Annotated in this window: 57 protein-coding genes (2 of these 57 cut by a window edge); 45 read left to right on the top strand and 12 right to left on the bottom strand. The window is 55.6% G+C overall.

Annotated elements, in window-relative coordinates:
* From dedD to hisP, 9 genes are all read left to right on the top strand, one after another.
* Positions 1–378 carry the 3' portion of a cell division protein DedD gene (gene dedD, locus FQK12_RS26310; RefSeq protein WP_014230271.1) on the top strand. It extends 309 nt beyond the left edge of the window, so only the last 378 of its 687 coding nucleotides appear in the window; the start codon falls outside the window, past its left edge; its stop codon occupies positions 376–378.
* Positions 379–577: 199 nt separating this feature from the next.
* A complete protein-coding gene (gene cvpA, locus FQK12_RS26305) occupies positions 578–1,066 on the top strand; it encodes a colicin V production protein (RefSeq protein ID WP_004104143.1) in 489 nt (162 codons plus the stop codon).
* Positions 1,067–1,099: 33 nt separating this feature from the next.
* Positions 1,100–2,617 carry an amidophosphoribosyltransferase gene (purF, locus tag FQK12_RS26300; protein ID WP_004123211.1) on the top strand — a complete coding sequence of 506 codons (1,518 nt, stop codon included), beginning with the start codon at positions 1,100–1,102 and terminating at the stop codon, positions 2,615–2,617.
* 136 nt (positions 2,618–2,753) lie between these two features.
* Positions 2,754–3,323 carry a UbiX family flavin prenyltransferase gene (locus FQK12_RS26295; protein WP_004852887.1) on the top strand — a complete coding sequence of 190 codons (570 nt, stop codon included), beginning with the start codon at positions 2,754–2,756 and terminating at the stop codon, positions 3,321–3,323.
* Between the two features lie 291 nt (positions 3,324–3,614).
* Positions 3,615–4,397, top strand: a complete 783-nt coding sequence (argT, locus tag FQK12_RS26290) for a lysine/arginine/ornithine ABC transporter substrate-binding protein ArgT (RefSeq protein ID WP_014230270.1) — start codon at positions 3,615–3,617, stop codon at positions 4,395–4,397.
* 257 nt (positions 4,398–4,654) lie between these two features.
* Positions 4,655–5,437, top strand: coding sequence for a histidine ABC transporter substrate-binding protein HisJ (gene hisJ, locus FQK12_RS26285; protein ID WP_004123203.1), 783 nt, complete (start codon positions 4,655–4,657; stop codon positions 5,435–5,437).
* A 66-nt stretch (positions 5,438–5,503) separates the two neighbouring features.
* Positions 5,504–6,190: a histidine ABC transporter permease HisQ gene (locus FQK12_RS26280; RefSeq protein ID WP_014230269.1), complete on the top strand. Its 687-nt coding sequence runs from the start codon at positions 5,504–5,506 to the stop codon at positions 6,188–6,190.
* Positions 6,187–6,903: a histidine ABC transporter permease HisM gene (hisM, locus tag FQK12_RS26275; protein ID WP_004852883.1), complete on the top strand. Its 717-nt coding sequence runs from the start codon at positions 6,187–6,189 to the stop codon at positions 6,901–6,903. Before FQK12_RS26280 ends, hisM begins: the two co-directional genes overlap by 4 nt.
* A 7-nt stretch (positions 6,904–6,910) precedes the next feature.
* Positions 6,911–7,684: a histidine ABC transporter ATP-binding protein HisP gene (hisP, locus tag FQK12_RS26270; RefSeq protein WP_004852881.1), complete on the top strand. Its 774-nt coding sequence runs from the start codon at positions 6,911–6,913 to the stop codon at positions 7,682–7,684.
* 41 nt (positions 7,685–7,725) lie between these two features.
* On the opposite strand, the gene FQK12_RS26265 is transcribed toward hisP, so the two are convergent.
* The 6 genes from FQK12_RS26265 to yfcG form a co-directional block, all read right to left on the bottom strand.
* A complete protein-coding gene (locus FQK12_RS26265; protein ID WP_046877205.1) occupies positions 7,726–8,223 on the bottom strand; it encodes a GNAT family N-acetyltransferase in 498 nt (165 codons plus the stop codon).
* Between the two features lie 67 nt (positions 8,224–8,290).
* Positions 8,291–8,857 carry a hypothetical protein gene (locus FQK12_RS26260; RefSeq protein WP_014230267.1) on the bottom strand — a complete coding sequence of 189 codons (567 nt, stop codon included), beginning with the start codon at positions 8,855–8,857 and terminating at the stop codon, positions 8,291–8,293.
* 3 nt (positions 8,858–8,860) lie between these two features.
* Positions 8,861–9,115: a hypothetical protein gene (locus FQK12_RS27940; protein WP_014230266.1), complete on the bottom strand. Its 255-nt coding sequence runs from the start codon at positions 9,113–9,115 to the stop codon at positions 8,861–8,863.
* 214 nt (positions 9,116–9,329) lie between these two features.
* Positions 9,330–10,223, bottom strand: coding sequence for a TIGR01777 family oxidoreductase (locus FQK12_RS26250; RefSeq protein WP_014230265.1), 894 nt, complete (start codon positions 10,221–10,223; stop codon positions 9,330–9,332).
* Between the two features lie 20 nt (positions 10,224–10,243).
* Positions 10,244–10,606 carry a dihydroneopterin triphosphate 2'-epimerase gene (gene folX / locus FQK12_RS26245; RefSeq protein ID WP_004104107.1) on the bottom strand — a complete coding sequence of 121 codons (363 nt, stop codon included), beginning with the start codon at positions 10,604–10,606 and terminating at the stop codon, positions 10,244–10,246.
* 65 nt (positions 10,607–10,671) lie between these two features.
* Positions 10,672–11,301 (bottom strand): GSH-dependent disulfide bond oxidoreductase, encoded by a 630-nt coding sequence (gene yfcG, locus FQK12_RS26240; RefSeq protein ID WP_014230264.1) that lies wholly within the window; start codon positions 11,299–11,301, stop codon positions 10,672–10,674.
* A 209-nt stretch (positions 11,302–11,510) separates the two neighbouring features.
* Between yfcG and yfcF the strand changes: the two genes are divergently transcribed.
* The 3 genes from yfcF to yfcD are packed head-to-tail and all read left to right on the top strand — an operon-like array spanning position 11,511 to position 13,376.
* Positions 11,511–12,155, top strand: coding sequence for a glutathione transferase (gene yfcF / locus FQK12_RS26235; RefSeq protein WP_014230263.1), 645 nt, complete (start codon positions 11,511–11,513; stop codon positions 12,153–12,155).
* Positions 12,156–12,211: 56 nt separating this feature from the next.
* On the top strand, positions 12,212–12,763 hold the full coding sequence (gene yfcE, locus FQK12_RS26230; protein WP_014230262.1) for a phosphodiesterase: 552 nt from the start codon (positions 12,212–12,214) through the stop codon (positions 12,761–12,763).
* A 58-nt stretch (positions 12,764–12,821) separates the two neighbouring features.
* Positions 12,822–13,376 (top strand): NUDIX hydrolase YfcD, encoded by a 555-nt coding sequence (yfcD, locus tag FQK12_RS26225; RefSeq protein WP_004852867.1) that lies wholly within the window; start codon positions 12,822–12,824, stop codon positions 13,374–13,376.
* A 4-nt stretch (positions 13,377–13,380) separates the two neighbouring features.
* Here the strand turns inward: yfcD and FQK12_RS26220 are convergent, their stop codons facing one another.
* Positions 13,381–14,400, bottom strand: coding sequence for a LacI family DNA-binding transcriptional regulator (locus FQK12_RS26220; protein ID WP_014230261.1), 1,020 nt, complete (start codon positions 14,398–14,400; stop codon positions 13,381–13,383).
* A gap of 235 nt (positions 14,401–14,635) precedes the next feature.
* On the opposite strand from FQK12_RS26220, the gene FQK12_RS26215 reads away from it, so the two are divergent.
* The 5 genes from FQK12_RS26215 to FQK12_RS26195 all read left to right on the top strand — a co-directional run bounded on the left by FQK12_RS26215 (position 14,636) and on the right by FQK12_RS26195 (position 18,616).
* The gene (locus tag FQK12_RS26215; protein ID WP_014230260.1) at positions 14,636–15,079 is read left to right on the top strand and encodes a PTS sugar transporter subunit IIA; all 444 of its coding nucleotides are present in this window, start codon (positions 14,636–14,638) and stop codon (positions 15,077–15,079) included.
* Positions 15,080–15,158: 79 nt separating this feature from the next.
* Positions 15,159–15,431 carry a PTS sugar transporter subunit IIB gene (locus FQK12_RS26210; RefSeq protein ID WP_004870916.1) on the top strand — a complete coding sequence of 91 codons (273 nt, stop codon included), beginning with the start codon at positions 15,159–15,161 and terminating at the stop codon, positions 15,429–15,431.
* 20 nt (positions 15,432–15,451) lie between these two features.
* On the top strand, positions 15,452–16,843 hold the full coding sequence (locus FQK12_RS26205) for a PTS ascorbate transporter subunit IIC (RefSeq protein ID WP_004852862.1): 1,392 nt from the start codon (positions 15,452–15,454) through the stop codon (positions 16,841–16,843).
* Positions 16,840–17,670, top strand: coding sequence for a transketolase (locus tag FQK12_RS26200; protein ID WP_014230259.1), 831 nt, complete (start codon positions 16,840–16,842; stop codon positions 17,668–17,670). Before FQK12_RS26205 ends, FQK12_RS26200 begins: the two co-directional genes overlap by 4 nt.
* Complete coding sequence (locus FQK12_RS26195) at positions 17,663–18,616, top strand: transketolase family protein (protein ID WP_014230258.1); 954 nt, start codon at positions 17,663–17,665, stop codon at positions 18,614–18,616. The genes FQK12_RS26200 and FQK12_RS26195 overlap by 8 nt, the downstream gene beginning before the upstream one ends.
* A 46-nt stretch (positions 18,617–18,662) precedes the next feature.
* Here FQK12_RS26195 and pta read toward each other — a convergent pair whose 3' ends face one another.
* The gene (pta, locus tag FQK12_RS26190; protein ID WP_014230257.1) at positions 18,663–20,807 is read right to left on the bottom strand and encodes a phosphate acetyltransferase; all 2,145 of its coding nucleotides are present in this window, start codon (positions 20,805–20,807) and stop codon (positions 18,663–18,665) included.
* 200 nt (positions 20,808–21,007) lie between these two features.
* Positions 21,008–22,210: an acetate kinase gene (ackA, locus tag FQK12_RS26185; RefSeq protein WP_004123156.1), complete on the bottom strand. Its 1,203-nt coding sequence runs from the start codon at positions 22,208–22,210 to the stop codon at positions 21,008–21,010.
* A 336-nt stretch (positions 22,211–22,546) separates the two neighbouring features.
* On the opposite strand from ackA, the gene yfbV reads away from it, so the two are divergent.
* The 4 genes from yfbV (at position 22,547) to FQK12_RS26165 (ending at position 26,163) form a co-directional block, all read left to right on the top strand.
* Complete coding sequence (yfbV, locus tag FQK12_RS26180; protein ID WP_004104090.1) at positions 22,547–23,002, top strand: terminus macrodomain insulation protein YfbV; 456 nt, start codon at positions 22,547–22,549, stop codon at positions 23,000–23,002.
* A gap of 86 nt (positions 23,003–23,088) precedes the next feature.
* Positions 23,089–23,583, top strand: a complete 495-nt coding sequence (locus tag FQK12_RS26175; protein ID WP_004123152.1) for a YfbU family protein — start codon at positions 23,089–23,091, stop codon at positions 23,581–23,583.
* 11 nt (positions 23,584–23,594) lie between these two features.
* The gene (locus FQK12_RS26170; RefSeq protein WP_009654668.1) at positions 23,595–24,254 is read left to right on the top strand and encodes a sugar phosphatase; all 660 of its coding nucleotides are present in this window, start codon (positions 23,595–23,597) and stop codon (positions 24,252–24,254) included.
* A 76-nt stretch (positions 24,255–24,330) separates the two neighbouring features.
* Positions 24,331–26,163: an SLC13 family permease gene (locus tag FQK12_RS26165; protein WP_014230256.1), complete on the top strand. Its 1,833-nt coding sequence runs from the start codon at positions 24,331–24,333 to the stop codon at positions 26,161–26,163.
* A 52-nt stretch (positions 26,164–26,215) separates the two neighbouring features.
* Here the strand turns inward: FQK12_RS26165 and yfbR are convergent, their stop codons facing one another.
* Both yfbR and alaA read right to left on the bottom strand, forming a co-directional pair.
* Positions 26,216–26,815, bottom strand: coding sequence for a 5'-deoxynucleotidase (gene yfbR, locus FQK12_RS26160; protein ID WP_004852850.1), 600 nt, complete (start codon positions 26,813–26,815; stop codon positions 26,216–26,218).
* 87 nt (positions 26,816–26,902) lie between these two features.
* Positions 26,903–28,120, bottom strand: a complete 1,218-nt coding sequence (gene alaA / locus FQK12_RS26155; RefSeq protein WP_004852849.1) for an alanine transaminase AlaA — start codon at positions 28,118–28,120, stop codon at positions 26,903–26,905.
* An 887-nt stretch (positions 28,121–29,007) separates the two neighbouring features.
* Here alaA and FQK12_RS26150 point away from each other — a divergent pair.
* The 21 genes from FQK12_RS26150 (at position 29,008) to FQK12_RS26045 (ending at position 52,769) form a co-directional block, all read left to right on the top strand.
* Positions 29,008–29,934: a LysR family transcriptional regulator gene (locus FQK12_RS26150; protein ID WP_014230255.1), complete on the top strand. Its 927-nt coding sequence runs from the start codon at positions 29,008–29,010 to the stop codon at positions 29,932–29,934.
* A 651-nt stretch (positions 29,935–30,585) separates the two neighbouring features.
* Positions 30,586–31,032, top strand: coding sequence for an NADH-quinone oxidoreductase subunit NuoA (nuoA, locus tag FQK12_RS26140; RefSeq protein ID WP_004123140.1), 447 nt, complete (start codon positions 30,586–30,588; stop codon positions 31,030–31,032).
* Positions 31,033–31,047: 15 nt separating this feature from the next.
* Positions 31,048–31,722, top strand: a complete 675-nt coding sequence (gene nuoB / locus FQK12_RS26135) for an NADH-quinone oxidoreductase subunit NuoB (RefSeq protein ID WP_002913178.1) — start codon at positions 31,048–31,050, stop codon at positions 31,720–31,722.
* Between the two features lie 86 nt (positions 31,723–31,808).
* Positions 31,809–33,617 carry an NADH-quinone oxidoreductase subunit C/D gene (gene nuoC, locus FQK12_RS26130; protein WP_014230254.1) on the top strand — a complete coding sequence of 603 codons (1,809 nt, stop codon included), beginning with the start codon at positions 31,809–31,811 and terminating at the stop codon, positions 33,615–33,617.
* Between the two features lie 2 nt (positions 33,618–33,619).
* A complete protein-coding gene (gene nuoE / locus FQK12_RS26125; RefSeq protein WP_004104075.1) occupies positions 33,620–34,120 on the top strand; it encodes an NADH-quinone oxidoreductase subunit NuoE in 501 nt (166 codons plus the stop codon).
* Positions 34,117–35,454: an NADH-quinone oxidoreductase subunit NuoF gene (nuoF, locus tag FQK12_RS26120; RefSeq protein ID WP_004852841.1), complete on the top strand. Its 1,338-nt coding sequence runs from the start codon at positions 34,117–34,119 to the stop codon at positions 35,452–35,454. Before nuoE ends, nuoF begins: the two co-directional genes overlap by 4 nt.
* A gap of 32 nt (positions 35,455–35,486) precedes the next feature.
* On the top strand, positions 35,487–38,213 hold the full coding sequence (gene nuoG, locus FQK12_RS26115) for an NADH-quinone oxidoreductase subunit NuoG (protein ID WP_014230253.1): 2,727 nt from the start codon (positions 35,487–35,489) through the stop codon (positions 38,211–38,213).
* Complete coding sequence (gene nuoH, locus FQK12_RS26110; RefSeq protein ID WP_004104068.1) at positions 38,210–39,187, top strand: NADH-quinone oxidoreductase subunit NuoH; 978 nt, start codon at positions 38,210–38,212, stop codon at positions 39,185–39,187. Before nuoG ends, nuoH begins: the two co-directional genes overlap by 4 nt.
* A 14-nt stretch (positions 39,188–39,201) precedes the next feature.
* Complete coding sequence (gene nuoI / locus FQK12_RS26105) at positions 39,202–39,744, top strand: NADH-quinone oxidoreductase subunit NuoI (RefSeq protein ID WP_004104066.1); 543 nt, start codon at positions 39,202–39,204, stop codon at positions 39,742–39,744.
* A 10-nt stretch (positions 39,745–39,754) separates the two neighbouring features.
* Complete coding sequence (nuoJ, locus tag FQK12_RS26100; protein WP_014230252.1) at positions 39,755–40,309, top strand: NADH-quinone oxidoreductase subunit J; 555 nt, start codon at positions 39,755–39,757, stop codon at positions 40,307–40,309.
* Complete coding sequence (gene nuoK / locus FQK12_RS26095) at positions 40,306–40,608, top strand: NADH-quinone oxidoreductase subunit NuoK (protein ID WP_004104062.1); 303 nt, start codon at positions 40,306–40,308, stop codon at positions 40,606–40,608. The genes nuoJ and nuoK overlap by 4 nt, the downstream gene beginning before the upstream one ends.
* Positions 40,605–42,446: an NADH-quinone oxidoreductase subunit L gene (nuoL, locus tag FQK12_RS26090; RefSeq protein ID WP_014230251.1), complete on the top strand. Its 1,842-nt coding sequence runs from the start codon at positions 40,605–40,607 to the stop codon at positions 42,444–42,446. The genes nuoK and nuoL overlap by 4 nt, the downstream gene beginning before the upstream one ends.
* 163 nt (positions 42,447–42,609) lie before the next feature.
* The gene (nuoM, locus tag FQK12_RS26085) at positions 42,610–44,139 is read left to right on the top strand and encodes an NADH-quinone oxidoreductase subunit M (RefSeq protein ID WP_004104059.1); all 1,530 of its coding nucleotides are present in this window, start codon (positions 42,610–42,612) and stop codon (positions 44,137–44,139) included.
* A 6-nt stretch (positions 44,140–44,145) separates the two neighbouring features.
* Positions 44,146–45,603 (top strand): NADH-quinone oxidoreductase subunit NuoN, encoded by a 1,458-nt coding sequence (nuoN, locus tag FQK12_RS26080; protein WP_004852828.1) that lies wholly within the window; start codon positions 44,146–44,148, stop codon positions 45,601–45,603.
* A 201-nt stretch (positions 45,604–45,804) separates the two neighbouring features.
* On the top strand, positions 45,805–46,356 hold the full coding sequence (locus tag FQK12_RS26075; RefSeq protein WP_014839116.1) for a tyrosine-type DNA invertase: 552 nt from the start codon (positions 45,805–45,807) through the stop codon (positions 46,354–46,356).
* Positions 46,357–46,781: 425 nt separating this feature from the next.
* Complete coding sequence (locus FQK12_RS26070; protein WP_014230249.1) at positions 46,782–47,318, top strand: fimbrial protein; 537 nt, start codon at positions 46,782–46,784, stop codon at positions 47,316–47,318.
* A 62-nt stretch (positions 47,319–47,380) separates the two neighbouring features.
* Positions 47,381–48,043, top strand: a complete 663-nt coding sequence (locus tag FQK12_RS26065; RefSeq protein ID WP_014230248.1) for a molecular chaperone — start codon at positions 47,381–47,383, stop codon at positions 48,041–48,043.
* 30 nt (positions 48,044–48,073) lie between these two features.
* The gene (locus FQK12_RS26060) at positions 48,074–50,623 is read left to right on the top strand and encodes a fimbria/pilus outer membrane usher protein (RefSeq protein WP_014230247.1); all 2,550 of its coding nucleotides are present in this window, start codon (positions 48,074–48,076) and stop codon (positions 50,621–50,623) included.
* A 19-nt stretch (positions 50,624–50,642) separates the two neighbouring features.
* Positions 50,643–51,683, top strand: a complete 1,041-nt coding sequence (locus FQK12_RS26055; RefSeq protein ID WP_014230246.1) for a fimbrial protein — start codon at positions 50,643–50,645, stop codon at positions 51,681–51,683.
* Positions 51,684–51,695: 12 nt separating this feature from the next.
* Positions 51,696–52,205 carry a fimbrial protein gene (locus FQK12_RS26050; RefSeq protein ID WP_014230245.1) on the top strand — a complete coding sequence of 170 codons (510 nt, stop codon included), beginning with the start codon at positions 51,696–51,698 and terminating at the stop codon, positions 52,203–52,205.
* 33 nt (positions 52,206–52,238) lie between these two features.
* Complete coding sequence (locus FQK12_RS26045) at positions 52,239–52,769, top strand: tyrosine-type recombinase/integrase (RefSeq protein WP_025106684.1); 531 nt, start codon at positions 52,239–52,241, stop codon at positions 52,767–52,769.
* 46 nt (positions 52,770–52,815) lie between these two features.
* On the opposite strand, the gene rnz is transcribed toward FQK12_RS26045, so the two are convergent.
* Positions 52,816–53,736, bottom strand: coding sequence for a ribonuclease Z (gene rnz / locus FQK12_RS26040; protein WP_014230243.1), 921 nt, complete (start codon positions 53,734–53,736; stop codon positions 52,816–52,818).
* Between the two features lie 184 nt (positions 53,737–53,920).
* Between rnz and FQK12_RS26035 the strand changes: the two genes are divergently transcribed.
* The 3 genes from FQK12_RS26035 to menD all read left to right on the top strand — a co-directional run.
* On the top strand, positions 53,921–54,382 hold the full coding sequence (locus FQK12_RS26035) for a GNAT family N-acetyltransferase (RefSeq protein WP_004852808.1): 462 nt from the start codon (positions 53,921–53,923) through the stop codon (positions 54,380–54,382).
* 97 nt (positions 54,383–54,479) lie between these two features.
* Complete coding sequence (gene menF / locus FQK12_RS26030; RefSeq protein WP_038423075.1) at positions 54,480–55,775, top strand: isochorismate synthase MenF; 1,296 nt, start codon at positions 54,480–54,482, stop codon at positions 55,773–55,775.
* A 77-nt stretch (positions 55,776–55,852) separates the two neighbouring features.
* Positions 55,853–56,474, top strand: partial view of a 2-succinyl-5-enolpyruvyl-6-hydroxy-3-cyclohexene-1-carboxylic-acid synthase gene (gene menD / locus FQK12_RS26025; protein WP_014230241.1) — the beginning only. It continues 1,049 nt past the right edge of the window; only the first 622 of its 1,671 coding nucleotides appear in the window; the start codon lies at positions 55,853–55,855; the stop codon falls past the right edge of the window.

The following is a 56,474-nucleotide window of genomic DNA, read 5'->3' as shown; positions in this document are numbered from 1 at the left end:
GTGGTCGCACCGAAACCACAGCCGAAACCTCAGCCGAAGCCGGTAGAGAAGCCGCAACCGCAACCACAGCAGCAGGTTGCGGCGCAGACGCCGCCGCCTAAACCGCAGCAGCAGGCTGAAATTCCGGTACCGACCGGTAAAGCCTATGTGGTGCAGCTTGGGGCGCTGAAGAACGCCGATAAGGTCAACGAGATTGTCGGTAAGCTGCGCGCTTCCGGCTTTAAAGTTTACACGTCGCCTTCGACGCCGGTGCAGGGTAAAATTACCCGTATTCTCGTGGGGCCGGATACCTCGAAGGATAAGCTGAAAGGTCAGCTTGGTGAGCTGAAGCAGCTTTCGGGACTTAGCGGCGTGGTCATGGGCTACAGTCCGAACTAACTCTCTCTTTTTTAAAGGAGTAGAGTGCTGAAACTCCTGTCTGACGCGCCCTGAAGAGGCGAAAGGCAGTATGGCGTTGAATGTTTTTTCAGCGCCATTTTTATTTCTGTAGGGCACGGAAATCCCTACGCAAACGTTTTCTTTTTCTGTTAGAATGCGCCCCGAACCGGACGACAGGGCGTAAAATCGTGGGACGTATATGGTCTGGATTGATTACGCCATAATTGCGGTGATTGGTTTTTCCTCACTGGTTAGCCTGATCCGCGGCTTTGTTCGTGAAGCTTTATCGCTGGTAACCTGGGGATGCGCTTTCTTTGTTGCCAGTCATTACTACACTTACCTGGCTGTCTGGTTCACGGGCTTTGAAGACGAACTGGTCCGAAATGGGATTGCTATCGCGATACTGTTTATCGCAACGCTTATCGTCGGCGCTATCGTTAACTTTGTGATAGGTCAGCTGGTGGAAAAAACCGGCCTGTCGGGAACCGACAGGGTGTTAGGGATCTGCTTTGGCGCCCTGCGCGGGGTGCTAATCGTCTCGGCGATTCTGTTCTTTCTCGATAGCTTTACCGGTATGGCGAAAAGCGAAGACTGGCAAAAGTCTGAGCTTATCCCACAGTTCAGTTTCGTTATCAGATGGTTCTTTGACTATCTGCAGAGCTCGTCAAGTTTCTTGCCCAAAGCATAAGCGTTGGGATGTAGCTTAACGAGGAAAAGACGTATGTGCGGTATTGTCGGTATCGCCGGTGTTATGCCGGTAAACCAGTCGATTTATGACGCGTTAACGGTGCTTCAGCATCGTGGCCAGGATGCCGCAGGCATCATCACCATTGATGCGAACAACTGTTTCCGTTTGCGTAAGGCGAACGGTCTGGTGAGCGACGTTTTTGAAGCTCGCCATATGCAGCGTATGCAGGGCAATATGGGTATTGGTCACGTTCGTTACCCGACGGCTGGCAGCTCCAGCGCCTCCGAGGCACAGCCTTTCTACGTCAACTCGCCATACGGCATTACGTTGGCGCACAACGGTAACCTGACTAACGCTCACGAGCTGCGTAAAAAGCTGTTTGAAGAAAAACGCCGCCACATCAACACCACCTCTGATTCCGAAATCCTGCTCAATATCTTCGCCAGCGAGTTGGACAACTTCCGCCACTATCCGCTGGAAGCAGACAACATTTTTGCGGCGATCGCCGCCACCAACCGCCAGATTCGCGGCGCTTATGCCTGCGTGGCGATGATTATCGGTCACGGCATGGTCGCTTTCCGCGACCCGAACGGCATCCGTCCGCTGGTGCTGGGCAAGCGCGATATCGGCGATGGCCGCACCGAGTATATGGTTGCTTCGGAAAGCGTGGCGCTGGATACGCTGGGCTTTGAGTTCCTGCGCGACGTGGCGCCTGGTGAAGCGGTGTATATCACCGAAAAAGGCCAGCTGTTTACTCGCCAGTGCGCGGAAAACCCGGTCAGCAACCCGTGCTTGTTCGAGTACGTCTATTTTGCGCGTCCGGACTCCTTCATCGACAAAATTTCCGTTTACAGCGCCCGCGTCAATATGGGCACGAAGCTGGGCGAGAAAATTGCCCGCGAGTGGGAAGATCTGGATATCGATGTGGTCATTCCCATTCCGGAAACCTCCTGCGATATCGCGCTGGAAATTGCCCGCATCCTCGATAAGCCGTATCGCCAGGGGTTTGTTAAAAACCGCTACGTTGGCCGTACCTTTATCATGCCCGGTCAGCAGCTGCGCCGTAAGTCCGTGCGCCGTAAGCTTAACGCCAACCGCGCCGAATTCCGCGATAAGAACGTGCTGCTGGTGGATGACTCCATCGTGCGCGGCACCACCTCTGAGCAGATTATCGAGATGGCGCGCGAAGCCGGGGCGAAGAAAGTGTATCTGGCCTCCGCTGCGCCGGAAATTCGCTTCCCGAACGTGTATGGCATCGATATGCCAACCGCCAATGAGCTGATAGCCCACGGGCGTGAGGTAGATGAGATCCGCCAGATCATCGGCGCCGATGGCCTGATTTTCCAGGATCTGGACGATCTGATTGACGCGGTGCGCGCGGAGAATCCGGATATTCAGCAGTTTGAATGCTCGGTGTTCAACGGTATCTACGTCACTAAAGATGTCGATCAGCAGTATCTGGACTATCTCGACTCTCTGCGTAACGACGACGCGAAAGCGGTTCAGCTGCAGAATGAAGTTGAAAACTTAGAGATGCACAACGAAGGGTAATCCTCTGTTTTGCTGAGAGCCCGCGGTCTGACGGCCGCGGGCTTTTTTATTTTCTCGCGCCAAATGCGGGTCCGCGGTTGCGTCGGAGACTATAATCCGGCAAAGTCTGCGCCATTGTGTGAAAGGGGCAATCATCGTGAAGCGACTCATTATCGGTATTTCTGGCGCCAGCGGCGCGATTTACGGCGTACGCTTGCTCCAGGTTTTGCGCGAAGTTTCGGATGTCGAAACCCATCTTATTTTAAGCCAGGCCGCGCGCCAGACGCTGGCGCTGGAGACGGATTTCTCCCTGCGCGAGGTGCAGGCGTTAGCCGACGTGGTGCACGATGCCCGCGATATCGCCGCCAGCATCTCTTCCGGCTCTTTTAAAACCGCCGGGATGGTGATTTTGCCATGCTCAATGAAGACCCTCTCCGGCATTGTTCATAGCTATACCGACGGGCTGCTGACCAGGGCGGCGGACGTGGTGCTTAAAGAGCGCCGGCCGCTGGTGCTGTGCGTACGGGAAACGCCGTTCCACCTTGGCCATTTGCGGCTGCTGGTCCAGGCGGCGGAAATGGGCGCGGTGATTATGCCGCCGGTTCCGGCGTTTTATCATCGCCCGAAAAGCCTGGACGATGTGATTAATCAGACGGTCAATCGCGTGATCGATCAGTTCGATATCTCTCTCCCGCAAGACCTCTTTTCCCGCTGGCAGGGCGCGTAGGGCGCACTAAGATAGTGCGCTTTGTTCACATCCGCCTCCCCGCAGTGCAATTTTGTCGCCTCGATCAAATCCTCAACATTTAATTTGTTTTTTTGCGCTGCGGCACTGCGGTTTATCCGTTATTGCTGGTATCTTCCCTTTTAAGACAAACCTGCAACCTTTATTTAACAAATTTAACGCCATTTCCAGCACGCACTGAGAAAATGGCATAAAACGTGCAAGCTTTTGTCGGCAGTACAAATAACAAGATAACGCATCGCATAACAACATCACGACACTTAAGGGTAACCTATGAAGAAGACGGTCCTGGCTCTCTCTTTAATGATGGGAATTTGCAGCGCCTCCAGCGCGTTCGCCGCGCTGCCGCAGAGTATCCGCATTGGCACCGATGCCACCTACGCGCCTTTCTCTTCAAAGGATGCGAAAGGGGATTTCGTGGGTTTTGACATTGATTTGGGTAACGAACTCTGTTCGCGCATCAAAGTAAAATGCACCTGGGTCGGCAGCGATTTCGACTCCCTGATCCCGTCGCTGAAGGCCAAGAAAATCGACGCCATTATCTCTTCGCTGTCGATTACGGAAAAACGCCAGCAGGAAATCGCCTTCTCTGACAAGCTCTACGCGGCCGACTCCCGCCTGATCGCCGCCAAAGGCTCGCCGATTCAACCGACGCTGGAATCCCTCAAAGGCAAGCATGTTGGCGTACTGCAGGGCTCCACCCAGGAGGCCTATGGTAATGAACGCTGGCGCAGCCACGGCGTGGACGTTGTGGCCTATCAGAATCAGGATTTGATCTACTCAGACCTCGCTGCGGGTCGCCTGGACGCCGCGTTGCAGGATGAAGTGGCCGCCAGCGAGGGCTTCCTCAAGCAACCTGCCGGTAAAGATTTTGCCTTTGCCGGTCCTTCCGTTAAAGACAAAAAGTTCTTCGGTGATGGTACCGGCATCGGCCTGCGTAAGGACGATAGCGAGCTGAAGGCCGCGTTTGATAAAGCGCTGGCCGACATGCGTAAAGACGGCACCTACGACAAAATGGCGAAGAAATACTTCGACTTCAACGTTTACGGTGATTAAGACGCCCGCTGGCCCGCACGCCGGGCCATGCGCATCCCTTTCTGTCTGATTTTGGTGCAGCTGCGCTTTTAGCGGATCAATTTGGTGCAGGAAATTGCGCACGCGATGTTAAAAAGTGCATAGTTAAGCGTTTCCGATGCGAAAAAATTTGCTTTCCGGCGCAGAATGCTTTGCCTTACCGGGGCGAATAATGGCACGATAACTGCCGTAAGTACTTCTAATAAATCCGTTAGAATGACAGTCTGTTGAGGATAGTTATGAAAAAACTGGCGTTGTCTCTCTCTTTAGCGCTGGCCCTTTCCAGCGTTTCCACTGTATTCGCAGCCATTCCGCAAAAAGTCCGCATCGGCACCGATCCTACTTATGCCCCGTTCGAATCGAAGAATGCGCAGGGTGAACTGGTGGGTTTTGACATCGATCTGGCAAAAGAGCTCTGTAAGCGTATCAATACGCAATGTACCTTCATTGAGAACCCGCTGGACGCGCTGATCCCTTCTTTAAAAGCGAAGAAAATCGACGCCATTATGTCTTCGCTTTCGATCACCGAAAAACGCCAGCAGGAAATTGCCTTCACCGACAAACTGTACGCGGCTGATTCGCGCCTGGTCGTGAAAAAAGGCAGCGATATTACGCCAGACCTCGCGAAGCTGAAAGGCAAGCGCGTTGGCGTTCTCCAGGGTACCACCCAGGAAACCTACGGCAACGAGCACTGGGCGCCAAAAGGCATTGAAATCGTTTCCTATCAGGGACAGGACAATATTTATTCCGACCTGACTGCCGGACGCATTGACGCGGCGTTCCAGGATGAAGTCGCCGCCAGCGAAGGCTTCCTCAAACAGCCTATCGGCAAGGATTATCAGTTCGGCGGTCCGTCGATTAAAGACGAGAAGCTGTTCGGCGTCGGCACCGGTATGGGGCTGCGCAAAGAGGATAACGAACTACGTGAAGCACTGAATAAAGCCTTTGCCGAGATGCGCCAGGATGGCACCTACGACAAGCTGGCGAAGAAATATTTCGATTTTAACGTGTACGGCGACTAACCATCCCGCGTACCCCGTCGCGCGTTATTTTGCGCGCGATGGTTGATGACAGACAGGGCAGACAGCATGCTGTACGGGTTTTCACAGGTTATTTTTCAGGGCGCGCTGGTCACCCTTGAGCTGGCGTTAAGCTCGGTCGTTCTGGCGGTGCTTATCGGTCTGGCGGGCGCCGGGGCGAAACTTTCCAACAATCGTCCGTTGGCGTTGATTTTTGAAGGCTATACCACCTTAATCCGCGGCGTGCCCGATCTGGTGCTGATGCTGCTGATTTTCTACGGGCTACAGATTGCGCTCAACGGCGTAACCGATGCGCTTGGCCTGGCGCAGTTTGATATCGACCCCATGGTGGCGGGGATCATCACGCTGGGCTTTATTTACGGGGCCTACTTCACCGAAACCTTTCGCGGCGCCTTCCTGGCGGTGCCAAAGGGACATATTGAAGCGGCGACGGCCTTCGGCTTTAGCGGTGGGCAAACCTTTCGTCGTATTCTGTTTCCGGCAATGATGCGCTATGCGCTGCCCGGAATCGGCAACAACTGGCAGGTTATCCTCAAAGCGACCGCGCTGGTCTCACTGCTGGGACTGGAAGATGTGGTCAAGGCAACCCAGCTGGCGGGTAAAAGCACCTGGGAGCCGTTCTACTTTGCCATCGTCTGTGGCCTGATTTATCTGGTATTTACAACGGTTTCCAATGGTGTGCTGCTGATGCTCGAACGCCGTTATTCTGTGGGCGTGAAGAGGGCCGACCTGTGATTGATATTATTCAGGAGTACTGGAAATCCCTGCTGTGGACCGACGGCTATCGCTTTACCGGCGTGGCGATTACGCTCTGGCTGCTGATCTCTTCCGTGGTGATGGGCGGCATCCTGGCGGTTTTCCTCGCCATTGGCCGAGTGTCGAGCAATAAATTTATCCAGTTCCCCATCTGGCTGTTCACCTATATCTTTCGCGGCACGCCGCTGTACGTCCAGCTGCTGGTGTTCTATTCCGGAATGTACACGCTGGAGGTCGTCAAAGGCACAGAACTGCTGAACGCCTTCTTTCGCAGCGGCCTGAACTGTACGGTGCTGGCGCTGACGCTGAATACCTGCGCCTACACCACGGAGATTTTCGCCGGGGCGATTCGTTCAGTGCCGGCAGGCGAGATAGAAGCCGCCCGGGCGTACGGTTTTTCGTCGGTCAAAATGTATCGCTGCATTATTTTGCCTTCCGCGCTGCGTATTGCGCTGCCTGCATACAGCAACGAAGTGATTCTGATGCTGCATTCCACCGCGCTGGCTTTTACCGCCACGGTGCCGGATCTGCTGAAAATTGCCCGCGATATTAACTCGGCAACCTACCAGCCGTTTACCGCCTTCGGTATTGCCGCAGTACTGTATTTAATTATCTCGTATGTGTTGATTAGCCTGTTCCGCAGGGCGGAAAAGCGCTGGCTCCAGCATATCAAACCTTCTTCGACGCACTGAGAACGCCATGTCCGACAATAAATTAAATGTAATCGATCTGCATAAACGTTACGGAGAGCATGAAGTACTGAAGGGCGTCTCACTGCGGGCGAAAGCCGGAGACGTGATCAGTATTATTGGCTCATCCGGTTCCGGGAAAAGTACCTTTTTGCGCTGTATTAACTTTCTTGAGAAGCCCAGCGAAGGGACGATCGTTGTTAACGGGCAAAACATTGGCCTGGTTCGCGATAAAGATGGTCAGTTAAAGGTTTCTGATAAAAATCAGCTACGTTTGCTACGTACTCGCCTGACGATGGTATTCCAGCATTTTAACCTGTGGAGCCATATGACGGTGCTGGAAAACGTGATGGAGGCGCCGATTCAGGTACTGGGCCTGAGTAAACAGGAAGCGCGCGATCGGGCGGTAAAATACCTGGCGAAAGTCGGTATTGATGAACGACAGCAGATTAAATATCCGGTTCATCTCTCCGGCGGCCAGCAGCAGCGCGTTTCCATTGCCCGCGCGCTGGCGATGGAGCCCGACGTACTGCTGTTTGATGAACCGACGTCGGCGCTTGACCCTGAACTGGTGGGCGAAGTGCTGCGGATCATGCAGCAGCTGGCGGAAGAGGGGAAAACCATGGTCGTGGTCACCCATGAAATGGGCTTTGCACGCCACGTCTCCTCGCACGTGATCTTCCTGCATCAGGGCAAAATTGAAGAAGAAGGGCATCCTGACGAGGTTTTCGGCAATCCGAAAAGCCAGCGTCTGCAGCAGTTCCTGAAGGGCTCTTTGAAGTAAACACTGTCCAGCCCCCGGCGGAACACTCTCCGTCGGGGCGGCTAACGCTCCAGCCGATACACCCAGTCGTCATAGTCAATGCCGTTCAGATGATACGCTTTTTCGAGCACCTGAATGCGGATAAAGCCGTGTTTTTCCAGCAGACGGGAAGAGCCAGCGTTACTGCCCAGCACCCAGGCATTTATTGCGTGAACGCCGAGCTGCTGAAATCCGTAGTCGCAAATCGCTTTTAGCGCTTCACTGGCGTAACCCTTCCCCTGAGCCTCAGGCAGGAGAGCGTATCCGACATCCGCTTCGTGCGGATTTTTACCGCTGATGCGCAGGCCAATATCGCCAACCGCTGCGCCGCTGGCGTCGCGCAGTACGAATACGCCCGGGTCAGCGCAGCGTGATGCAAACAGCGTCCGCAGCGCCGGCTCCTCAAGAATCTCGCCCATATAGCGCATCACTTCCGGGTCTCGTCGTAAGCGCAGGAAAAAAGGCCAGTCGGATGAGTGAAACGGAGAGAGGCGCAGGCGCGGAGTGGTGAGTATTCTCATAAAGCGGTCCATAGCGGTGGATTATTCCGCCACCTTAACATCATAAAGCGCCGGAAGGGCAATGCGTCTAAGCAACCGTCGGACAAGCCCGGGGCTGATTTCCGAAGCCGTGAAGATAGCGCAGCACGGTGGTGCTCTCCGACGTCGCCCTCAGTTGTAGCGCCAGGTTGAGGTTATCCAGAACTGTCGCGTGGGCGACCAGCGGTGAATCTTCGGCAAGCCGTCCTTCCATCACCAGCCAGCCCACGACGGTTTTCCAGCGCCACAGCGGGGAATTGCCTTTAACCCGCTGTACCGGCCCGGGAAACTGACCTGAGCCTCGTGCGCCATCTTTTAATAAGGCGACGGCCTGTCGCGTCAGGCCGGTAAGTTCGGCAATATCGCTTAAACCGACCAGCGCGGAATCGACGGATTCAACCCGCGCGTTCAGAGCCGATGCGGATTCGATATCGGCAATCGCTGACAGAATAGCCTGCTCAAGAGAGTCTCTTTCGCGATCGAACTCCAGATAGACCGCCGTTCCGTAAAAACAGACCAGTGCGTCAGCGCAGCCTGCGGCATGCAGCGCATCTTCCAGACCCACGGTACGAGCAGTTACGCCGGAGAGGGTGAGCGTAAAATTATACAGCGCCATGGTTTAATCCTTCTTGTGGTTAATCTGACCCGAGGCAGGCGGCTGGCAGCGGTCGACCATTCTGATAATTTGCCTGGCGTGGTTAATGGGTACCGCAGGCGTTGACCAGATGCTCATCATATGTTCCCGGTGCCGGGCTGTCCCACACATCAACCTGCCAAAACAGTGAGCGCTTTTGCCGCCAGTGATAAAAATCCAGTCTCGTGCCAGTGCGTAGTCAATAGCTGCTCTGATATGTTTATCCGGATATTCCTTCATCAATTCGTCCTGGTAATATTGAATAAATTGTTGACGAATGTCAACGGTGTGATGGTGTTAAATTACACGCAGGGTTATGGCAGAGTGAAAGGCATATCACTGGAATGAGATTCACAGTTAAGGCGACACAGGACTGGTGATTTTTACGCGCTGCGAAGCGGGTTCCATAAATTAATTAATCAGGGAGAGCGATACTCTCCCTGATGGACCTGGACTACCGCAGCACATCGGCGAGGGCTTCTTCCAGATCGTACCAACGAAAGCCAAATCCGGCGGCTTCCAGGCGTTTAGGCAGCGCGCGCTGGCCGCCGAGTACCAGAACGGAAGATTCTCCCATCAGCAGGCGAATAGCCGCCGCCGGGACGCGGAAAATGGCAGGGCGATTTAGCGCATGCCCCAGCGCGTGGGCGAATTGCTCGTTGCGCACAGGGTAAGGGGAAACCATATTAAACGGCCCCCGCAGGTCGTTATCCAGCAGCCAGAGAATACCGTTGACCATGTCGTCGATGTGGATCCACGCCAGATATTGCCTTCCGCTACCGATAGGGCCGCCGAGGCCAAGCTTAAAGGCCGGCGTCATTTTGGCCAGAATACCGCCTCGCGGCGCCAGCACCACGCCGGTACGCAGCAGGCAGACGCGGGTGCGATCGCTCTGCGCTTCGCAGGCGATTTGCTCCCAGCGGGCGCAAAGCTTGTGGGTAAACTCGTTGTGCGGTGGCTCCTCTTCGGTTACCACGACTTCACCGAGGTCGCCATAATAACCGGCGGCGGAGCCGCTAATCAGCACCGAGGGCGGCGTATCGCTGGCGTTGAACAGCGTGACCAGCTTTTGCGTGGTATCCCAGCGGCTGTGGCAGAGACGCTGTTTCTGCTCCGCCGTCCAGCGCTTATCGGCGATCGGCTCACCGGCCAGATTAATGACGGCATCAATGCCGTTGAGGTTCGCCTGATGCTCGAAATCGCGCCACAGGGTGACGCGCGAATCGAGGCGGCTTTTGGCCTTTTCAGGGCTGCGCGTTGAAACCGTTACGTGATGTCCAAGCTCCAGTAGCCGGGGGATCAGATGGCGGCCAATCAGGCCGGTACCGCCAGTAAGCAGAACGTTCATAGCGCCTCCCTAAGATGCGTCTAGCGCCGCCAGCTCATCGTCATGGATACCGAATCAGCGTAGCGCAGCGCATGCAGTTTATCGATCTCTACTTCAGCATATGTGACCCAGTGATGTTCGCGTGCGATGTCGAGCACATCCTGAGTTAATTTTTCCAGCAGAGAGAAGCGGTTATTCTCAATATGGCTAATAATGCGCTTGGTGATGGTGCGGTAGTTCAGCGCATCGTTAATATCTTCGCTGTTGCGCGATTTTTCCGCCGGGTAGTGGATCGCGACGTTAACCACCACGTCCTGGCGGTTGGCGATCTCTTCCTCTTTAATTCCGATAAAAGTACGCAGGCGCAGGTTCTTAATTCGAATAATGGCGTCTGGTTGAGACATGGCAGGCTTCCTCCGTGTAGTAATTTCCGCAATCATACATCAAAGCTTCCCGGGCGAGCAGGGGGTTAATGGGCTTCTGTTTTCAGAAGCGCTTCAACGGTGGCCGGGCGCTGGCGAATGCGTTCAAACCAGTTATGCACCGCCGGGTAATTGGCAAGGTCGATACGCTGGCGCTGATGGGCATTCACCCACGGCCAGCAGGCGATATCGGCGATGCTGTAGTGATTGCCGCCAAGCCAGGGACTCTCGCCAAGGCGCCGATTGAGCACGCCATACAGGCGCTGCGTTTCCACCTGATAGCGCTCAATGGCGTAGGGCACCGCCTGCGGAGCAAAGTGGTTGAAGTGATGATTTTGTCCGAGCATCGGCCCCAACCCGCCGACCTGCCAGAATAACCACTGTAGGGTGACGTGGCGCTCGCGGAGCTCGCCGCTCAGTAATTTTCCCGTTTTTTCAGCCAGATAGAGCAGGATGGCGCCGGATTCAAACAGGCTTAATGGGCCACCACCGTCGGCGGGAGCGTGGTCAACGATCGCCGGGATCTTGTTGTTGGGTGAGATCGCGAGAAACTGCGGATGAAACTGTTCCCCCTTGCCGATATCCACCCGGATGAGGCGATACGCCAGCTGCGCTTCTTCGAGGAATAACGTGATTTTGTGGCCATTAGGAGTGGGTGCGTAGTAAAAATCGATCATGAAAATTCCTCGCCGTCACAGGTCGCAAACTTTTCGAGTATAGGTGAACTGGCATCATCCGACAGGTTTGCCTCATCCTGGATGACTTTCGCCGATCGCGTTCACCCCCTGAGAAGTATGTAAGATCCTCAGCGTGGCGGTCAGTGACATCCTCTGAAAGACAGGATATGTTGGCGTATTGCCCCATTACATTAGCCATTGAGGATGCTATGAGCCAGCCCGCGATTACCCTGTGGTCCGACGCCGATTTTTTCTCGCCATATGTGATGTCCGTATACGTTGCCCTGCAGGAAAAGAGCCTGCCTTTTACCCTGAAAACCGTTAACCTCGACAGCGGCGAACATTTGCAAAGCGGCTGGAAAGGCTACAGCGCGACGCGTCGCGTACCGCTGCTGGAGATCGGGGAATTCTTCCTGAGCGAATCCTCCGCGATTACCGAATATCTGGATGAGCGCTTTGCGCCCCCGGAATGGGAGCGGCTTTACCCGCATGACCTGCAAAAGCGCGCGCGGGCGCGTCAGGTGCAGGCCTGGCTGCGTAGCGATTTAATGACGATTCGCGAAGAGCGCTCCACGGACGTGGTCTTTGCCGCAGCAAAGAAACCTCCGCTCAGCGAAGCCGGGAAAAAAAGCGCCGACAAGCTGTTTGCAACGGCTGGCGTTCTGCTGTCCCATGGCGGGCAGAATCTATTTGGCGAATGGTCCATTGCCGATACCGACCTGGCGCTGATGCTCAATCGCCTGGTCCTGAACGGCGATGAGGTTCCCGCCGCGCTGGTGGATTACGCCACCTTCCAGTGGCAGCGGGCGTCGGTTCAGCGCTACGTCGCACTCTCAGCCAAACGCGCGGGCTGATAAGCGCCAGCGGTTCCGTTATCATAGCGGCATCGTAATGCGTGGAGATGAAATGTATGAAGCTGATGTTTGCCTCGGATATCCACGGCTCTCTGCCTGCCGCTGAACGCGTGCTTGCGCTGTTCGCGCGCAGTGGGGCGCAGTGGCTGGTTATCCTCGGCGATGTGCTCAATCACGGGCCGCGTAACGCCCTTCCCGAAGGCTATGCGCCGGCCCAGGTCGCGGAGGCGCTAAATAGCGTGGCGGAGCGGGTGATTGCCGTACGCGGCAACTGCGACAGCGAAGTCGATCAAATGCTGCTGCGGTTCCCCATTACCGCCCCCTGGCAGCAGGTTTTGAGCGCGCGAACCCGTCTGTTTCTGACCCACGGGCATCTGTATAGCCCCGAAAATTTGCCTCCTCTCGCCGCTGGCGATGTGCTGGCTTATGGCCATACTCATATTCCGGTTGCCGAGAAACGCGGCGAGATTTTTCTCTTCAATCCCGGCTCGGTCAGCATCCCTAAAGGGGGATTTACCGCCAGCTACGGTCTTCTGAACGAGGGGCAATTGCAGGTTTTAGCACTCGATGATAATCAGGTTATTGCAGAGGTCGCAATTTACCCGTAATTTACCCCTCAACCGTATAGACGCGCCGCAAGAGCGCTTTAAAAAGTAAGGTTTCCTGATGGCGGAACAGAATCATTTGGCAAGCACAGAATGGGTCGATATTGTTAATGAAAACAATGAGGTGATAGCACAGTCCAGCCGCGAACAAATGCGTGCGGAGTGCCTGCGTCATCGAGCGACCTACATTGTTGTTCATGATGGGATGGGCAAAATCCTGGTGCAGCGTCGTACCGAAACAAAAGATTTCCAGCCGGGCATGCTGGACGCCACCGCCGGCGGCGTGGTGCAGGCTGACGAGCAAATGCTGGAATCCGCGCGCCGTGAGGCGGAAGAAGAGCTCGGTATTGCCGGCGTGCCTTTTGCTGACCACGGGCAGTTCTACTACGAAGATAAACACTGCCGCGTCTGGGGCGGCCTGTTTAGCTGCGTATCGCACGGCCCGTTCGCGCTGCAGGAAGAAGAAGTGAGCGAAGTGTGCTGGCTGACGCCGGAAGAGATCACCGCCCGCTGCGATGAGTTCACTCCGGACTCATTAAAAGCGCTGGCGCTGTGGATGACCCGCAATGCGAATAATGAGTCAGCAAAAAGCGAAAAGCAGGAAGAGGCTGAGTAGTTTTCTAACAGCTGTCCCTCATGCATAAACTGGACGCGATGGGCTTTCTGTCGCTCCAGTTTCCCTCCGTAAGACGCTCCAGAAGGGCGCGCCCGGCTTCTATACCAATCTTATGGTGCGGTACCGCCATGGTCGTTAACGGCGGCTGGCAGACCCGGCTCACGTCGCTGTCGCCAAAACCGACGACGGCTAAATCATCCGGTACCTTTATGCGCCGACGCTGACATTCATACAGCGCTCCGCATGCCAGCTCATCGGAAACGCAAACCAGCGCATCCAGCTCCGGCCATGCCAGCAAAAACTCCGGCAGCTGTGAAGCTCCGGTGGAAAAGTTGGCGGGCAGCGCGGCGTTAATTACCCGGTTAGGCGACATATGATGGCGCAGCATGGCTTTATACCACCCCTGCAAATGCTGCTGAAAAATCCACTGTTCCTGATTGGCGCACAGCAGACCGATATTCTGATAGCCGCGGTGGATGAGCATCTCCGTCAGCTCGAACATCGCCGCCACGTTATCAATACCGATATTCATGTCGATCGGATCGGCGCGCATTGCGCCCATCTCCACCACCGGAATCGAGGCGTTCTTCAGCCAGTGGCGTACGGTATCGCTGTGTTCAACGCTAAGCAGAATGGCGGCGGCGATGTTAGAGGCCAGCAGCGTTTCCAGCAGCTTTTCTTCCTGCTCCAGACGGTGCTGCGATTCTGCCAGCATGATTTGATACCCTGCCGGCTGTAATATCTGCTGAAGCCCGGCAAACATCGCCGAACAGCCCGCCTCGGCAAGATTTGGTACCACCATCGCGATGGTTCTTGAGGAGGCAGACGCCAGCGCGCTGGCGGCGAGATTAGGCATATACCCTAGCTCTTGCACCGCCGCTTCGATTTTTTCACGGAGCTTATCGGAAACCTGTTCCGGCGTGCGAAGGGCGCGGGACACGGTCATCGTTCCCACACCAGCCAGCTGAGCAACATCGGCGATCGTGACTTTACCGGTACTACGCCGTTTTCGGGTTAGAGACATACATATTCCTGCTAAACAGACGTTTTTATTATCATCCATTACTTCACGTGTCAGGGAGTATACGCCTTAAACGGGCCTTTTTGCTGCGTTTTGATGGGATGATTACGAATTGATAGCGCTATCACAAATCTGAATGTTTAGCGTTGGTAGCGCTATCTTTGTGATCGTTCTCGCAGATAACTATTGGCTGCTTGCATAAAGTTTGCCCATCTTTTGCTAAAAGAGGCGGGACAAAATGCTCAAGACTTGGCTCTCTGATGCCACCATCGCGCTGCGGCAAAGCGTAGAGACCTGGCCACAGGCGCTGGACATCTGCGCCCGGCCGCTGCTGAAGGCCGACGTTATCGAACCTGCCTACGTGACGGCCATCGTGGAGCAGCACCAGCGGCTCGGGCCGTACTACGTGCTGGCCCCGGGACTGGCGATGCCGCATGCGCGGCCTGAGGAGGGCGCGAAGGGCCTGGGGCTGTCGCTGTTGAAACTGCAACAAGGGGTATCGTTTGGCTCTGAGGAGTTCGACCCGGTTGATATTATCATTATGCTTGCGGCGCCGGATAAACATAGCCATATCGAAATGATTTCTGCCCTGGCGGAATTATTTTCCAGCGATGAAGATATGAATAAATTACATCAGGCAACCAATATTGAGGAGATAAAAACGATCGTCGCGCGCTACTGATTCAATTTTATTATCCGGCTTATAACCCATTACGCGCCTGCGTGATGTGGACGTACTCTACCCAAAAAAGGTGATAACAATGAAAATTATGGCAATTTGCGGCTCTGGCCTGGGCAGTAGTTTTATGGTTGAGATGAATATAAAAAAGGTGCTTAAAAAACTCGATATCGAGGCCGAGGTAGAGCACTCCGATCTGTCGTCGGCAACGCCGGGCGCGGCGGATTTATTCGTGATGGCAAAAGACATTGCCGCCAGCGCCAGCGTGCCGGAAAGCCAGCTGGTGGTGATTACCAACATCATCGATATTAACGAACTCGAAGCGCAGCTGCGCGCGTGGTTCGCCAGACAATAATTATTGATAGCGAGGTGGATATGTTTATCCTTGAAACGCTGAATTTTGTTGTTGATATTCTAAAAGTACCCTCGGTGCTGGTCGGTTTAATTGCGTTAATTGGTCTGGTAGCGCAAAAGAAATCTTTCTCCGATGTCGTCAAGGGAACCATTAAAACAATTCTGGGTTTTATTGTTCTTGGCGGCGGCGCGACGGTATTAGTCGGTTCGCTGAATCCGCTGGGGGGCATGTTTGAACATGCTTTTAATATTCAGGGCATTATTCCTAATAACGAGGCGATTGTTTCTATTGCCCTGGAAAAATACGGTGCTTCAACCGCGCTGATTATGGCGTTCGGGATGGTAGCGAATATTGTGGTCGCCCGGTTTACGCGTCTGAAGTATATCTTCCTGACCGGTCACCACACTTTCTATATGGCCTGTATGATCGGCGTGATTCTTACCGTGGCGGGTTTCGAAGGCGTCGGGCTGGTCTTTACCGGCTCCCTGATCCTCGGGCTGGTGATGGCGTTCTTCCCGGCGCTGGCCCAGCGCTATATGAAACGTATTACCGGCACGGATGATATCGCTTTCGGCCATTTCGGCACCCTGGGCTATGTGCTGTCGGGTTGGATCGGTAGCGTCTGCGGTAAAGGATCTCGTTCAACTGAAGAGATGAACCTGCCGAAAAATCTGAGCTTCCTGCGCGACAGCTCCATCTCCATTTCGCTGACCATGATGATTATTTATCTGATTATGGCGGTGAGCGCGGGGCGCGAGTACGTGGAAAGCACCTTTAGCGGAGGCCAGAACTACCTGGTTTACGCCATCATTATGGCGATTACCTTCGCCGCCGGGGTGTTCATCATCCTGCAAGGGGTACGTCTGATCCTCGCGGAAATCGTGCCGGCCTTTACCGGATTTTCAGAAAAGCTGGTGCCCAACGCCCGTCCGGCGCTGGACTGCCCGGTCGTTTACCCCTACGCGCCCAACGCGGTGCTGATTGGCTTCCTGTTTAGTTTCCTCGGCGGTCTGGTCGGGCTGTTCCTCTGCGGGCAGTTTAAATGGGTGCTGATCCTGCCCGGCGTGGTGCCGCATTTCTTTACCGGCGCGACCGCGGGGGTCTTTGGCAACGCCACCGGCGGGCGGCGCGGGGCGATGATTGGCGCGTTTGCCAACGGCCTGCTGATCACCTTCCTGCCGGTGCTGCTGCTGCCGGTACTGGGGGCGATTGGCTTTGCCAACACCACTTTCTCGGATGCGGATTTCGGCGCCGTGGGTATCGTGCTGGGTAACCTGGCCCGCTACCTGTCGCCGTTTGCGATTACCGGCCTTGTTGTGGCGTTGTTTGTGCTGCTGGTGGCGTACAACGTTTTTGTGAAAAAGAAACCTGTGGGCGGCGGCGCGCAGGAGAACAGCGGAGCGAAATCATGAATGTGCAAGAAGTGACTAACCTGGCGCGGGACATTCGCGTCGCTACCCTGAAATCGCTGACGGACCTCGGTTTCGGCCACTACGGCGGCAGTATGTCGGTCGTGGAGACGCTGGCGGTACTGTACGGCGCGGTGATGAAAATTGATCCCGCGGACCCGGACTGGCCAGAGCGCGACTACTTTGTGTTATCAAAAGGTCATGCCGGCCCCGCGCTGTACAGTACGTTAGCGATTAAGGGGTATTTCCCGATGGAGGAGCTGAGCACGCTAAACCAGAACGGTACGCGGCTGCCAAGCCATCCGGACCGGCTGAAAACGCGTGGGGTGGACGCCACTACGGGCTCGCTGGGGCAGGGGATTTCCATCGCCGGCGGCATGGCGCTGTCGCATAAGCTGGCGGGGCGGGCGAATCGCGTGTTCTGTATCGTTGGCGACGGCGAGCTGAATGAAGGCCAGTGCTGGGAAGCCTTTCAGTTTATTGCCCATCACCGTCTGAATAATCTGACCGTGTTTGTTGACTGGAACAAGTTACAGCTTGACGGCAGGCTGGATGAAATCATTTGCGCTTTCAACCTGGAGGATAAATTCCGCGCCTTTGGTTTTGATGTTGTCACCGTCAAAGGCGATGACATCCCCGGGCTGCTGGCCGCGGTTCAACCCGTACCTCCCGTCGATGCGCGCCCGCGCGTGGTTATTCTCGATAGCGTGAAAGGCCAGGGCGTGCCGTATCTCGAGAATCTCAGTAATAACCACCATTTACGCCTGACGGCGGAGATGAAAGAGACGCTAAACGAGACGATTCGCCAACTGGAGGCTGAACATGATTAAGGTTGCACCCGCAGGGCAAAAAGATGCCGTAGAGATGCGTAAAGTCTATGCCGGATTCGTCGCGCAGCAAATTGAAGCCAGGAGCCCGATTATCGCGCTGGAAGCGGATCTGATGAGCTCCATGGCGATGGATGGCGTCGCGCGGCAGCATCCGCAGCACGTCATCAACTGCGGCATTATGGAAGCCAACGTGATCGGCACCGCCGCCGGGCTATCGTTGACCGGACGCAAGCCGTTTGTCCATACCTTTACCGCTTTCGCCAGCCGCCGCTGCTTCGACCAGCTGTTTATGTCGCTCGATTATCAGCGGAATAACGTCAAAGTGATCGCTTCGGATGCCGGGGTGACCGCCTGCCATAACGGCGGAACCCATATGTCGTTTGAAGATATGGGGATCGTGCGCGGTCTGGCCCATTCGGTGGTGCTGGAAGTGACCGATGCGGTGATGTTTGAGGATATTCTGCGTCAGCTTATCGATCTCGACGGTTTTTACTGGGTACGCACGATCCGCAAACAGGCGCCGACCGTCTATGCGCCGGGTTCGACGTTTACCATCGGCAAAGGGAATGTGCTGCGCGAAGGCGACGACATCACCCTGATTGCCAACGGGATCATGGTGGCGGAAGCCCTTGAGGCGGCGCGTCAGCTTGAGCAGGAAGGGGTCAGCGCGGCGGTGATTGATATGTTTACCCTGAAGCCCATCGACCGCATGCTGGTGAAAAATTATGCCGAGAAAACCGGGCGTATTGTGACCTGCGAAAACCACAGTATTCATAACGGGCTGGGATCGGCGGTGGCGGAAGTGCTGGTGGAGACCTGCCCGGTTCCGATGCGTCGCGTGGGGGTGAAGGAGCGCTATGGCCAGGTGGGAACGCAGGAGTTCTTGCAGAAGGAGTATGGCCTGACGGCGCATGATATTGTCTCGGCGGCGCGAGAGCTGCTGTAAATAAAAAGGCGACCATCCGGTCGCCTTTTTTCATGCAGCGGGCAGATTATGCTTGCTGCTGGGACGACTGAATCGCGGTCAGGGCGATGGTATAGACGATATCGTCAACCAGCGCGCCACGGGACAGGTCGTTCACCGGCTTACGCATCCCCTGCAGCATCGGCCCGATGGAGATCAGGTCGGCAGAACGCTGTACGGCTTTGTAAGTGGTGTTACCGGTGTTCAGGTCCGGGAAGATAAACACGGTAGCGCGGCCGGCAACCGGGGAGTTCGGCGCTTTGGATTTCGCTACGTCAGCCATGACCGCTGCATCGTACTGCAGCGGGCCGTCGATCATCAGGTCAGGACGTTTTTCCTGCGCCAGACGGGTCGCTTCGCGTACTTTCTCTACATCGCTGCCGGCGCCGGAGGTGCCGGTGGAGTAGGAGAGCATGGCCACGCGCGGTTCGATGCCGAAGGCAATCGCGGAGTCTGCGGACTGGATGGCGATTTCAGCCAGCTGTTCAGCGGTCGGATCCGGGTTGATCGCGCAGTCGCCGTAAACGTAAACCTGTTCCGGCAGCAGCATGAAGAATACGGAGGAGACCAGAGAGCTGCCCGGCGCAGTTTTGATCAGCTGCAGCGGCGGACGGATGGTGTTGGCGGTGGTGTGAACCGCGCCGGATACCAGGCCGTCGACTTCGTCCTGCTCGAGCATCAGGGTGCCGAGAACCACGTTGTCTTCCAGCTGCTCGCGGGCAACCGCTTCGGTCATCCCCTTGCTCTTACGCAGCTCGACCAGGCGAGCAACGTAGCTTTCGCGAACCACTTCCGGGTCAACGATTTCAATACCGGCGCCCAGCTCTACGCCCTGAGAGGCGGCCACGCGGGTGATTTCATCCGGGTTACCCAGCAGTACGCAGGTGGCGATACCGCGCTCGGCGCAGATAGCCGCGGCTTTAACGGTACGCGGCTCGTTGCCTTCCGGCAGCACGACGCGCTTGCCTGCTTTACGCGCCAGCTCGGTAAGCTGATAGCGGAAGGCTGGCGGAGAGAGGCGACGGCTGCGCTCGGAAGTTGCGGTCAGCGATTCAATCCAGTCGGCGTTGATATAGTTAGCCACGTATTCCTGAACTTTCTCGATGCGCTCGTGATCGTCAACCGGAACTTCCAGGTTGAAGCTCTGCAGGCTCAGAGAGGTCTGCCAGGTGTTGGTGTTAACCATGAATACCGGCAGGCCGGTTGCAAACGCGCGTTCGCACAGTTTGCTGATGCGGGCGTCCATTTCGTAGCCGCCGGTCAGCAGGATAGCGCCGATTTCCACGCCGTTCATCGCGGCCAGGCAGGCGGCGACCAGAACGTCAGGACGGTCTGCGGAAGTGACCAGCAGGGAGCCTGCGCGGAAGTGTTCCAGCATGTGCGGAATGCTACGCGCACAGAAGGTGACGGACTTCACGCGACGGGTATTGATGTCGCCTTCGTTGATGATGGTGGCGTTCAGGTGATGCGCCATATCAATCGCGCGGGTGGCGATCAGATCGAAGCTCCACGGCACCGCGCCCAGAACCGGTAATGGGCTACCGCTCTGCAGCTGAGCCGGATCGATCTTCACGACTTTTGCTTTGGAAGAGTCGTCGAAGATTTCCGACAGGTCAGGGCGAGTACGGCCCTGTTCGTCAACCGGCGCATTCAGCTTGTTGACGATCACGCCGGTGACGCTGGTGTTTTTCGCGCCGCCGAAGCTGCTGCGAGTCAGCTCAATGCGCTCTTTCAGCTGTTCAGGAGTATCGGTACCCTGGGACATCACAAAAACGATTTCAGCGTTCAGCGTTTTCGCGATTTCGTAGTTCAGAGACTGGGCAAACTGATGTTTGCGGGTCGGGACCAGACCTTCAACCAGCACCACTTCCGCATCCTGAGCGTTGGCGTGGTAGTTGGCGATGATCTCTTCCATCAGCACGTCTTTCTGGTTGCTGGAGAGCAGCGACTCAACGTGGCTCATCTTCAGCGGTTCTGCGGCCGGAAGGTCGGAGTTCGCGCGAATAATAGTGGTAGTCTGGTCTGGCGCATCGCCACCGGCACGCGGTTGAGCGATAGGTTTAAAGACGCTCAGACGAACGCCTTTACGTTCCATAGCACGGATAACACCGAGGCTGACGCTGGTCAGGCCTACGCTGGTTCCGGTAGGGATCAGCATGATTGTACGGGACACGATATATCCTCTTTCGTTACCGCCAGTATCAGGCGGGATACAAAACTGCACCACCAGCTTCCCGTCATACTTCAAGTTGCATGTGCGTTGGCTTTACCCGCTCACCCCAGTTACGTACTACTCGTACGCTCCTGGGGATTCTCTGCGTCGCCGCCTTCCTGCAACTCGAATTATTTAGGGTTATGGCTGGCGGTGTGGAATCAGGCGGTCAGACGGTTGGCGTCTTGCGCGATGACCAGCTCTTCGTTGGTCGGAATGACGATAGCCGGGCGAGTGCCTTCTTTGTTGATGAAGCCAGACTTGCCGAAACGGGCAGCCAGGTTGCGCTCGTGATCAACTTCAAAGCCCAGTACGCCCAGTTTGCCCAGAGACAGTTCGCGAACCATCGCGGCGTTCTCACCGATACCACCGGTGAATACGACGGCGTCCAGACGACCGTCCATCAGCGCGGTGTAGGAGCCGATATATTTCGCCAGGCGGTGGCAGTAAACGTCCATGGCACGTTTAGCGTCAGCTTTTTCCTGGTAGTTGTCTTCAACGTAGCGGCAGTCGCTGGTCACTTCGGTCAAACCGAGCAGACCGGACTCTTTGGTCAGCATTTTGTTGATGGCGTCTACGCTCATGCCCAGCGCATCGTGCAGATGGAAAATGATTGCCGGGTCGATATCGCCAGAACGCGTACCCATAACCAGACCTTCCAGCGGAGTCAGACCCATGGAAGTGTCAACGCACTTACCGTTGCGGATAGCGGAAACGGAACCACCGTTGCCCAGATGGCAGGTGATGATGTTCAGCTCTTCAACCGGTTTGTTCAGAACTTTCGCGGCTTCCTGAGTCACATAGAAGTGGCTGGTGCCGTGCGCGCCGTAGCGACGTACGCCGTGTTCTTTGTACAGGCTGTACGGCAGGGCATAGAGGTAAGATTCTTCCGGCATGGTCTGATGGAACGCGGTGTCGAACACGGCAACGTTCTTGTCTTTCAGATTAGGGAAAGATTTCAGCGCCTCAGCGATACCGATCAGGTGCGCCGGGTTGTGCAGCGGAGCGAAAGAGGCGGAGTCTTTGATTCCCTGAATCACGGAGTCATCGATAACGACGGAGCTGGTGTATTTTTCACCACCGTGAACGATGCGGTGGCCGATTGCGGTCAGCTGAGCAGACAGTTCTGGTTTTTGTGCCAGAATAGTGTTAACGATAAAGTTCAGCGCTTCACTGTGAGCAGCGCCAGCGCCTAATTCGGCTTCTTGCTTGCTGCCGTCCATTTTCCATTTGATACGGGCTTCAGGAAGATGGAAACATTCTGCTAAACCGGACAGGTATTCGTCGCCGTTGACGGCATCAAGGATAGCGAATTTCAGAGAGGAGCTACCGCAGTTCAGAACCAGTACTAACTTACTCGACATGGAAGTACCTTTTATGATACGTGGCTAAAAAAACGTCAGTGTGTCACAAAGCGTAGCGCAGGATGACATCGACATTTATGATTAACATCATGCCTTGTACTGTTTTCGGGCACGATGAGAGAAGTACATTTGATTTTATGTCATTTTGCATAATTTTCAGCCGGTGGCAGAATATGCGATAATTTGACTAACCTGGTAAAAGGGTCTAACCGCCCCTCAGGTGCGCACAGAATACCTGATTGAGGCCGCCATTGCCAAAATCTTTTGAACGTTGTCATGCACAGTTGGTGTTTTGCACATATTTTTTAAGTTTTATATGTAAAGTTGAGGTAAGCCATGTCCGGTCCCGAGAATCGCCCTGTGAGTTTTTTTGGCTTGTTTCGCCACGGGCAGCACTATGCAAAGACCTGGCCTCTGGATAAGCGCCTTGCCCCGGTGTTTATTGAAAACCGTATTATTCGCGCCACGCGCTATGCGATTCGCATCATGCCGCCGGTGGCGATTTTCACGCTGTGCTGGCAAATCGCCCTCGGCGGCCAGCTGGGCCCTGCCGTGGCTACCGCGCTGTTCGCGCTGAGTCTGCCGATGCAAGGCTTATGGTGGCTGGGTAAGCGTTCGGTAACGCCGCTGCCGCCGTCGATACTGAACTGGTTTTATGAAGTACGGGGTAAACTGCAGGAGGCGGGACAAGCGCTGACGCCGGTTGACGGCAAGCCGGATTATCAGGCTTTAGCTGACACGCTTAAGCGCGCCTTCAAACAACTGGATAAAACTTTCCTTGATGATTTGTAATTGCATCGGGAAAACGCATATAAAAGAAGGCGCATGAATTATGCGCCTTCTTTTTTCACGTCGTAAAAGTGCCACAGGAGTCAAAAATGGAAATGACCAATGCGCAGCGTCTGATTCTGTCGAATCAATACAAAATGATGACGATGCTCGATCCGGACAACGCTGAACGCTACCGCCGCCTGCAGACCATCATTGAGCGTGGATACGGGCTGCAGATGCGCGAGCTGGACCGCGAGTTTGGCCAGCTTACCGAGGAAACGTGTCGTACCATCATTGATATCATGGAGATGTATCATGCGCTGCATGTCTCCTGGACGAACCTGAAGGATGCCAGCGGAATTGACGAGCGTCGGGTCACCTTCCTCGGCTTCGACGTGGCGACCGAAGCCCGCTATCTCGGCTATGTTCGCTTTATGGTTAACGTTGAAGGGCGCTACAGCCACTTTGACGCCGGCACTCACGGTTTTAACTCCCAGACCCCGATGTGGGAAAAATACCAGCGCATGCTGAGCACCTGGCACTCCTGCCCGCGTCAGTACCATTTAAGCAGTAACGAAATTAACCAAATTATCAACGCCTGATGGAGGTTCCCGTGCAGTGTAAAGGTTTCCTGTTTGATCTTGACGGGACATTGGTCGATTCGTTGCCGGTTGTGGAGCGTTCGTGGTGCAAATGGGCGGATCGGTTCAGTATCCCTCATGATGAAGTGCTGAACTTCATTCATGGCAAACAGGCGATAACCTCGTTGCGTCATTTTCTCCCCGGCCGCAGCGAAGAGGAGATTCAGGCAGAGTTCACCCTGCTGGAAACGGTAGAAGCAACGGATACGGATGGCGTAACGGCGCTGCCGGGCGCGGTGGCGTTGCTCAGGACGCTCGATCGCGCGGGGATTCCGTGGGCGATCGTGACGTCGGGTTCGATACCCGTCGCCCACGCTCGTCATCGTGCCGCGGGACTGCCTGAGGCGAAGGTTTTTGTTACCGCCGAGCGCGTAAAGCACGGGAAACCCGCACCAGACGCCTACCTGCTGGGAGCTGAACTGTTGGGGCTGGCGCCGGGGGATTGCGCCGTCGTGGAGGATGCGCCTGCCGGTCTGCTCGCCGGGCTGAATGCCGGCTGTCGCACCATCGCGGTCAATGTGCCCGCCGATGCGCCGCGTCTTGATGAAGCGGATTTAGTATTAACGACGCTGGAGAGCCTGCAGGTTGAACGCCTGCCTGACGGCAACGTGAATATTATCCTTAAAGATTAATCTCATGATTTAGCCCCGCGCCGGCGGGGCTTTTTTATGCCAGACTTCCAACTCCATCTTCTGACAAGGATAAGTTGTGAACGGTGAATTGATTTGGGTGTTATCCCTTCTTGCCGTAGCCGTCGTGCTCTTTGCCACCGGAAAAGTGCGCATGGACGCTATCGCATTGCTGGTGATTGTCGCTTTCGTCCTCAGCGACACTTTAACGCTCAGCGAGGCCTTCTCCGGCTTTAGCGATCCTAACGTTATTCTTATTGCCGCGCTTTTTATTATTGGCGATGGGCTGGTGCGCACCGGGGTCGCCACCAAAATGGGCTCCTGGCTGGTGAAGGTTGCCGGCAACAGCGAAACCAAAATGCTGGTCTATTTGATGTTAACCGTTGCCGGATTAGGGGCGTTTATGAGCTCGACCGGCGTGGTGGCCATTTTTATCCCCGTGGTGCTCAGCGTGTCGATGCGCATGAACACCTCCCCTTCGCGGTTGATGATGCCGCTCAGTTTTGCCGGACTTATCAGCGGGATGATGACCCTGGTGGCCACACCACCTAACCTGGTCGTTAACAGCGAACTTTTACGCGAAGGGCTGCAAGGATTCAGCTTTTTTAGCGTTACGCCGATAGGTCTGGTGGTGCTGGTTCTGGGCGTTTTCTATATGCTGGTGATGCGTTTTATGCTCAAAGGAGAAGAGGGCGAGCAAGCGCGAGATGGCCGAAAAAGAAGCACCTTCCGCGATCTCATTAAAGATTATCATCTCACGGGGCGCGCGCGCCGCCTGGCCATACGCCCCGGCTCGCCGATGATTGGCCAGCGCCTGGACGACCTGAAGCTACGCGAGCGCTACGGGGCGAACGTTATCGGCGTTGAGCGCTGGCGGCGCTTTCGACGGGTTATCGTTAACGTTAACGGCGTATCGGAATTCCGCGCCCGCGACGTCTTGCTGATCGATATGTCGGCCTCAGACGTGGATTTACGCCAGTTCTGCGGCGAGCAGATGCTCGAACCGATGGTGCTGCGCGGCGAATATTTTTCCGATCAGGCGCTGGACGTGGGGATGGCGGAAGTCTCTCTGATCCCGGATTCAGAACTGATTGGCAAGTCGGTGCGCGAAATCGCCTTTCGTACCCGTTTTGATTTGAACATCGTGGGGCTGAAACGCGATGGCAAAGCCCTTGACGGCGCGGTGACCGATGAAGCCTTGCAGCTTGGCGATATCATGCTGGTGGTGGGCAACTGGCGGCAGATAGCGCTGCTGGCTAAGCGGGGCCGTGACTTTGTGGTGCTGAATATGCCCATCGAGGTCAACGACGCCTCGCCGGCGCACAGCCAGGCGCCGCACGCGATTTTCTGTCTGGTGCTGATGGTCGCGCTGATGCTGACTGACGAAATTCCTAACCCTATAGCGGCCATCATTGCCTGCCTGCTGATGGGTAAATTCCGCTGTATTAACGCCGAGAGCGCCTATAAAGCTATCCACTGGCCGAGCATTATCTTGATTGTCGGAATGATGCCTTTTGCTCTGGCGCTGCAGAAAACCGGCGGCGTGGATCTGGTGGTTCAGGGCCTCATGGATGTGGCGGGGAGTAAAGGGCCTTATCTGATGCTTGGCTGCCTGTTCGTGATGTGCGCGGCTATCGGCCTGTTTATTTCCAATACCGCCACCGCGGTGCTGATGGCGCCCATTGCGCTGGCCGCGGCAAAGTCGATGGGGGTTTCGCCTTATCCCTTTGCGATGGTGGTCGCCATGGCGGCCTCGGCGGCGTTTATGACCCCGGTATCGTCGCCGGTGAACACCCTGGTGCTGGGGCCGGGGAAATATTCATTCAGCGATTTTGTCAAAATCGGCGTGCCGTTCACCCTCCTGGTGATGGTAGTGTGCGTCCTGCTGATCCCGGTGCTGTTTCCGTTCTGATTCAGCGGCATCCTTCCCCGGTCAGGCTGACGCTGGCCGGGGAAGTGTGGGGTTATAAAGGCGAATCCTGGCTGATTTCATCGAGGGAAAGATGGAAGCTCGGGACGAACACCTGCATAAAGTAGTCCATCTCTGCGCTGCGGCGCGATTCCAGCGTTTTTTCAAGGCGGCCTTTGGCCAGCAGAAATTCATTGTTCCCCGCCGATAGCTCTTCCAGACACTTCAGGTAGGCGCAAAGCGCATCCGCCTGCTTGACAAGGGATTTTTCCTCTTCGCTGTAGTGATGTTCATCGATCAGCGGTTCAAAAATGTCGCGCAGTTCATCAGGAACCATATCGACCAGCTTCTGCTGGGCGATTTTTTCGATGGCTTTGTACTCTTGCGCGATCTGAGAATTGAAATATTTTACCGGCGTCGGCAGGTCGCCGGTCAGGACTTCCGAGGCATCGTGATACATCGCCAGCAGCGCGATGCGTTCGGCGTTAACCCGCCCGCCGAATTTACGATTTTTGATCGCCGCCAGCGCATGGGCCACCATCGCGACCTGTAAGCTGTGTTCGGAGACGTTTTCGGTGCGCACATTACGCATCAGCGGCCAGCGGTTGATCAGTTTCAGGCGGGAGAGGTGGGCAAAGAAATGACTCTGACTCATAGGAACCCTTAATCAGTTACGACGTCGGGTGCCATTGTGCGCAGGGATTGCCGCCGGATGCAAATCCCGGCGGCTGGACAGATAAAATCAGAGCTGGTGGTAGCCGGAAAGGAAACGCCCGAAACGGGTAATTGCCATTTCAAGATCGTCTTCGCGCGGAAGGGTCACAATACGCACGTGGTCCGGCCACGGCCAGTTAAAGGCGGTACCCTGAACCAGCAGGACTTTCTCCTGCAGCAGAAAATCGAGCACCATCTTCTGGTCATCGTGAATATTAAAGCGTTTAGCGTCGATTTTCGGGAACATATACAGCGCGCCTTTCGGCTTAGTGCACGAGACGCCCGGAATGTCGTTAATCAGCTCCCAGGCGCGATTACGCTGTTCATACAAGCGTCCGCCGGGAACAATAAATTCGCTGATGCTCTGATAGCCGCCGAGAGCGGTTTGGATCGCATGCTGGGCCGGGACGTTGGCGCACAGGCGCATAGAGGCCAGCATCTCCAGGCCTTCGATATAGCCTTTTGCGTGTTTCTTCGGCCCGTTCAGTACCATCCAACCCTGGCGGAAGCCGGCAACGCGGTAGGTTTTTGACAGACCGTTAAAGGTAACGGTGAGCAGATCCGGGGCCAGCGGCGCAATTGAGTGGTGCTGCGCTTCATCGTAGAGGATCTTATCGTAGATCTCATCGGCGAAAATAATCAGGTTATGCTGGCGGGCGATCTCGACGATCTCCATCAGCAGCTCTTTTGAGTACACCGCGCCGGTTGGGTTATTCGGGTTGATAATCACGATGCCGCGGGTACGCGGGGTGATTTTCGCGCGGATATCGTCGAGGTCCGGGAACCAGTCGGACGACTCATCGCAAAGATAATGCACCGCTTTACCGCTGGAAAGCGCGACCGCGGCGGTCCACAGCGGATAATCAGGCGCCGGGACCAGCATTTCATCGCCGCTGTTCAGCAGCGCCTGCATGGCCTGGACGATAAGCTCCGAAACGCCGTTACCAATATAGATATCTTCGACCGTCACATCACGCATACCGCGGGCCTGGTAATGCTGCATGATGGCCTTACGGGCGGAATAGAGGCCCTTTGAATCGCTGTAGCCCTGCGAGGTAGGAAGGTTGCGGATAACGTCAACGAGGATCTCGTCAGGCGCGTCAAAGCCAAACGGCGCTGGGTTGCCGATGTTCAGCTTCAGGACTTTATTGCCTTCTTCTTCAAGGCGTTTCGCCTCTTTCAGAACCGGGCCGCGGATGTCGTAACAGACGTTATCTAACTTGCTGGATTTTTCGATGGGGGACATGAACCTTGACCTTTTAGCTGTTATCGCCACTCCCTGCCGTGGAAGTCAGCACGGAATAATGTACTCCGCCTCCCCGCTGTTTTGAAGGGTTAACAGGAGAAGATTTTGCTATTCATCGCTTTTTGGTGTAATCAATTTATCTGGTGAACTGCGCTTTTGTTTATACATTACACCTTTAATAATTTTATTGATGGTCTTATATTGTGCCTGGTGGTGTTTTGGTGAACGTTTATCTGGTTTGTTGATTTAAAGAGGACCGGCGCTTGTTTTTTACGCGTAAAACGAATCATCGTCTGGTGAACGTTTAATTCACAATACGCTGAAGGTTGTAACAACTTTGCTAGATATTTTTAATGAAAGTATTTAATAGCTAAATGAGTTTTATTTTATGCAAGGAATATTCTTAGATCTGTTAATTTAATTAAAGCGCCAACCAGCATTTAAAGTGGCCTGAGATAATACTGATTAACGCTTATAAATATTGTGGTTTTCGGTTAGAATATCGCCGTTAATACCGACATATGGCTATGCCAGGTAGCTTATTTCTTTATTAATACATTGTTATTGCAGGTTTTTGTTCTGCCTGAGCCCGATGGCAAGGTTTGTCGCCGGTGAGGATGCAGACAATGGTCATTGACGGCTATTTTTTGCGTCACATCACAAAAACAAATGCGTCGTAATTAAAAGCGCTTAGGCGTACGAGCAAAATATTACTCTGAAATTCCGCGCATTTGCTGCGGATGAGTGCTTTCTAATGCAATAACGTTCGTCCAGTTGTTCATCCGTCCGTCTCTGGCGGGTAACGCGAAGCTTAAGGATTAGCCGGAAGCCTGGAGCACAGTATCAACAAGGCAGGTAAGCATTAGCCGCCTGAATGTGAAGCAAATATGATAAATGAAAATCGTTCGATACTAAATTTAGACCTCGATCTCTTGAGAACCTTTGTTGCCGTCGCCGATCTCAGTACCTTTGCCGCTGCCGCCGTCGCGGTGCGCCGGACCCAGTCAGCGGTGAGCCAGCAGATGCAGCGGCTGGAGCAGCTGGTTGGCAAAGAACTTTTTGCTCGCCACGGGCGCAATAAGCTTCTGACCGAGCAGGGCATTCAGCTGCTGGGCTATGCGCGGAAAATTCTGCGCTTTAATGATGAAGCCTGTATGTCGCTCATGTTTGGCAGCCTGCAGGGAACGCTGACCGTGGGAGCCTCTGATGAGACGGCGGATACCATTTTACCGTGCCTGTTAAACCGGATTGGTAGTTTTTATCCCAGGCTGACGCTGGAAATCAAAGTCCTCAAACACCTTGATATCGTCGATATGCTGAAGAGCGGGGCAATCGATCTTGCGCTGACGACCCGACAAACCAAGGGTTCCGACATGCTGACGCTGCGCACGTCGCCAACGCTGTGGTACTGCGCAGCGGATTATGTCCTCCCTCAGGGCGAGTCTGTCCCGCTTGTTTTGCTGGATGCCCCGGATCCGTTTCGGGAAGAGATCGTTGAGGTACTCAACGCCGCCGGCGTTGCGTGGCATCTTTCCCATGCGGCAAGCTCAATGGCGGGGGTGAAGGCGGCGGTGAAAGCCGGGCTTGGCGTGACCGTGCAGCCGGTAGAGATGATGAGCCCCGAATTTCGCGTACCGGGCCGGAGTGACGGTTTACCCGTGCTGCCGGATACCCGCTACATGCTGAACTGCAATCCGCAGAAGGCAAGCGAGCTGACGCAGGCCATTTTTCAGTCGCTGAGCGCAGAGTACCAGCCGTGGTCCACGCAACGCGTTTATACTCCTGAAGGGGGAGATAATTCCCTTATTTCCTGAGCGGGAAAAGCTAACAAACATCACAAAAACTGGTAACAAAATGTAAGTGTAAAAACGAACCCCAGACGTGTGAAATTGCCGCTGCGGTTCGTTTTTTTCAAATTTTATTGATTAATAGAAACTTTTGTTGATTTATTTTGAGCTAAATCAGTAGGTTAGATCCGCTCCTCCTCTCATTTCTCGACTTTTCTCTGCACTTTCAATACTTCCTGCTAATGTTAAAAAACCATCTGGTTTGTTGCTGTTTTCTTGGTTGAATTAACAAAAGCGTGTCGCAGATCAAGAAAATACCCCTCCTTAGGGGGAGGAATCGTGTCTGAATCCTGTCAAAATAGGCGGGCCATTTTGATTTACGGCGGAAACGGACACGATTCAACAACACTAAAGCCGAACAGTATGCAAGGTTATTCCGCATGAAAGGGCATTTAATGTTAATGAAAAAAATCCAATGTAAATTAATGTTGTGAAAACTTTTGTTAAAGTTGACAAAAGGTTAATGAAAGGAGTAAAAAGCCACCGCAACTGGCCTTCCACATCACCCAGGGACGCTTTTTTGCACGGCTATTTTTTTATTCCTCCCCGTGAAACGCTGTGGCGTTCATCTGCCAGTAAGAGCAGAGGGTTTTAGCGCTACACTTTTTTGGTTAAGCAATGCGTATGTCAACATCCACTGAAGTCATCGCTCATCATTGGGCATTCGCTATATTTCTCATCATCGCTATCGGCCTGTGCTGCCTGATGCTCGTCGGCGGCTGGTACCTTGGCGGACGCGCGCGCGCGCGAAGCAAGAACACGCCGTTTGAATCCGGGATCGACTCCGTCGGTTCGGCTCGCTTACGTCTTTCTGCGAAGTTTTATCTGGTTGCCATGTTCTTCGTTATCTTCGACGTGGAAGCCCTGTATCTCTACGCATGGTCGACTTCTATCCGTGAAAGCGGCTGGGTCGGCTTTGTGGAAGCCGCAATTTTCATTTTAGTGCTACTGGCTGGTCTGGTTTACCTCGTTCGTATCGGCGCACTGGACTGGACGCCTGCGCGCTCCCGTCGCACGCTGGTTAACCCGGAAACAGACAGTCCCACTAACCGTCATACGCAGTAAAAGCGAGGCAATAAGATGGATTATACGCTCACCCGCATCGATCCTAACGGTGAGAACGACCGTTACCCCCTGCAAAAACAGGAGATCGTAACCGACCCCCTGGAGCAAGAAGTCAATAAAAGCGTGTATATGGGGAAACTCGAACACGCCTTGCATGACATGGTGAACTGGGGCCGTAAGAACTCAATCTGGCCTTACAACTTCGGCCTTTCTTGCTGCTACGTGGAAATGGTGACGTCATTCACCGCGGTGCATGACGTTGCGCGCTTTGGTGCAGAAGTATTACGTGCCTCCCCGCGTCAGGCTGACCTGATGGTGGTCGCCGGCACCTGCTTTACTAAAATGGCGCCGGTCATTCAGCGTCTTTATGACCAGATGCTGGAGCCGAAGTGGGTTATCTCGATGGGCGCATGCGCCAACTCCGGCGGAATGTACGATATTTACTCTGTCGTCCAGGGCGTGGATAAGTTTATTCCGGTCGATGTTTACATCCCGGGCTGCCCGCCGCGTCCGGAAGCTTATATGCAGGCGCTGATGCTGCTGCAGGAATCCATTGGTAAAGAACGCCGTCCGCTCTCGTGGGTGGTTGGCGATCAGGGCGTGTACCGCGCCAATATGCAGTCGGAACGCGAGCGTAAACGCGGCGAACGTATTGCAGTGACCAATCTGCGGACTCCGGACGAGATTTAACTTGCGCCTGCGGGCGGGATAAAAACTTCGCAAATCAATCTACTACAGCGCGAAGCCTCGCCGGCAGTCACCACGGACCTTTTGCAATGGTGAACAATATGACCGATTTAACCGCGCATGACGCCGCACCAGCCTGGCAAACCCGCGATCACCTTGATGACCCGGTGATCGGCGAACTGCGCAACCGTTTTGGGCCGGATGCCTTTACCGTTCAGCCAACCCGCACCGGCGTTCCGGTGGTTTGGGTGAAGCGTGAACAGCTGCTTGAGGTGGGTGATTTCCTGAAGAAATTGCCGAAGCCTTACGTGATGCTGTTTGACCTGCACGGCATGGACGAACGTCTGCGCACGCACCGCGACGGTTTACCCGCCGCGGATTTTTCCGTTTTCTATCATCTGATTTCAATAGACCGCAACCGCGACATCATGCTCAAGGTTGCCTTGTCTGAAAACGATCTGCATCTGCCGACCTTCACCAAACTGTTCCCTAACGCCAACTGGTATGAGCGTGAAACCTGGGAGATGTTTGGCGTGACCTTCGATGGTCACCCGAATCTGCGCCGCATCATGATGCCGCCGACCTGGGAAGGTCACCCGCTGCGTAAAGACTACCCGGCGCGCGCCACCGAATTTGACCCGTTTGAGCTGACCAAAGCCAAACAGGATCTGGAAATGGAAGCGCTGACCTTTAAACCGGAAGAGTGGGGCATGAAGCGCGGGACCGAAAACGAGGACTTCATGTTCCTTAACCTCGGCCCGAACCACCCCTCCGCTCACGGTGCGTTCCGTATTATTCTACAGCTTGATGGCGAAGAGATCGTCGACTGCGTGCCAGATATCGGCTACCACCACCGCGGCGCCGAGAAAATGGGCGAGCGCCAGTCCTGGCACAGCTACATTCCGTATACCGACCGTATTGAATATCTCGGCGGCTGCGTTAACGAAATGCCTTACGTGCTGGCGGTTGAGAAACTGGCGGGGATAACCGTGCCGGATCGCGTCAACGTGATCCGCGTGATGCTCTCCGAGCTGTTCCGTATCAACAGCCATCTGCTGTACATCTCTACCTTTATTCAGGACGTCGGGGCGATGACGCCGGTGTTCTTTGCCTTTACCGACCGTCAAAAGATCTACGATCTGGTGGAAGCGATTACCGGTTTCCGTATGCACCCGGCCTGGTTCCGTATCGGCGGCGTCGCGCACGACCTGCCCCGCGGCTGGGATCGCCTGCTGCGCGAATTCCTCGAGTGGATGCCGAAGCGTCTGGATTCCTATGAGAAAGCCGCGCTGCGCAACACCATCCTCATCGGTCGTTCGAAAGGGGTTGCCGCCTACAACGCGAAAGAGGCGCTGGAGTGGGGCACCACCGGCGCGGGCCTGCGCGCGACCGGCATCGGCTTCGACGTACGTAAATGGCGTCCCTATTCTGGCTATGAAAACTTCGACTTTGAGATCCCGACCGGCGGTGGCGTCTCCGACTGCTACACCCGCGTGATGCTGAAAGTGGAAGAGCTGCGCCAGAGCCTGCGCATTCTTCAGCAGTGCCTCGATAACATGCCGGAAGGCCCGTTCAAGGCGGATCATCCGCTGACGACGCCACCGCCAAAAGAGCGCACGCTGCAGCATATCGAAACCCTGATTACGCACTTCCTGCAGGTTTCCTGGGGCCCGGTCATGCCGGCGCAAGAATCCTTCCAGATGATTGAAGCGACCAAGGGTATTAACAGTTACTACCTGACCAGCGACGGCAGCACCATGAGCTACCGTACCCGCGTGCGCACGCCAAGCTTCGCGCACCTGCAGCAGATCCCGGCCGCTATTCGCGGCAGTCTGGTCTCCGACCTGATTGTCTATCTGGGTAGTATCGATTTTGTTATGTCAGACGTGGACCGCTAATTATGCACGAGAATCAACAACCACAAACCGAGGCTTTTGAGCTGAGTGCGGCAGAGCGTGAGGCGATTGAGCACGAGAAGCACCACTACGAAGACCCGCGTGCGGCGTCCATTGAAGCGCTGAAGATCGTTCAGAAGCAGCGCGGCTGGGTGCCGGACGGCGCAATCTACGCTATCGCCGATGTGCTGGGGATCCCGGCCAGCGACGTAGAAGGCGTTGCGACCTTCTACAGCCAGATTTTCCGCCAGCCGGTGGGTCGTCACGTGATTCGCTACTGCGACAGCGTGGTGTGCCACATCACCGGGTTCCAGGGCATTCAGTCGGCGATTGAGAAGAAGCTGGATATCAAACCGGGTCAAACCACCTTTGATGGCCGCTTCACTCTGCTGCCGACCTGCTGCCTGGGCAACTGCGACAAGGGGCCGACCATGATGATTGATGAGGACACTCACAGTTATCTGACGCCGGAAGCGATTCCTGACCTCCTGGAGCGGTATAAATGAAAACCATTATTCGTACTGCCGAAACCCATCCGTTAACCTGGCGTCTGCGCGACGACAAACAGCCGGTATGGCTGGATGAATACCAGAGTAAAAACGGCTACGCCGGGGCGCGTAAAGCGCTCTCCGGCATGGCGCCGGATGAAATCGTCACTGCGGTAAAAGACGCCGGCCTGAAGGGGCGCGGCGGCGCGGGCTTTTCCACCGGTCTGAAGTGGAGCCTGATGCCGAAAGACGAGTCCATGAACATCCGTTACCTGCTGTGTAACGCCGATGAAATGGAGCCGGGCACCTATAAAGACCGCCTGCTGATGGAACAGCTGCCGCACCTGCTGGTGGAAGGCATGCTGATCTCCGCGTTCGCGCTGAAAGCCTGGCGCGGCTATATCTTCCTGCGCGGCGAATATATCGAAGCGGCGCAGCATCTGCGCCGGGCCATTGCCGAAGCGACCGAAGCGGGCCTGTTGGGTAAAAATATCCTTGGCACCGGTTTTGACTTCGAACTGTTTGTGCACACCGGGGCAGGGCGCTATATCTGCGGCGAAGAAACCGCGCTGATTAACTCCCTCGAAGGCCGCCGCGCCAACCCACGTTCGAAGCCGCCGTTCCCGGCTAGCTCCGGCGTCTGGGGCAAACCGACCTGCGTAAACAACGTTGAAACCCTATGCAACGTTCCGGCGATTCTGGCCAACGGCGTCGAGTGGTATCAGAACATTTCGACCAGTAAAGACGCCGGCACCAAGCTGATGGGTTTCTCCGGCCGCGTGAAGAACCCGGGCGTCTGGGAGCTGCCGTTCGGCACCACCGCGCGCGAGATCCTCGAAGAGTACGCGGGCGGCATGCGCGATGGCCTGAAGTTCAAAGCCTGGCAGCCGGGCGGCGCGGGCACCGACTTCCTGACCGAAGCGCATCTCGACCTACCGATGGAGTTCGAAAGCATTGGTAAAGCGGGAAGCCGTCTGGGCACCGCGCTGGCGATGGCGGTTGACCATGAGATCGGCATGGTGCCGCTGGTACGCAACCTGGAAGAGTTCTTTGCCCGTGAGTCCTGCGGCTGGTGTACGCCTTGCCGTGACGGTCTGCCGTGGAGCGTGAAAATTCTGCGCGCTCTCGAGCGCGGCGAAGGCCAGCCGGGGGATATCGAGACGCTTGAGCAACTGTGTCGATTCCTCGGTCCGGGTAAAACCTTCTGCGCGCACGCGCCGGGTGCGGTTGAGCCGCTACAGAGCGCGATTAAATATTTCCGCGAAGAATTCGAAGCTGGCATTAAACAGCAGTTCAGCAATACCCATGCAATCAACGGGATTCAGCCGAACCTGCTTAAGACGCGCTGGTAATCTAAAGGTTTTTTTATTTTGGAAGCACGCTAATGGCTACGATTCATGTAGACGGCAAAGAGTACGAGGTCAACGGAGCGGACAACCTGCTAGAAGCTTGTCTCTCTTTGGGCCTTGATATTCCTTACTTTTGCTGGCATCCGGCGCTGGGAAGCGTTGGTGCTTGCCGCCAGTGTGCGGTGAAGCAATATCAGAACGCGGAAGACACGCGTGGCCGCCTGGTGATGTCCTGTATGACACCGGCATCCGACGGCACTTTTATTTCCATCGACGACGCAGAAGCGAAGCAGTTCCGCGAAAGCGTAGTTGAGTGGCTGATGACCAACCACCCGCACGACTGTCCGGTGTGCGAAGAGGGCGGCAACTGCCACTTACAGGATATGACCGTAATGACCGGTCATAGCTTCCGTCGCTACCGCTTTACCAAGCGTACCCACCGCAACCAGGATCTGGGGCCGTTCATCTCTCACGAAATGAACCGCTGCATCGCCTGCTACCGCTGCGTTCGCTACTACAAAGACTATGCCGACGGTACCGACCTGGGCGTCTACGGCGCTCACGACAACGTCTACTTTGGCCGTCCGGAAGACGGTACGCTGGAAAGCGAGTTCTCCGGTAACCTGGTGGAAGTCTGTCCGACCGGCGTCTTTACCGATAAAACGCACTCCGAGCGCTATAACCGTAAGTGGGACATGCAGTTTGCGCCAAGCATCTGCCAGCAGTGTTCCATCGGCTGTAACATCAGCCCCGGCGAGCGCTACGGCGAACTGCGTCGTATCGAAAACCGTTATAACGGTACCGTTAACCGCTACTTCCTCTGCGACCGCGGTCGTTTCGGCTATGGCTATGTCAATCTGAAAGATCGTCCGCGTCAGCCGGTTCAGCGCCGCGGCGACGATCTGATCGCCCTCAACGCCGAACAGGCGATGCAGGGGGCGGCAGATATTCTGCGCCAGTCGAAGAAGGTGATTGGTATCGGCTCCCCGCGCGCCAGCATTGAAAGCAACTTTGCGCTGCGCGAGCTGGTCGGCGCCGAAAACTTCTATACCGGCATCGCCAAGGGCGAACAGGCGCGCCTGCAGATGATGCTGAAAGTGCTGCGCGAAGGCGGTATTCATACCCCGGCGCTGCGCGAGATCGAATCCTACGATGCGGTGCTGATCCTCGGTGAGGACATCACCCAGACCGGCGCGCGTATCGCGCTGGCGGTGCGTCAGGCGGTGAAAGGCAAAGCGCGTGAAATGGCGGCGGCGCAGAAAGTCGCCGACTGGCAGATCGCCGCGATCCTTAACATCGGCCAGCGCGCGAAGCATCCGCTGTTCGTGACCAATATCGACGACACGCGTCTTGATGATATCGCCGCATGGACCTACCGCGCGCCGGTGGAAGATCAGGCGCGTCTTGGCTTCGCCATCGCCCACGCGCTGGACGATAGCGCGCCGGCGGTCGAAGGGCTGAGCAGCGAGCTGAAAGGCAAAATCGACGTGATCGTTCAGGCGTTAGCCGGAGCGAAAAAACCGCTGATTGTTTCCGGAACCAACGCCGGCAGCATCGAGGTAATTCAGGCCGCCGCCAACGTGGCGAAAGCCCTGAAAGGCCGCGGTGCTGACGTTGGCGTGACCATGGTTGCCCGGGCAGTGAACAGCGTAGGCCTCGGGATGATCGGAGGCGGCTCGCTTGAAGAGGCGCTGAGTGAACTGGAGACCGGTAACGCCGATGCGGTTATCGTGCTGGAAAACGACCTGCACCGCCACGCTTCAGCCGCCCGCGTTGACGCGGCGCTGGCGAAAGCGCCGCTGGTCATGGTGGTTGACCATCAGCGTACGGCGATTATGGAAAAAGCGCATCTGGTGCTCTCCGCGGCAAGCTTCGCGGAAAGCGACGGTACCGTGGTCAACAACGAAGGTCGCGCCCAGCGCTTCTTCCAGGTTTACGACCCGGCCTACTACGATGCGAAAACCGTGATGCTGGAAAGCTGGCGCTGGCTGCACTCATTGCACAGCACCGTTAACAACCGCCAGGTTGACTGGACGCAGCTGGACCACGTGATTGACGCCGCCATTGCCGCGCTACCGCAGCTGGCCGGTATCAAAGACGCCGCGCCGGATGCGACCTTCCGCATTCGCGGTCAGAAGCTGGCCCGTGAACCGCACCGCTATAGCGGTCGTACGGCGATGCGCGCCAACATCAGCGTGCATGAACCCCGTCAGCCGCAGGATAAAGACACCATGTTTGCCTTCTCCATGGAAGGGAACAACCAGCCGTCCGCGCCGCGCTCGCAAGTTCCCTTTGCGTGGGCTCCGGGCTGGAACTCCCCGCAGGCGTGGAACAAGTTCCAGGATGAAGTGGGCGGTAAACTGCGCCACGGCGATCCGGGCGTGCGTCTGATTGAAGCCTCCGCCAGCGGTCTTGAGTACTTTACCGCGGTACCGGCAAGCTTCCAGGCTGAAGAAGGGAAATGGCGTATCGCGCCTTACTACCATCTGTTCGGCAGCGACGAGCTGTCGCAGCGTGCTCCGGTATTCCAGAGCCGCATGCCGCAGCCGTACGTTAAGCTGAACCCGGCAGATGCCGCGAAGCTTGGCGTGAACGAAGGGGCGATGGTTTCCTTCAGCGTTGATGGCCAGGCGCTTAGCCTGCCGCTGGTAATCTCGGCGGGGCTGACGGCAGGGCAGGTTGGCTTACCGATGGGCATGCCAGGGATTGCGCCGGTGCTGACCGGAGCGCGTATTGATACTCTGCAGGAGGCGAAAGCATGAGTTGGTTAACTCCCGATCTCATCGACATTCTGTTAGGCATCCTTAAGGCGGTAGTGATTCTGCTGGTGGTGGTGACCTGCGGCGCGTTTATGAGCTTTGGCGAACGTCGTCTGCTGGGCCTGTTCCAGAACCGTTACGGGCCTAACCGCGTGGGCTGGGGCGGTTCGCTGCAGCTCGTCGCCGACATGATCAAAATGTTCTTTAAAGAGGACTGGGTTCCGCGCTTCTCGGATCGCGTGATCTTTACTCTGGCGCCGGTGATCGCCTTTACTTCGCTGCTGCTGGCCTTCGCCATTGTGCCGGTCAGCCCGACGTGGGTGGTGGCCGATCTGAACATCGGGATCCTGTTCTTCCTGATGATGGCAGGTCTGGCGGTCTATGCGGTGCTGTTCGCCGGCTGGTCGAGCAACAACAAATACTCGCTGCTTGGCGCGATGCGTGCTTCTGCCCAGACCCTGAGCTACGAAGTGTTCCTCGGGCTTTCCCTGATGGGCGTGGTGGCGCAGGCCGGTTCATTCAACATGACCGATATCGTCAACAACCAGGCGCATCTGTGGAACGTCATCCCTCAGTTCTTCGGCTTCGTGACCTTTGCGATCGCGGGCGTAGCGGTATGTCACCGTCACCCGTTTGACCAACCGGAAGCGGAACAGGAGCTGGCTGACGGTTATCACATCGAATACTCCGGCATGAAGTTCGGTCTGTTCTTCGTCGGTGAATATATCGGGATTGTTACCGTATCGGCGCTGATTGTGACGCTGTTCTTCGGCGGCTGGAATGGCCCATGGTTACCTCCTTTCATCTGGTTCGCGCTGAAAACCGCGTTCTTTATGATGATGTTCATTTTGATCCGCGCATCATTACCGCGTCCGCGCTATGACCAGGTAATGTCCTTTGGCTGGAAGGTATGCCTGCCGTTAACGCTGATCAACTTGTTGGTAACGGCGGCTGTCATTCTCTGGCAGGCGCAATAAGGGGTGAATTGACCATGACCTTAAAAGAATTATTGGTAGGGTTTGGCACCCAGGTCCGCAGTATCTGCATGATCGGGATGCACGCCTTTGCCAAACGTGAAACTCGGATGTACCCGGAAGAGCCGGTATATCTGCCGCCGCGCTACCGTGGCCGCATCGTGCTGACGCGCGATCCGGACGGCGAAGAGCGCTGCGTTGCCTGTAACCTGTGTGCGGTAGCCTGTCCGGTAGGCTGTATCTCTCTGCAAAAAGCGGAGACCAAAGACGGCCGCTGGTACCCGGAGTTTTTCCGCATCAACTTCTCGCGCTGCATTTTCTGCGGCCTGTGCGAAGAAGCGTGCCCGACCACGGCGATTCAGTTGACCCCGGACTTTGAGCTGGGCGAATACAAACGTCAGGATCTGGTGTACGAAAAAGAGGATCTGCTGATTTCCGGTCCGGGTAAATACCCGGAATATAACTTCTACCGGATGGCGGGTATGGCAATCGACGGCAAAGATAAGGGCGAAGCAGAGAACGAAGCTAAGCCTATCGACGTCAAGAGCCTGTTACCGTAAGGAGAGGGCAATGGAATTCGCTTTTTATATCTGTGGCCTGATAGCCATCCTCGCAACCCTGCGGGTGATCACCCACACCAATCCGGTGCACGCGCTGCTGTACCTGATCATTTCGCTGTTGGCGATCGCCGGGGTGTTCTTCTCCTTAGGGGCTTATTTCGCCGGTGCGCTGGAAATTATCGTCTACGCCGGGGCCATCATGGTGCTGTTCGTGTTCGTGGTGATGATGCTCAACCTGGGCGGCAGCGAAATCGAGCAGGAGCGCCAGTGGCTGAAACCTGGGATCTGGATCGGTCCGGCCATTCTCGCAGCGGTACTGCTGGTGGTTATCGTTTACGCCATCCTCGGCATTAACGATCAGGGTATCGACGGCGCGGCGATTAACGCCAAAGAGGTCGGTATTGCGCTGTTTGGTCCGTACGTTCTGGCGGTGGAGCTGGCCTCCATGCTGCTGCTCGCGGGCCTGGTTGTTGCCTTCCATATCGGCCGTGAAGAGCGCGTCGGGGAAGTGCTGAGCAACCGTCCGAACGACAGCGATAAAAGAAAAACGGAGGAACACGCATGATCCCCTTAACACATGGACTGATCCTCGCCTCTGTCCTGTTTGTCCTCGGCCTGACGGGGCTGGTCATCCGCCGCAATCTGCTGTTTATGCTGATTAGCCTGGAGATCATGATCAATGCCGCGGCGCTGGCTTTCGTGGTTGCAGGGAGCTACTGGGGCCAGACCGATGGCCAGATAATGTATATCCTCGCCATCACCCTCGCCGCCGCGGAAGCGAGTATCGGCCTGGCGCTGCTGCTGCAGCTCCATCGTCGTCGCCAGAACCTGAACATCGATTCAGTAAGTGAGTTGCGCGGATGAACATGCTTGCCTTAACCATTCTTTTGCCATTGATTGGCTTTGTTTTGCTGGCCTTCTCTCGCGGCCGCTGGTCGGAAAACTTATCCGCCACCGTAGGGGTAGGCTCGGTAGGCCTGGCGGCGCTGGTCACGGCGTTTGTCGGCGTTGACTTCTTCGCCAACGGCAAACAGGCGGTCAGCGTGCCGCTGTGGACCTGGATGTCGGTGGGCGACTTCAACGTCGGCTTCAACCTGGTGCTGGACGGTCTCTCTCTGACCATGCTGTCCGTGGTGACCGGCGTCGGCTTCCTGATCCATATGTTCGCCTCCTGGTACATGCGCGGCGAAGAGGGCTACTCCCGCTTCTTCGCCTATACCAACCTGTTTATCGCCAGCATGGTGGTTCTGGTGCTCGCTGATAACCTGCTGCTGATGTATCTCGGCTGGGAAGGCGTGGGCCTGTGCTCCTATCTGCTGATCGGCTTCTATTACACCGATCCAAAGAACGGCGCGGCGGCGATGAAAGCCTTTGTGGTGACCCGCGTCGGCGACGTGTTCCTGGCGTTCGCGCTGTTCATTCTCTACAACGAGCTGGGCACCCTGAACTTCCGCGAAATGGTTGAACTGGCGCCTGCGCACTTCGAAGCCGGTAATAACATGCTGTGGTGGGCAACCCTGATGCTGCTGGGCGGCGCGGTGGGTAAATCCGCGCAGCTGCCGTTGCAGACCTGGCTTGCGGACGCGATGGCCGGCCCAACCCCGGTCTCCGCGCTGATCCACGCTGCCACCATGGTGACCGCCGGCGTCTACCTGATTGCGCGTACCCATGGCCTGTTCCTGATGACCCCGGAAATTCTGCATCTGGTGGGTATTGTCGGAGCGGTAACGCTGGTGCTGGCAGGCTTCGCCGCGCTGGTGCAGACCGATATCAAACGCGTGCTCGCGTATTCCACCATGAGCCAGATTGGCTACATGTTCCTCGCGCTCGGCGTGCAGGCGTGGGATGCGGCGATTTTCCATCTGATGACCCATGCGTTCTTTAAAGCGCTGCTGTTCCTGTCGTCCGGTTCGGTGATTCTGGCCTGCCACCACGAACAGAATATCTTCAAGATGGGCGGCCTGCGTAAGTCTATTCCGCTGGTATACGTCTGCTTCCTGGTGGGGGGCGCGGCGCTGTCCGCGCTGCCGCTGGTGACGGCAGGCTTCTTCAGTAAGGATGAGATTCTGGCGGGCGCGATGGCGAACGGTCATCTGAATCTGATGGTTGCCGGCCTGGTCGGGGCGTTTATGACTTCCCTGTACACCTTCCGTATGATTTTCATCGTGTTCCACGGCAAAGAACAAATTCACGCTCACGCAGGGAAGGGGATTACCCATCATCTGCCGCTGATTGTGCTGCTGGTGCTCTCGACCTTCGTTGGCGCGCTGATTGTGCCGCCGCTGGAAGGCGTACTGCCGCAGACCACCGAGCTTGATCACGGACGCGTCATGACGCTGGAAATTGCCTCCGGGGTGATTGCTATCGCCGGTATTCTGATTGCCGCCTGGCTGTGGCTGGGTAAACGCACGCTGGTGACGTCGATTGCCAACAGCGCGCCGGGTCGTCTGCTCGGTACCTGGTGGTACAACGCCTGGGGCTTTGACTGGCTGTATGACAAGGTGTTCGTTAAGCCGTTCCTCGGCGTGGCGTGGCTGCTGAAGAGCGATCCGCTGAATGCCCTGATGAACATTCCGGCGATCCTTTCCCGCTTCGCAGGCAAAGGCCTGGTGGTGAGCGAGAATGGCTATCTGCGCTGGTATGTGGCTTCTATGGGCATCGGCGCTGTCGTGGTGCTGGCGCTGCTGATGGTATTGCGTTGAGTTTGAGGATTGTGGGCGTTGTCGGTTAACCCGACTTACAAGCAGTAGGCCCGGCAAGCATAGCGCTGCCGGGCAATAACACCCGCAATCCGAAGTGAATTTTCTGTGAGAATTCGTTGAAAATCGGTCCTGAACGGGACTTTAACAAGGAATAAAGATCGCCATGTTATTACCCTGGCTAATATTAATTCCCTTCATCGGCGGCTTCCTGTGCTGGCAGACTGAACGCTTTGGCGTGAAGATGCCGCGCTGGATCGCGCTGATCACTATGGGATTGACGTTTCTGCTTGGCCTGCAGTTGTGGATGCAGGGCGGCTATTCTCTCACGCAATCTACCGGTATTCCGCAGTGGCAGTCGGAATTCGTGATGCCGTGGATCCCGCGATTCGGGATTAGCATTCATCTGGCTATCGACGGTCTGTCGCTGCTGATGGTGGTGCTGACCGGGCTGCTGGGCGTGCTGGCGGTGCTCTGTTCATGGCGCGAAATCGAGAAATATCAGGGTTTTTTCCATCTTAACCTGATGTGGATCCTGGGCGGCGTGATCGGCGTATTCCTGGCTATCGACCTGTTCCTGTTCTTCTTCTTCTGGGAAATGATGCTGGTGCCGATGTACTTCCTGATCGCGCTGTGGGGCCATAAGGCTTCCGACGGTAAAACGCGTATCACGGCGGCAACCAAGTTCTTCATTTATACCCAGGCGAGCGGCCTGGTGATGCTGATATCCATCCTGGCGCTGGCGTTTGTGCACTTCAACGCTACCGGCGTATGGACCTTCAACTATGAAGAGCTGCTGAAGACGCCGATGTCCCACGGCGTGGAATACCTGCTGATGCTGGGCTTCTTTATCGCTTTCGCGGTAAAAATGCCGGTGGTTCCGCTGCACGGCTGGCTGCCGGATGCGCACTCTCAGGCGCCGACCGCGGGTTCCGTTGACCTCGCGGGGATCCTGTTGAAAACCGCGGCCTACGGCCTGCTGCGTTTTGCGCTGCCGCTGTTTCCGAACGCTTCCGCCGAATTTGCCCCCATCGCGATGTGGCTGGGCGTCATCGGTATCTTCTACGGCGCGTGGATGGCCTTTAGCCAGTACGATATCAAGCGTCTGATTGCATACACCTCCGTTTCCCACATGGGCTTCGTGCTGATTGCTATCTACACCGGCAGCCAGCTGGCTTATCAGGGCGCGGTGATTCAGATGATTGCTCACGGTCTGTCCGCTGCCGGCCTGTTTATTCTTTGCGGTCAGCTTTACGAGAGACTGCATACGCGCGATATGCGTCAGATGGGCGGTCTGTGGAGCAAGATCAAGTGGCTACCCGCGCTGTCGATGTTTTTTGCGGTCGCGACCCTCGGGATGCCGGGTACCGGTAACTTCGTCGGTGAATTTATGATTCTGTTCGGCAGCTATAAAACCGTGCCGGTGATTACCGTTATTTCGACCTTTGGTCTGGTGTTCGCTTCCGTGTACTCGCTGTCGATGCTGCATCGCGCGTACTTTGGTAAAGCAAAAAGCGAAATCGCCGCGAAAGCGTTGCCGGGAATGTCCCTGCGTGAACTGTCGATCATCCTGCTGCTGGTCGTTCTGCTGGTGCTGCTGGGCTTCTTCCCGCAGCCGATTCTGGACACCTCGCACTCTGCGATGAGCAACATTCAGCAGTGGTTTGTTAATTCTGTTTCTACTACAAGGCCGTAATTCGCCATGACAATAACTCCACAACAACTGATCGCACTGCTACCGCTGCTGATCGTCGGCTTGACGGTGGTGGTTGTGATGCTCTCCATTGCGTGGCGACGCAATCATTTCCTCAATGCCACGCTGTCGGTTCTCGGCCTGAACGCCGCGCTGATATCACTCTGGTTCGTGGGTCAGAACGGAGCGATGGACGTCACGCCGCTGATTCGCGTTGACGGTTACGCGATGCTCTATACCGGGCTGGTGCTGCTGGCGAGCCTCGCCACCTGTACTTTCGCCTACCCGTGGCTTGAGGGTTACAAGGACAACAAAGAAGAGTTCTATCTTCTGGTGCTGATCGCCGCGCTGGGCGGCATTCTGCTGGCGGGCGCTAACCATCTGGCGGCGCTGTTCCTCGGCATCGAACTGATTTCGCTGCCGCTGTTCGGCCTGGTGGGCTACGCCTTCCGCCAGAAACGTTCGCTGGAAGCCAGTATCAAATATACGATTCTGTCCGCCGTTGCCTCTTCGTTCCTGCTGTTCGGTATGGCGCTGGTGTATGCCAACTCCGGTAACCTCTCCTTCCTTGCGCTCGGTAAGAGCCTGACGGATGGTATGCTGCACGAGCCGCTGCTGCTGGCTGGTCTCGGTCTGATGATTGTCGGTCTCGGCTTTAAGCTGTCGCTGGTGCCGTTCCATCTGTGGACGCCGGACGTATACCAGGGCGCGCCTGCTCCGGTTTCCACCTTCCTGGCGACCGCCAGTAAAATCGCCATCTTTGGCGTGGTCATGCGCCTGTTCCTCTATATGCCGGTGGGCGACAGCGAGGCGGTACGCGTGGTGCTGGGCCTGATCGCCTTTGCTTCGATTATCTTCGGGAACCTGATGGCCCTGAGCCAGACCAATATTAAACGTCTGCTCGGCTACTCTTCCATTTCTCACCTTGGCTATCTGCTGGTGGCGCTGATTGCTCTGCAGAGCGGTGAGATGTCGATGGAAGCGGTGGGCGTTTATCTGGCAGGGTACCTGTTCAGCAGCCTCGGCGCGTTCGGCGTGGTGAGCCTGATGTCCAGCCCGTACCGCGGCCCGGATGCCGATTCGCTCTACTCCTACCGCGGCCTGTTCTGGCATCGTCCGATTCTGTCGGCGGTAATGACGGTGATGATGCTGTCTCTTGCCGGTATTCCGATGACGCTGGGCTTTATCGGTAAGTTCTACGTGCTGGCGGTGGGCGTGCATGCGCACCTGTGGTGGCTGGTCGGCGCGGTAGTGGTGGGTTCAGCGATTGGCCTCTACTACTACCTGCGCGTGGCGGTGAGCCTCTATCTGAGCGCGCCGGAGAAACTGAATCGCGATGCGCCGTCTAACTGGCAGTACAGTGCCGGAGGCATCGTGGTGCTCATCTCCGCGCTGCTGGTGCTGGTGCTGGGCGTTTGGCCGCAGCCGCTCATCAGCATCGTACAATTGGCTACGCCGCTGATGTAATGCTATCTTTAGCCAGAGAAAAGGATCGCTTCGGCGGTCCTTTTTTTATCTACGCAAAGGCGCCAGGCGCTTTCTTTACTCTTTTTCGTATTATTCATGCTTTTTATCATATTAATCTCACTTTACGTTTCCACTCATCCTCTTATTTTCCGTACTATTATTACTACGCACGCTATTGTGTTTTGTAGATGGAGAAAGTGAATGAAAACAAGACGTAAGCATTTGACTGTCGGGGAGGTTCAGCGTTTGGTTGAAGCGGCCAGGCGGGGAGCAAACCCGGAGCGCGATGTCTGTTTACTGTGGATGTGTTTTAATCATGGTTGTCGAGTGAGCGAAATTCGTCACTGGAAGCTCTCTGATATCGATATTCAAAGCGGGGTCATTTATATTCGTCGACTGAAGAACGGCTTTTCAACCACTCATCCTATTTATAAACAAGAGGTAAAAGTACTCAACGAATGGCTGCGCGTGCGTAATAATTATCCCGGAAATAATTCTGGCTGGCTCTTTCTGTCACGAAATGGCCAGCCTTTATCCCGGCAGAGAATATACCAGATGATGAAGAACCTGAGCCTCGTCGCCCAGCTGGAAATTAACGCGCATCCGCATATGCTGCGCCACGCATGCGGTTTCGCGCTGGCTAATAAGGGGGTGGATACGCGATTAATTCAGGACTTTCTGGGACATCGGAATATTCAGCACACGGTTATCTATACAGCCAGTAATGATGCGAGGTTTAGAGAAGTTTGGTAAACGGAATAGTCATTTTGTATCAAACTGACTCCTATGCTATCCACAGGTAGTAACAATGTCAATTTATGATTAACAATATTTTTTACTATTATTTTCATATAGTTATATTAAGTATAGGTGTCATTTATTTTTTAATTGTTTTAATTGGCTTTATGTATGGTTTGTTCCGCCTCTCATTCTTTAGCTTTTTATCGTGTTTATTGGGATTTTTCCTGATAAATATGAAATCAAAAACGCCTTCCCTGGCAATTTATATTCTAATTAATTGAAGTGGTCATATTGATACATAATGACCACTTCAAAATATTATATCCATTTCATGGGTCAATGTTTTGTTGCGTTATTAATATCAAACGTAAATAAAAGGATGCGCAGGGTATTGCGCTTATAAGTTAATGCATCGACTGCATTGAAAAGGATAAATCATGAAAAAAACATTACTTGCTGCTGTTGTCGCCGGTTGCGCGGCGTTCTCTGGTGCTGCGCTGGCGGATGACGGTCAGGTGAAGTTTATCGGCGATATCATCGATGCGGGCTGCGACGTGGTGAACGACCTGTCCAACCCGCTGGAAGTTCAGATGGGGCAGATTGCCAAGACCGCGTTTAGCGGTACGGGGTCTACTGCGGCTGAACAGAATTTCGCGATTAAACTGGAAAACTGCCCGACTACCGTCACCAAAGCATCGGTACTGTTCTCCGGCGCTAACGTCAACGGTGATAATGATAAACTGCAGCTGACCGGAGCGGGTACCGATCCTGCCGTTGCCGAAGGCGTGGCCCTGCAGCTGGTTGACGCCAGCAGCAACGCGACGCTGCCGCTCTATACGCGTTCTGCCAGCCTGACCATCCCCGCTACCGGCAATATCGATCTGCCGTTCCGCGTCCGTTATATCCAGACTGAAAGCACTATCGTTGCGGGTAAAGCTGACGGTACAGCCAACTTTACCATCAGCTATAACTAATTTTCCGTCTATATGACAGTGTTAGCGAGCCCTATGTGGCTCGCTTTTCCAGGGAGCTGGAGATGCAAAAATACCTGAAAGTGCTAATAGCTGGATGGCTGTTGGTCGGCGCTGCGGCGCATGCGGGCGTGGTGACCGGCGGTACTCGTCTGATTTATCCCGGCGGTAAAAAAGAGTCCTCACTGAGCGTAACCAATAATGATGCTACGCCTTATCTCATTCAAAGCTGGGTTGAAAGTAATAAGGGCGCAGCCCCTTTTCTGTTAACGCCGCCTTTATTTCGCCTTGAGGGCGAGCAGCAAACCCGACTGCGGGTAATTTACAGCGGCGGCTTACCGGAAAATAAAGAAAGTATGTTCTGGATGAACATTAAAGCGATTCCCTCCTCGCAGGCTAAAGCCGGCGCCAATACTCTACAGATCGCTATCAAAACGCGCATCAAATTAATTTATCGACCTAAATCCGTTGAGGGAACGCCGGAGATGGTGACGGAGCAGCTTCGCTGGACGCGCAGCGGCAATACGCTACAGGTCATGAATCCCACCGCCTTTTATATGAATTTTGCCGAGGTCAAAGTGGGGGGCGCCGAAGTTAAAGAGGCCAATTGGGTGGGGCCGGGGGAAACGGCGCGCTTTCAACTGCCGGGCGTCAGCGCGGGCGCTTTGCAGTGGAAACTGATTAACGATTATGGCGGTACCGGCGCGCTGCACCACGCGAATTTGTAAAGGCTTTCAGGCCAGGGAGTTCCAGGGAAAATGAAAAATAATCATAATAAATGGCGGCTTAACCGGATAGCCGGCGCTCTGGCCGTTGCGCTGCTACCGCTGTGTGAAGATGTCCTGGCGCGGGAGGTTTTTAACCCGGCCCTGTTGGAAATGGACGGCCCTCATACGGGCGTCAGGGATTTATCCGCTTACGAGCAGGCTGGCGGACAGCTGCCGGGGACCTACCGGGTAGATATTTATCTTAATAACGTTTTTATGGACACCCGCGATGTGGTTTTTCAGCAGAGCAAAGGACCAGGAATAACGGAATTACAGCCTTGCCTGACGGTAGACGATCTGGCCGAATGGGGCGTGCGCGTCTCCCAATTTCCAGAGCTGGGCCGCAGAACGCCCGGCTGCGCGGATATCAGCGTGATACCGCAGGCAAAATCCGATTTTCGCTTCAGCCAGCAGCGCCTGCTATTGAGCTTCCCGCAGGCGGCGGTAGCCAGCGCCGCCCGCGGCTGGGTGGATCCGAAACAGTGGGATGAGGGGGTGCCGGCGATCCTGCTGAATTACTCCTTTAGCGGGGCAAATAACTGGTCACGTCAGAACGATGCGCCGGACAGCGATAACCAATACGTTAACCTGCGCCCCGGTATCAACGTCGGGCCGTGGCGTTTACGTAACTACACGACCTGGTCGCGCAGCAGCAGCGGGGGAGAGTCCAGTAATAGTTGGGACACGGTTTATACCTATGCGCAGCGCAACATCAAATCGATACAGGGGGTGATGACGCTGGGCGATAGCAGCACGGACGCCGACGTTTTTGAGGGCGTTCCCTTCCGCGGGGCGATGCTGGCTTCCGATGACGATATGCTGCCGGAAAGCCTGCGCGGCTACGCGCCCGTCGTTCGCGGGATTGCGCGCACTAATGCTCAGGTCATTATTCGCCAGAACGGCTATGAGATTTACCAGACCTACGTCGCGCCTGGCGCTTTTGAAATTACCGATATGTACCCGACCGGCGGCTCGGGTGATTTAGCCGTCACCATCAAAGAGGCGGACGGCAGCGAGCAGAACCTGATCGTACCTTACGCTTCTCTCCCTGTCCTGCAGCGCGAAGGGCGTCTGAAATATAGCGTGACCTCCGGCGTGTATCGCGCCTATGACAACAGCATTGACGAAACGCCCCTCACGCAGGCGACGGCAATTTACGGCTTGCCCTGGGGGTTAACCCTGTACGGCGGCGGCCAGTTTAGCAGTAAATATCAGTCGGTGGCGCTGGGAATGGGGAAAAACCTCGGTGAACTGGGCGCCGTATCGACCGATATCATCCAGGCCTGGTCGACCCGACAGGATAAAGATAAAGAGAGCGGGCAGTCGGTACGTCTCCGTTACAGCAAAGATCTCCCGGGTCTGGGAACTAACGTAAGCCTGGCAGGCTATCGCTATGCGACCAGCGGTTACTGGGATATGCAGGAAGTGCTGGATACCTATCGGGATGACAACTACACGCCTTCTATTGAACGGCGGCGCAACCGCGGGGAGGTAACGATCAGCCAAAGCCTTGGCGAAGAAATGGGATCGCTGTCGCTGAGCTATATCCGCGAGGACTACTGGAATACCAGCCGCACCATGGAGTCAGTGGGCGTCGGATACAACAACAGCTGGCGCGGCATCAGCTATAGCATGAACTACAGCTATAACCGCAATACTACCGACCAGAACACCGGTAAGCGTAATGACGAAGATCACCTCTTTGCACTGAGCATCAGCGTGCCTTTGGGGGAATGGCTACCGAAGCCGGTTTATGCCAACTACTCCCTGAACAGCAGCAAAAATGGCTCCACCAGCAACAATCTGGGCCTCTCCGGCACCTTGCTGGAGCGTAATAACCTGAGCTGGAGCGTGCAGGAAGGCTACACCAGCCAGGGAAGAGGGGAGAGCGGCAGCGTCAATGCGGACTGGCGTGCAACCTATGCTGAACTTACCGGCGGCTACAGCCATGATAAATACAGCCATCGGCTGAACTACGCCCTGCGCGGCGGAGCGCTGGTACATGAAAACGGCCTGACGCTGGGCCAGCCTTTCGGCGAAACCGTCGCTCTCATCAAGGCGCCCGGCGCCGCCGGCGTCGGCGTGAATAGCCAGACAGGGGTCAGAACCGACTGGCGAGGCTATACCGTAGTGCCTTACGCCTCGCCGTATCGTAAGAATATCCTGACGCTCGATACCACGACGATGCCGGACGATGTCGACCTTGAGTTGGCGACGCAGACGGTCGTACCAACCCGTGGGGCGGTGGTTCGCGCAAATTATGCCACCAGCGTGGGTAACCGGGTACTGATGACGGTACGCCAGGAGAACGGGCAACCCCTGCCTTTCGGAGCCATGGTCAGCGTCCCCGGGGCGGCATCCTCTGAGCAGGCGTTTATCGTTGGCGATGGCGGGCAGGTCTACCTGACCGGACTGGAATCTAACGGCGTACTCAACGTGAAGTGGGGCTCCGGGGCGCAAGAACGCTGCCAGATCCACTATGCGCTGCCGTCAGCAAAAGAACTTACCGGCATTATTGTGGCCCAGGCGCAATGCCGATAATCGAAAGGATGCAGAGACAATGAAACGATTTTCATGGGGAATATTAGCGGGCCTGGCGGTGCTGGCGATCGCGCCGCAGGCGATGGCGGCAACCGGGTGGTGTCAGAATACCGGTAATGGCGGGGCGCCTTTTCAGGATAGCTTTTCATTTATTGAAAGCTTTACTAATCCCTCACAAAATCAGGCCGGAATGGAGTTTCCCCGTTTGTACCGCTGGAGTACCGGGGGAACCTACAAGGCAAAGTGTGATTGTGATAGCGCCAGCGGGGTGACGTATTTTAAAGCCACGGTGCCAGGCCTTACCGCGACGCAAAGCCGCAATGGATTAAATTATTACCAGCTAAATAAATACCTGGAAATTGCCACCGAGTTATTTATTGCCGGGGGTGTTAATAAATATATTCCTACGCCGATTGAGGATAAGAGTAATCAGAATAATCAAGGTTTTGCCTGTAATCCCGGCGGCGCCATTTTTGATACAGGGTCACTGGGATATATTTCGCTTTATTTTACCCGGCCTTTTGTAGGCCAGGTGACGATCCCTCCGACAGTTATCCTGAGTGTCTACGGGACGCGAAAAACCGGCAGCTACAGTGGTATCCCCCTGACGCAAATTTCAATGAGCGGGTCGGTAACGGTTCCACAGTCCTGTGAGATTAATACCGGTAAAGCGATTAATATTGATTTTGAGGATATTGCCGCCAACCATTTTAAAACCGCGGGCCAGATGCCGAAGGACTTCGTTCCGCATGTTGTTAATATGACTGTGGCCTGTACCAATATTTCCGCCGGGGTAAAAATCGCGCTGTCGTTCCAGGGGATGGCGGATACTAACGATAGCACTGCGCTGGCGACCACCAATCGCGACATTGCGGTGCGTATTGAAAATATTACCGGCGTCAAAATACCGGTCATTTCAGGTCTGCTGCCGGTCAATTTTAATTACCCGAGTCAGACCGGGGACACCACTATGAAAATTTATCCGATTAATACCACCGGGAATTTACCCAGCGGCGGAGGCTTTACCGCTACGGCAACCATTCAGGCAGAAATTGAATAGCAGGAGTAGATAATGAAAAAGGCGCTATGGCTGGCATTATTGCTGCCTGTTTTTTCATCCTCGGGCGGGATCCCTTTGAATATTACCGGCAATATTTATTATCTCCCCTGTGACGTCAGTACCGACACGAAGTATCAAGAGGTTAATTTTGGCCCGCTCCTGAATATTGACTTTCAAACGGCCGGCAACGCTTCAGAGTGGAAATCCTTTTACCTGAATGTCGAAAACTGCCCGGCGGGGACAACAAAAGCAACGGTAAAATTTGACGGCGTTATCGACGTTGATGATGCCAGACATTTTGCCAATATGGCCGCCAGCGATGCGGCGCAGAATATCGCACTGCAAATCACCAGTAGCGATCACTCTACTCTTTATAAAAATCAGGACCAGATGAGTATTGCTATCGACGGCAGTACCGGGAAAGGCGTATTCCCGCTGGCTGCCCGTTTATATTCAACCCGGGGTGGAGCAACGGTGGGTAAATTTGAGTCTATTGTACAGCTGACATTTACCTATCAGTAATTTTATAGTCAAATGGATGAAAAGGAATAACGTATGCAGGTAGATACGGAATATCTTAGCGTCAAGGACGTTGAGCGTCTGGTACTTGCTGCACATTATTGTGCGCACCCGGAAAGAAATAGCTGCATGATCCAGATGTGTTTTTTGCACGGTTGTCGGATTAACGAAATTACCGCCTTGACCTTGCGGGATGTCGACCTGTCGCGAAAACGGGTTTATATTCGCCGGGCGCGTCACGGTATCTCTGGGTATCATCCCTTACAACCCAAAGAAATTATCTCATTACAGCGCTGGCTACTGGCCAGAGAGTGTTACCCGGCTCATAACGATTTGCTGTTTATCTCTTCCCGGGGCAATCAGATGACGCGCCAGCGTTTTTATCAAATTATTCGCGAGTGCTGCGAGCTGGCGAAGCTGAAGCAAAATATTCATCCCAGGATGCTGCGCCACGCGTGCGGCTATGAGCTGGGAAAAAAAGGAATTGATGACGACTCGATCCAGGATTACCTGGGCTATCGCAATTTAAAATCTATTCTGCGTTATAACAGCTACGCTGAAGAGTAATGGCTGGCGTATTCGCGGCGTCTCTCTGCCGCGGTACGCCGCTTTTTTATTCTACGCTATACGCCATGAAATCTTCTGCCAGCACGGTAGACGGAAATATCTCTCTGCACTCTGCCAGCAGACGCTGGCAGCCTTCAGCGTCATAGCGAGAGCTAAAGTGGGTGGCGATAAGCGTGCCGACGCCCGCGTCGCGCGCCAGCGCCGCCGTTTGCTGGCTGGTTGAATGCCCGCGGCTGTTCGCTTTTTCCGCCATCGCCTGTTCGAGCGTCACCTCGTGAACCATGACATCCACGCCGCAGGCCAGCTCCCGCGCCGCCTCGCAGGGGGCGGTATCGCCGAAAATAGCCAGCTTCTTACCCGGCGTTGCCGGGCCAAGGTAGCGGCTGCCGTCAATCCGCCTTCCATCTTCCAGCTCAACCGTTAATCCCTGTTTTAAGCGCTGAAATAACGGACCGGGAGGCACGCCTTCGGCGATAAGCTGCGCGGCGTCAAGGGTGCCCGGCTTATCATGCTGTTCGATACGATAGCCGTAGCATTCGACCGGGTGGTTGAGCGGCCAGGCGGTGACCCGGAAGCCGGCTTCATCGAGCACCAGTCCCGGCCCGACTTCGATAATCGTCAGCGGGTAATCGGTCCAGGAACCGCTGAGGCGCAGCGCGGTTTCCACGAACGCTTTAAGTCCTTTCGGTCCGTACAGCGTCAGCGGCAGAGAATTACCCTGCATCGAGCGGCTGCACAGCAGGCCGGGGAGACCGAAGAGATGATCGCCATGTAAATGCGTAATAAAAATCTTATTCAGCTTGCCGGGATGGTAAGGGGTGCGCAGAAACTGATGCTGAGTTCCCTCCCCGCAGTCGAACAGCCACATCTCAGCCATTGTTGGCTGTTGCAAATTCAGCACTATCGACGTCATATTACGCGTACGGGTAGGCACGCCAGCGGATGTCCCCAAAAAGAGTAATTCCATCGTCCAGTGTCCTCAGGGCGTGAGTCAAAAAACAAAGTATACCCGTCATACTTCAAGTTGCATGTGTGTTGGCTGCACTCGTTCACCCCAGTCACTTACTCATGTAAGCTCCAGGGGATTCGCTCGCTGGCCGCCTTCATGCCACTTGAATTATTTAGGGTTAAAATTAATTAAGGAAGCGCAGATGATTACATGGCAGGATCTTCACCACGGTGAACTGACCGTCCCACAGCTCTACGCCGTGCTGAAATTACGCTGTGCGGTGTTCGTTGTCGAACAAACCTGCGCCTATCAGGACGTCGACGGCGACGATCTGGTGGGGGAGAATCGCCATCTTCTCGGCTGGCGCGGCGATGAGCTGGTAGCCTACGCGCGCATTCTCAAGAGCGATGATGAGTTTGAACCGGTGGTGATTGGCCGGGTGATTGTCAGCCAGGCGGTACGCGGCGAGAAGCTGGGCTATCAGCTGATGGAACAGGCGCTGGCCAGCTGCCGGCAACACTGGCCGCAAAAGGCTATCTATCTTGGCGCCCAGGCGCACCTGCAAAAATTCTACGCCAGCTTCGGTTTTGTGCCGGTGACCGAGGTTTACGACGAGGACGGCATCGACCATATCGGCATGGCGTTCGAAATCGCCACCCACTAACCGCCGCGCTAATTAAAAACCGCTCCCTCATCGTGGGTACTGCTATTCCTCAGTAGTACCCCGTATAATGTGGGGTTTTTACTCCGTGGAGGTTTGCGTGCTGTCTGTATCCACCGCGCTGGAAAGCCTGTATCGCTGCCTGGATGAAGCGTTCCCGCCCTTGCCCGGCACGCGAATTTTCGATGTCCCCTTCGCGCTGAATGACGCATTTGATCCCCTTCTGTGGTGCACGCATCAGCCGCAGTGGCCGCAGTTCTACTGGCAGCAGCGCAGCGGCGATGAAGAGCTGGCCGCGCTGGGGGCGGTGCAAATCTTTGCTTCCCTTGAGCAGGCGCACGCTTTTTTGCGCCAGCAGGGGCGTGAAGATTTGCGAATTTGCGGCCTTAACGCCTTTCATCCTCAGCAGGGTCTGTTGATCTTGCCGAGGCTGGAGTGGCGTCGGCTGGGCGGCAGCGCCACGCTACGCCTGGTGTTATATAGCGAGACCTCGCTCCGTGACGATGCCCGTGCGGCACGTGAATTTCTCGATTCGCTGGTGGCGAAACAGGCGCAGGCTACCGCGATGCCCTCTCTGCTGAGCGAACAGCATTTCCCGGCTTATCCGCAGTGGAGAGAGCTGATTGCGCAGGCGACGCAGGCGATAGCGGCGGGGGAGATGGATAAAGTGGTGCTGGCTCGCGCCACCGATTTGCACTTCGCCGCTCCGTTAAACGCCGGAGCGATTATGGCGGCCAGCCGCCGCAGCAACCTTAACTGCTTCCACTTCCTGATGGTCTTTAACGCGCAAGAGGCCTTTATGGGCTCTACGCCGGAACGGCTGTGGCGGCGTCGCGGAGCGCTGCTGCGTACCGAAGCGCTGGCGGGAACCGTTGCCAGTCATGCGGACGATCGCCAGGCGCAGCGTTTGGGTAACTGGCTGATGGCCGACGATAAGAACCAGCGCGAAAATATGCTGGTGGTGGAGGATATCTGTCAGCGGATGCAAGGGGAGACCCGCGCGCTGGAAGTCCTGCCGCCGCAGATTGTCCGTTTGCGGAAAGTACAGCATCTCCGGCGCTGTATTTGGGCCGAGCTGGAGAAGCCTGACGATGCCCGCTGCCTTCATCAGCTCCAGCCCACGGCGGCGGTTGCTGGTTTACCGCGCCGGGTTGCGCTGGATTTTATCACCCGTAATGAGCTTTTTACCCGCGGCTGGTATGCAGGCTCCGCCGGCTATCTGTCGCTGGCGCAAAGCGAATTTTGCGTTTCTCTGCGTTCGGCGAAAATCGAACAGCGTACGCTCAGACTCTACGCCGGTGCGGGGATCGTCAGCGGTTCCGACCCGGAGCAGGAGTGGCAGGAAATTGAAAATAAAGCCGCGGGATTGCGTTCGTTACTGCTGTCAGAAGTATAGAGAAAACGATGCATATCAAAACGGCAACAGTTTGCTTTATCTATACTTAGCCTCAATATTTGATACTGGACAAATTCATGTCTGTAAGCGCATTTAACCGACGCTGGGCGGCGGTGATCCTTGAAGCATTGACGCGCCACGGCGTGCAGCATATCTGCATTGCGCCCGGATCGCGCTCGACACCTTTAACCCTGGCGGCGGCGGAAAACCGCGCATTGATTCACCATACCCACTTTGACGAACGCGGCCTCGGCCATCTGGCGTTAGGGCTGGCGAAAGCCAGCGGTCAGCCGGTGGCGGTGATTGTGACCTCCGGTACCGCGACGGCTAACCTCTATCCGGCGCTGATTGAAGCCGGGCTGACCGGTGAAAAACTCATTTTACTGACCGCCGACCGGCCGCCGGAGCTGATTGACTGCGGCGCGAATCAGGCGATTCGCCAGCCGGGCATGTTTGCTTCGCACCCGTCGCAGACGCTATCCCTGCCGCGTCCGTCGCAGGATATCTCCGCCCGCTGGCTGGTCTCGACCCTCGACCAGGCGCTCGGCGCGCTACACTGCGGCGGCGTTCATATTAACTGCCCGTTTGCCGAACCGCTGTATGGCGATATGGACGACACCGGCGCCGAGTGGCAGCAGCAGCTCGGCGACTGGTGGCAGAGCGACAAGCCCTGGCTGCGTCACTCTCTGCATCTGGAAA

This window comes from Klebsiella sp. ME-303 (assembly GCF_007910085.1).
Classification (GTDB): domain Bacteria; phylum Pseudomonadota; class Gammaproteobacteria; order Enterobacterales; family Enterobacteriaceae; genus Klebsiella; species Klebsiella michiganensis.
Note: the sequence above shows the minus strand (reverse complement) of the source record. Positions and strands in the feature narration are given on the sequence as shown.

What these genes read in the sequence shown, in the direction of transcription:
- FQK12_RS26220 (WP_014230261.1), bottom strand. Translation starts at nt 14,400, where the DNA reads ATGTCTCTAACCCGAAAACGGCGTAGTACCGGTAAAGTCACGATCGCC.
- FQK12_RS26265 (WP_046877205.1), bottom strand. Translation starts at nt 8,223, where the DNA reads ATGAGAATACTCACCACTCCGCGCCTGCGCCTCTCTCCGTTTCACTCA.
- nuoE (WP_004104075.1), top strand. Translation starts at nt 33,620, where the DNA reads ATGCACGAGAATCAACAACCACAAACCGAGGCTTTTGAGCTGAGTGCG.
- FQK12_RS26050 (WP_014230245.1), top strand. Translation starts at nt 51,696, where the DNA reads ATGAAAAAGGCGCTATGGCTGGCATTATTGCTGCCTGTTTTTTCATCC.
- argT (WP_014230270.1), top strand. Translation starts at nt 3,615, where the DNA reads ATGAAGAAGACGGTCCTGGCTCTCTCTTTAATGATGGGAATTTGCAGC.
- nuoK (WP_004104062.1), top strand. Translation starts at nt 40,306, where the DNA reads ATGATCCCCTTAACACATGGACTGATCCTCGCCTCTGTCCTGTTTGTC.
- FQK12_RS26200 (WP_014230259.1), top strand. Translation starts at nt 16,840, where the DNA reads ATGAATGTGCAAGAAGTGACTAACCTGGCGCGGGACATTCGCGTCGCT.
- nuoF (WP_004852841.1), top strand. Translation starts at nt 34,117, where the DNA reads ATGAAAACCATTATTCGTACTGCCGAAACCCATCCGTTAACCTGGCGT.
- yfbV (WP_004104090.1), top strand. Translation starts at nt 22,547, where the DNA reads ATGTCCGGTCCCGAGAATCGCCCTGTGAGTTTTTTTGGCTTGTTTCGC.
- nuoL (WP_014230251.1), top strand. Translation starts at nt 40,605, where the DNA reads ATGAACATGCTTGCCTTAACCATTCTTTTGCCATTGATTGGCTTTGTT.
- yfcG (WP_014230264.1), bottom strand. Translation starts at nt 11,301, where the DNA reads ATGATCGATTTTTACTACGCACCCACTCCTAATGGCCACAAAATCACG.
- cvpA (WP_004104143.1), top strand. Translation starts at nt 578, where the DNA reads ATGGTCTGGATTGATTACGCCATAATTGCGGTGATTGGTTTTTCCTCA.
- FQK12_RS26280 (WP_014230269.1), top strand. Translation starts at nt 5,504, where the DNA reads ATGCTGTACGGGTTTTCACAGGTTATTTTTCAGGGCGCGCTGGTCACC.
- FQK12_RS26035 (WP_004852808.1), top strand. Translation starts at nt 53,921, where the DNA reads ATGATTACATGGCAGGATCTTCACCACGGTGAACTGACCGTCCCACAG.
- FQK12_RS26250 (WP_014230265.1), bottom strand. Translation starts at nt 10,223, where the DNA reads ATGAACGTTCTGCTTACTGGCGGTACCGGCCTGATTGGCCGCCATCTG.
- FQK12_RS26065 (WP_014230248.1), top strand. Translation starts at nt 47,381, where the DNA reads ATGCAAAAATACCTGAAAGTGCTAATAGCTGGATGGCTGTTGGTCGGC.
- nuoA (WP_004123140.1), top strand. Translation starts at nt 30,586, where the DNA reads ATGCGTATGTCAACATCCACTGAAGTCATCGCTCATCATTGGGCATTC.
- nuoM (WP_004104059.1), top strand. Translation starts at nt 42,610, where the DNA reads ATGTTATTACCCTGGCTAATATTAATTCCCTTCATCGGCGGCTTCCTG.
- nuoN (WP_004852828.1), top strand. Translation starts at nt 44,146, where the DNA reads ATGACAATAACTCCACAACAACTGATCGCACTGCTACCGCTGCTGATC.
- yfbR (WP_004852850.1), bottom strand. Translation starts at nt 26,815, where the DNA reads ATGAGTCAGAGTCATTTCTTTGCCCACCTCTCCCGCCTGAAACTGATC.
- FQK12_RS26060 (WP_014230247.1), top strand. Translation starts at nt 48,074, where the DNA reads ATGAAAAATAATCATAATAAATGGCGGCTTAACCGGATAGCCGGCGCT.
- FQK12_RS26215 (WP_014230260.1), top strand. Translation starts at nt 14,636, where the DNA reads ATGCTCAAGACTTGGCTCTCTGATGCCACCATCGCGCTGCGGCAAAGC.
- nuoC (WP_014230254.1), top strand. Translation starts at nt 31,809, where the DNA reads ATGGTGAACAATATGACCGATTTAACCGCGCATGACGCCGCACCAGCC.
- nuoG (WP_014230253.1), top strand. Translation starts at nt 35,487, where the DNA reads ATGGCTACGATTCATGTAGACGGCAAAGAGTACGAGGTCAACGGAGCG.
- FQK12_RS26070 (WP_014230249.1), top strand. Translation starts at nt 46,782, where the DNA reads ATGAAAAAAACATTACTTGCTGCTGTTGTCGCCGGTTGCGCGGCGTTC.
- nuoJ (WP_014230252.1), top strand. Translation starts at nt 39,755, where the DNA reads ATGGAATTCGCTTTTTATATCTGTGGCCTGATAGCCATCCTCGCAACC.
- FQK12_RS26055 (WP_014230246.1), top strand. Translation starts at nt 50,643, where the DNA reads ATGAAACGATTTTCATGGGGAATATTAGCGGGCCTGGCGGTGCTGGCG.
- FQK12_RS26175 (WP_004123152.1), top strand. Translation starts at nt 23,089, where the DNA reads ATGGAAATGACCAATGCGCAGCGTCTGATTCTGTCGAATCAATACAAA.
- FQK12_RS26205 (WP_004852862.1), top strand. Translation starts at nt 15,452, where the DNA reads ATGTTTATCCTTGAAACGCTGAATTTTGTTGTTGATATTCTAAAAGTA.
- nuoH (WP_004104068.1), top strand. Translation starts at nt 38,210, where the DNA reads ATGAGTTGGTTAACTCCCGATCTCATCGACATTCTGTTAGGCATCCTT.
- yfcD (WP_004852867.1), top strand. Translation starts at nt 12,822, where the DNA reads ATGGCGGAACAGAATCATTTGGCAAGCACAGAATGGGTCGATATTGTT.
- FQK12_RS27940 (WP_014230266.1), bottom strand. Translation starts at nt 9,115, where the DNA reads ATGAAGGAATATCCGGATAAACATATCAGAGCAGCTATTGACTACGCA.
- alaA (WP_004852849.1), bottom strand. Translation starts at nt 28,120, where the DNA reads ATGTCCCCCATCGAAAAATCCAGCAAGTTAGATAACGTCTGTTACGAC.
- purF (WP_004123211.1), top strand. Translation starts at nt 1,100, where the DNA reads ATGTGCGGTATTGTCGGTATCGCCGGTGTTATGCCGGTAAACCAGTCG.
- FQK12_RS26195 (WP_014230258.1), top strand. Translation starts at nt 17,663, where the DNA reads ATGATTAAGGTTGCACCCGCAGGGCAAAAAGATGCCGTAGAGATGCGT.
- nuoI (WP_004104066.1), top strand. Translation starts at nt 39,202, where the DNA reads ATGACCTTAAAAGAATTATTGGTAGGGTTTGGCACCCAGGTCCGCAGT.
- hisP (WP_004852881.1), top strand. Translation starts at nt 6,911, where the DNA reads ATGTCCGACAATAAATTAAATGTAATCGATCTGCATAAACGTTACGGA.
- yfcE (WP_014230262.1), top strand. Translation starts at nt 12,212, where the DNA reads ATGAAGCTGATGTTTGCCTCGGATATCCACGGCTCTCTGCCTGCCGCT.
- FQK12_RS26260 (WP_014230267.1), bottom strand. Translation starts at nt 8,857, where the DNA reads ATGGCGCTGTATAATTTTACGCTCACCCTCTCCGGCGTAACTGCTCGT.
- yfcF (WP_014230263.1), top strand. Translation starts at nt 11,511, where the DNA reads ATGAGCCAGCCCGCGATTACCCTGTGGTCCGACGCCGATTTTTTCTCG.
- ackA (WP_004123156.1), bottom strand. Translation starts at nt 22,210, where the DNA reads ATGTCGAGTAAGTTAGTACTGGTTCTGAACTGCGGTAGCTCCTCTCTG.
- nuoB (WP_002913178.1), top strand. Translation starts at nt 31,048, where the DNA reads ATGGATTATACGCTCACCCGCATCGATCCTAACGGTGAGAACGACCGT.
- rnz (WP_014230243.1), bottom strand. Translation starts at nt 53,736, where the DNA reads ATGGAATTACTCTTTTTGGGGACATCCGCTGGCGTGCCTACCCGTACG.
- hisJ (WP_004123203.1), top strand. Translation starts at nt 4,655, where the DNA reads ATGAAAAAACTGGCGTTGTCTCTCTCTTTAGCGCTGGCCCTTTCCAGC.
- FQK12_RS26045 (WP_025106684.1), top strand. Translation starts at nt 52,239, where the DNA reads ATGCAGGTAGATACGGAATATCTTAGCGTCAAGGACGTTGAGCGTCTG.
- FQK12_RS26210 (WP_004870916.1), top strand. Translation starts at nt 15,159, where the DNA reads ATGAAAATTATGGCAATTTGCGGCTCTGGCCTGGGCAGTAGTTTTATG.
- folX (WP_004104107.1), bottom strand. Translation starts at nt 10,606, where the DNA reads ATGTCTCAACCAGACGCCATTATTCGAATTAAGAACCTGCGCCTGCGT.
- FQK12_RS26150 (WP_014230255.1), top strand. Translation starts at nt 29,008, where the DNA reads ATGATAAATGAAAATCGTTCGATACTAAATTTAGACCTCGATCTCTTG.
- FQK12_RS26075 (WP_014839116.1), top strand. Translation starts at nt 45,805, where the DNA reads ATGAAAACAAGACGTAAGCATTTGACTGTCGGGGAGGTTCAGCGTTTG.